Source organism: Lacticaseibacillus sharpeae JCM 1186 = DSM 20505 (assembly GCF_001436225.1).
Taxonomy (GTDB): Bacteria; Bacillota; Bacilli; order Lactobacillales; family Lactobacillaceae; genus Lacticaseibacillus; species Lacticaseibacillus sharpeae.
The window spans coordinates 1-46,713 of the sequence record NZ_AYYO01000014.1 but is presented as its reverse complement, the minus strand read 5'-3'; the positions used below and the strand labels follow the sequence as shown (position 1 = coordinate 46,713).

The 46,713-nt window shown below is 53.2% G+C and carries 39 protein-coding genes; 6 read left to right on the top strand and 33 right to left on the bottom strand.

Annotated features, from left to right (window positions below):
• From truB to FC18_RS04295, 21 genes are all read right to left on the bottom strand, one after another.
• Window positions 1-597: tRNA pseudouridine(55) synthase TruB (gene truB / locus FC18_RS12285; RefSeq protein WP_235804207.1), on the bottom strand; the 597-nt coding region annotated here is incomplete at its 3' end.
• Between the two features lie 61 nt (window positions 598-658).
• Window positions 659-1,402 carry a TerC family protein gene (locus FC18_RS04390; RefSeq protein ID WP_054678177.1) on the bottom strand — a complete coding sequence of 248 codons (744 nt, stop codon included), beginning with the start codon at window positions 1,400-1,402 and terminating at the stop codon, window positions 659-661.
• Window positions 1,403-1,503: 101 nt separating this feature from the next.
• Window positions 1,504-1,797, bottom strand: coding sequence for a hypothetical protein (locus FC18_RS04385; protein WP_054678179.1), 294 nt, complete (start codon window positions 1,795-1,797; stop codon window positions 1,504-1,506).
• Window positions 1,798-1,877: 80 nt separating this feature from the next.
• A complete protein-coding gene (rbfA, locus tag FC18_RS04380) occupies window positions 1,878-2,231 on the bottom strand; it encodes a 30S ribosome-binding factor RbfA (RefSeq protein WP_054678182.1) in 354 nt (117 codons plus the stop codon).
• 66 nt (window positions 2,232-2,297) lie between these two features.
• Window positions 2,298-5,090: a translation initiation factor IF-2 gene (gene infB, locus FC18_RS04375; protein WP_056975559.1), complete on the bottom strand. Its 2,793-nt coding sequence runs from the start codon at window positions 5,088-5,090 to the stop codon at window positions 2,298-2,300.
• 12 nt (window positions 5,091-5,102) lie between these two features.
• Window positions 5,103-5,411, bottom strand: coding sequence for a YlxQ-related RNA-binding protein (locus FC18_RS04370; protein WP_054678186.1), 309 nt, complete (start codon window positions 5,409-5,411; stop codon window positions 5,103-5,105).
• On the bottom strand, window positions 5,408-5,707 hold the full coding sequence (gene rnpM, locus FC18_RS04365; protein ID WP_056975557.1) for an RNase P modulator RnpM: 300 nt from the start codon (window positions 5,705-5,707) through the stop codon (window positions 5,408-5,410). Before rnpM ends, FC18_RS04370 begins: the two co-directional genes overlap by 4 nt.
• A gap of 36 nt (window positions 5,708-5,743) precedes the next feature.
• Window positions 5,744-6,925: a transcription termination factor NusA gene (gene nusA / locus FC18_RS04360; protein ID WP_054678188.1), complete on the bottom strand. Its 1,182-nt coding sequence runs from the start codon at window positions 6,923-6,925 to the stop codon at window positions 5,744-5,746.
• A gap of 45 nt (window positions 6,926-6,970) precedes the next feature.
• Window positions 6,971-7,444, bottom strand: a complete 474-nt coding sequence (rimP, locus tag FC18_RS04355; protein WP_054678190.1) for a ribosome maturation factor RimP — start codon at window positions 7,442-7,444, stop codon at window positions 6,971-6,973.
• A 451-nt stretch (window positions 7,445-7,895) separates the two neighbouring features.
• Window positions 7,896-9,371, bottom strand: a complete 1,476-nt coding sequence (locus FC18_RS04350) for a UDP-N-acetylmuramoyl-L-alanyl-D-glutamate--2,6-diaminopimelate ligase (RefSeq protein WP_056975555.1) — start codon at window positions 9,369-9,371, stop codon at window positions 7,896-7,898.
• A gap of 283 nt (window positions 9,372-9,654) precedes the next feature.
• Entirely contained in the window at window positions 9,655-13,971 is a 4,317-nt protein-coding gene (locus tag FC18_RS04345; protein WP_056975553.1) for a PolC-type DNA polymerase III, read from the bottom strand.
• Between the two features lie 103 nt (window positions 13,972-14,074).
• Window positions 14,075-15,787, bottom strand: coding sequence for a proline--tRNA ligase (locus FC18_RS04340; protein ID WP_056975551.1), 1,713 nt, complete (start codon window positions 15,785-15,787; stop codon window positions 14,075-14,077).
• A gap of 89 nt (window positions 15,788-15,876) precedes the next feature.
• Window positions 15,877-17,112 (bottom strand): RIP metalloprotease RseP, encoded by a 1,236-nt coding sequence (gene rseP / locus FC18_RS04335; RefSeq protein ID WP_056975549.1) that lies wholly within the window; start codon window positions 17,110-17,112, stop codon window positions 15,877-15,879.
• Window positions 17,113-17,136: 24 nt separating this feature from the next.
• A complete protein-coding gene (locus FC18_RS04330; RefSeq protein ID WP_056975547.1) occupies window positions 17,137-17,925 on the bottom strand; it encodes a phosphatidate cytidylyltransferase in 789 nt (262 codons plus the stop codon).
• Between the two features lie 56 nt (window positions 17,926-17,981).
• The gene (locus tag FC18_RS04325; RefSeq protein ID WP_054678191.1) at window positions 17,982-18,731 is read right to left on the bottom strand and encodes an isoprenyl transferase; all 750 of its coding nucleotides are present in this window, start codon (window positions 18,729-18,731) and stop codon (window positions 17,982-17,984) included.
• A 274-nt stretch (window positions 18,732-19,005) separates the two neighbouring features.
• Complete coding sequence (gene frr / locus FC18_RS04320; RefSeq protein ID WP_056975544.1) at window positions 19,006-19,563, bottom strand: ribosome recycling factor; 558 nt, start codon at window positions 19,561-19,563, stop codon at window positions 19,006-19,008.
• A 2-nt stretch (window positions 19,564-19,565) separates the two neighbouring features.
• Window positions 19,566-20,285 carry a UMP kinase gene (gene pyrH / locus FC18_RS04315; protein ID WP_054678193.1) on the bottom strand — a complete coding sequence of 240 codons (720 nt, stop codon included), beginning with the start codon at window positions 20,283-20,285 and terminating at the stop codon, window positions 19,566-19,568.
• 107 nt (window positions 20,286-20,392) lie between these two features.
• Window positions 20,393-21,271, bottom strand: a complete 879-nt coding sequence (gene tsf / locus FC18_RS04310; protein WP_054678195.1) for a translation elongation factor Ts — start codon at window positions 21,269-21,271, stop codon at window positions 20,393-20,395.
• A gap of 136 nt (window positions 21,272-21,407) precedes the next feature.
• On the bottom strand, window positions 21,408-22,181 hold the full coding sequence (gene rpsB, locus FC18_RS04305) for a 30S ribosomal protein S2 (protein WP_054678197.1): 774 nt from the start codon (window positions 22,179-22,181) through the stop codon (window positions 21,408-21,410).
• 139 nt (window positions 22,182-22,320) lie between these two features.
• The gene (locus tag FC18_RS04300; protein ID WP_054678199.1) at window positions 22,321-22,593 is read right to left on the bottom strand and encodes a GIY-YIG nuclease family protein; all 273 of its coding nucleotides are present in this window, start codon (window positions 22,591-22,593) and stop codon (window positions 22,321-22,323) included.
• Entirely contained in the window at window positions 22,586-23,320 is a 735-nt protein-coding gene (locus FC18_RS04295) for a tRNA1(Val) (adenine(37)-N6)-methyltransferase (protein WP_054678201.1), read from the bottom strand. Before FC18_RS04295 ends, FC18_RS04300 begins: the two co-directional genes overlap by 8 nt.
• A gap of 76 nt (window positions 23,321-23,396) precedes the next feature.
• On the opposite strand from FC18_RS04295, the gene FC18_RS04290 reads away from it, so the two are divergent.
• The 3 genes from FC18_RS04290 (at window position 23,397) to FC18_RS04280 (ending at window position 27,749) form a co-directional block, all read left to right on the top strand.
• The gene (locus tag FC18_RS04290; protein WP_054678203.1) at window positions 23,397-24,047 is read left to right on the top strand and encodes a lysophospholipid acyltransferase family protein; all 651 of its coding nucleotides are present in this window, start codon (window positions 23,397-23,399) and stop codon (window positions 24,045-24,047) included.
• A gap of 168 nt (window positions 24,048-24,215) precedes the next feature.
• Window positions 24,216-26,237, top strand: coding sequence for a KUP/HAK/KT family potassium transporter (locus tag FC18_RS04285; protein WP_054678204.1), 2,022 nt, complete (start codon window positions 24,216-24,218; stop codon window positions 26,235-26,237).
• Between the two features lie 135 nt (window positions 26,238-26,372).
• Window positions 26,373-27,749, top strand: a complete 1,377-nt coding sequence (locus tag FC18_RS04280) for an APC family permease (RefSeq protein WP_056975542.1) — start codon at window positions 26,373-26,375, stop codon at window positions 27,747-27,749.
• Window positions 27,750-27,800: 51 nt separating this feature from the next.
• Here the strand turns inward: FC18_RS04280 and FC18_RS04275 are convergent, their stop codons facing one another.
• The 8 genes from FC18_RS04275 to rplS form a co-directional block, all read right to left on the bottom strand.
• Window positions 27,801-28,163, bottom strand: a complete 363-nt coding sequence (locus tag FC18_RS04275; RefSeq protein WP_054678206.1) for a hypothetical protein — start codon at window positions 28,161-28,163, stop codon at window positions 27,801-27,803.
• Between the two features lie 140 nt (window positions 28,164-28,303).
• Window positions 28,304-30,148, bottom strand: a complete 1,845-nt coding sequence (locus tag FC18_RS04270) for a hypothetical protein (protein WP_056975541.1) — start codon at window positions 30,146-30,148, stop codon at window positions 28,304-28,306.
• Between the two features lie 99 nt (window positions 30,149-30,247).
• Complete coding sequence (locus FC18_RS04265) at window positions 30,248-31,903, bottom strand: glycoside hydrolase family 13 protein (RefSeq protein WP_056975539.1); 1,656 nt, start codon at window positions 31,901-31,903, stop codon at window positions 30,248-30,250.
• Window positions 31,904-32,096: 193 nt separating this feature from the next.
• Window positions 32,097-33,890, bottom strand: coding sequence for an ABC transporter ATP-binding protein (locus FC18_RS04260; RefSeq protein WP_054678216.1), 1,794 nt, complete (start codon window positions 33,888-33,890; stop codon window positions 32,097-32,099).
• Window positions 33,880-35,637: an ABC transporter ATP-binding protein gene (locus tag FC18_RS04255; protein ID WP_054678217.1), complete on the bottom strand. Its 1,758-nt coding sequence runs from the start codon at window positions 35,635-35,637 to the stop codon at window positions 33,880-33,882. The genes FC18_RS04260 and FC18_RS04255 overlap by 11 nt, the downstream gene beginning before the upstream one ends.
• Before the next feature lie 258 nt (window positions 35,638-35,895).
• Complete coding sequence (locus FC18_RS04250) at window positions 35,896-36,117, bottom strand: YneF family protein (RefSeq protein ID WP_054678219.1); 222 nt, start codon at window positions 36,115-36,117, stop codon at window positions 35,896-35,898.
• A 72-nt stretch (window positions 36,118-36,189) separates the two neighbouring features.
• Entirely contained in the window at window positions 36,190-36,435 is a 246-nt protein-coding gene (locus FC18_RS04245; RefSeq protein ID WP_056975537.1) for a DUF896 domain-containing protein, read from the bottom strand.
• A 105-nt stretch (window positions 36,436-36,540) separates the two neighbouring features.
• Entirely contained in the window at window positions 36,541-36,888 is a 348-nt protein-coding gene (gene rplS, locus FC18_RS04240; RefSeq protein WP_054678222.1) for a 50S ribosomal protein L19, read from the bottom strand.
• 327 nt (window positions 36,889-37,215) lie between these two features.
• On the opposite strand from rplS, the gene FC18_RS04235 reads away from it, so the two are divergent.
• Window positions 37,216-38,337 (top strand): GGDEF domain-containing protein, encoded by a 1,122-nt coding sequence (locus FC18_RS04235; RefSeq protein ID WP_054678224.1) that lies wholly within the window; start codon window positions 37,216-37,218, stop codon window positions 38,335-38,337.
• Window positions 38,338-38,391: 54 nt separating this feature from the next.
• Here the strand turns inward: FC18_RS04235 and FC18_RS04230 are convergent, their stop codons facing one another.
• The 4 genes from FC18_RS04230 to FC18_RS04215 form a co-directional block, all read right to left on the bottom strand.
• Window positions 38,392-39,522: a GGDEF domain-containing protein gene (locus FC18_RS04230; protein ID WP_054678226.1), complete on the bottom strand. Its 1,131-nt coding sequence runs from the start codon at window positions 39,520-39,522 to the stop codon at window positions 38,392-38,394.
• A gap of 595 nt (window positions 39,523-40,117) precedes the next feature.
• Window positions 40,118-41,401, bottom strand: a complete 1,284-nt coding sequence (locus FC18_RS04225; RefSeq protein WP_054678228.1) for a hypothetical protein — start codon at window positions 41,399-41,401, stop codon at window positions 40,118-40,120.
• Between the two features lie 135 nt (window positions 41,402-41,536).
• A complete protein-coding gene (locus FC18_RS04220) occupies window positions 41,537-42,874 on the bottom strand; it encodes an McrC family protein (RefSeq protein ID WP_054678232.1) in 1,338 nt (445 codons plus the stop codon).
• On the bottom strand, window positions 42,849-44,678 hold the full coding sequence (locus tag FC18_RS04215; protein ID WP_054678234.1) for an AAA family ATPase: 1,830 nt from the start codon (window positions 44,676-44,678) through the stop codon (window positions 42,849-42,851). Before FC18_RS04215 ends, FC18_RS04220 begins: the two co-directional genes overlap by 26 nt.
• A 386-nt stretch (window positions 44,679-45,064) precedes the next feature.
• Between FC18_RS04215 and FC18_RS04210 the strand changes: the two genes are divergently transcribed.
• Together FC18_RS04210 and FC18_RS04205 are read left to right on the top strand one after the other, a co-directional pair.
• Complete coding sequence (locus tag FC18_RS04210) at window positions 45,065-45,622, top strand: restriction endonuclease subunit S (protein ID WP_082404001.1); 558 nt, start codon at window positions 45,065-45,067, stop codon at window positions 45,620-45,622.
• A gap of 82 nt (window positions 45,623-45,704) precedes the next feature.
• A complete protein-coding gene (locus tag FC18_RS04205) occupies window positions 45,705-46,634 on the top strand; it encodes a site-specific integrase (protein ID WP_054678238.1) in 930 nt (309 codons plus the stop codon).
• The last annotated feature ends 79 nt before the right edge of the window (window positions 46,635-46,713 follow it).

Here is a 46,713-nt window from a genome sequence, read left to right as displayed (position 1 = left end):
GAGCTGACTCATCGCTGCCGCCACGCCCAGCTTGCGGCCTAAATCAACGGACAGGGTGCGGATGTACGTGCCCTTCCCCACTTCCGCGATGAACGGGAAGCTCTGGGTACCCGTGGTCGCATCAAAACTAGTCGCGCCGGTCCGGGCAAAATTATCAATCTGGGCAAGGCGCTTGGGCCGTTCCACGGTTTCACCAGCGCGGGCGTAATCATACAGGCGCCGGCCGTTAACCTTAACGGCCGAAAACATTGGCGGAATCTGCACGATTTCACCCTTGAACTGTGCCATGGCCGCGTCGATTTCCGCGTCACTAAATGGTTCAGTAAGTGGCGTGCGCTCAACGACTTCACCGTCCAGGTCCTCGGTGGTGGTGGCAAAGCCGAACTGGACGGCGCCCGTGTAGATTTTGCCGCTCGCTTGCAGCCGGCTAATCGCCTTCGTGGCTGCTCCCAGCGCAATCGGTAACATGCCGTCAACACTGGGGTCGAGGGTGCCCGAGTGGCCCACGCGCTTCATGTGCACGATTTTGCGCACCTTGAATACCACGTCGGCGCTCGTCATTCCAGCTGGTTTGTAAATGGGCAAAAATCCGTCCACAATTATTCCTCCAATAAGAAGTGGTTCCGGAATGATCCGCAACCACTTGTCTGACTTTTAATTAAACGTCCTTACGCGTTTGCGTGCGGCCCCGGTACCAGTGCACCCCGAACGTCGCCAGGAATGCGGCCAGCACGAACAGGCTAAAGAACGTGTTCGAGATTTCGATGTTAATCATCGGCAAACTCAGGGCAAGTTTGATGGCGATGAAGCCAATCAGCACGTAGGCCATGTAGAGCAACTCTGGGACCTTCGTGAGCAACACAATCATCATCTGGGCCACGAACCGCATCGCCAGAATCCCAATCATCCCCCCGATGAGCACGATGACCGGGTTGTTGTCGATGGCCAGCGCGGTCAGAATCGAGTCGATAGAGAACACGAAGTCCAGCAAGACAATGGCTGCCACCGTTCCCCAAAAGGACTTGGGTTTGGTTACCGCCTCTTCCGTCTTCGTGGGCTTGGGCATGTGCTGTTCATAGAAGAAATGCAGCGCCATCCAGAGCAGGTACCCAGCACCAACGGCCTTAACTAGCCAAAACTTCATCAGGTAGGTACCCAGGCCGATAGCAATGAAGCGGAAAATGTACGAGCCCCATAGCCCCCACATCAGCGCGCTCCGTTCTTTTTTCGGGTCCCCGAGCGATTGGGTCTGGGCCGCGAGTACCACCGCGTTATCAACGGAAAGTAAGCATTCCATAATTGCGAGGGTCAAAATGGTCATGAGCCCGGCACTAGTCATCACGGCGGCGTGCCAGTCGCTGGCCTCAAAAAAAGGTTTGTATAGCTTAATGATTGTGTCCATCGAATTTCCCCGTTACCAATTTTTTAATATTTCTATCAAACTATTGTAGCAGAGTTTACTCTTAGTTTCAGAAACTTGTCCAGATAGACACGAAAATTGCCCTATTTCTTCTTCGGCCAGAACGCGAACTTTGCCGCAATGAGCGCGGCCAGCCCGATGATGAGGTACAAAATGACTAGACTCAGCCCATGCATATTACCGGTCTGGGCCACGAGGTAACCGCTATAAACCGCCATCCCGATGCCCCCAATCCCGACGACCAGGCAGCACAGCAACACGAGGTCGCGGGCAAAGCGGGCCCACCAGCTATCACCAACGCCGTAAAGCATGGCAAATACCCGGACGACGCCGGCAACGATGAGCACCCCGAGAATAATATCAATTGCGATTCGCATTTTCTCTCCTCCACGAAAACAAATATGGCTCCATTATACCAAAAAAGGCTGCGGAATAATCCGCAGCCTTTCGGGTTGTACTATAAGTCGCCGTTCTTCCGCGCCTTTGCAAGCAGTTCGTCGATGTGAGCGCCATACTGCACGGACTCATCCTGCTTGAATTCGAGCGTGGGCACCTTGAACAGCCGAATCCGCTGTCCGACTTCACGGCGAATCATGCCGCTAGCCTTGTCCAAGCCCGCCTTAGCGTCATCAATTGCTTTTTGATCATCGCTAAGAATGCTGAAGTAGACGGTTGCCTGCTGGAGGTCACCAGTCAGCTTTACGCCGGTGATGGTGACGCCAGAGACACGTGGATCGTTGACGAGCTTCAGAAGAATGTCGTCAATTTCGCGCTGGAGTTGTGTTTCAACACGACCAATACGGTGTTTCATGGTTTTATCCTCCACAATCGGTGGGAAATGTCATCAAGTAGCGCTGCACCCGTAACCGGGCGTCGCTTACTTAACTGGCACTTCTTCCATCTTGAATGCTTCAATCTGGTCATCAACCTTGATGTCGTTGTAACCGTCGATGGTCAAACCACATTCGAAGCCAGAACGAACTTCCTTGGCGTCGTCCTTGAAGCGCTTGAGACTACCAAGCTTACCTTCGTGAATCACGATGCCGTCGCGAATCAGGCGGACGCCAGCGTCGCGGGTGATGAACCCAGTGTCAACGTAAGAACCGGCAATGGTCCCAACCTTAGAAACGTGAATGGTTTCACGCACAGTCAGAGAACCAATGATCTTTTCTTCGTAGACTGGTTCCAGCATCCCCTTCATGGCAGATTCGACTTCATCGATTGCCTTGTAGATGACACTGTGCAGACGAATGTCGACGTCTTCGGTTTCAGCCTGGGCCCGTGCTTGCGCAGTAGGACGGACGTTGAACCCGATGATGATGGCGTTCGATGCACTTGCCAGCGTTACGTCAGATTCGTTGATCGCACCAACGGCCTTGTGGATGATGTTGACGCGAACGCCCTGAACATCAATCTTCCGCAGTGAGCCGTCGATTGCTTCAACAGAACCCTGAACGTCACCCTTGATGATGACGTCAACTTCCTTGAGCTGACCTTCCTTCATGGATTCGAAGAGGTTGTCCAAGGTGACACGGTGCGTCTGTTCACGAACCTTTTCGAGCGCACGCTTGGCACGTTCTTCACCTGCTGCCCGCGCCGTCTTCTCATCTGGGAAGACAACGAAACGGTCAGCGGACTGAGGCACATCGTTCGTCCCGGTGATTTCGACTGGCATACTTGGGCCGGCTTCCTTAACGCGACGACCGCGGTCGTTGGTCATGGTCCGGATACGGCCGAACGTGTTCCCAACAACGACTGGGTCCCCAACGTGCAGGGTACCTTGCTGAACGAGGACGGTCGCAACTGGGCCCTTACCCTTGTCCAGACGGGCTTCGATAACAGTCCCGACAGCCTTCTGGGCGGAGTTAGCCTTGAGTTCCAGCATGTCAGCTTCCATCAGGATCATTTCGAGCAGTTCGTCGATGTTCTTACCGAACTTGGCAGAAATCTGCACGAAGATGGTTTCACCACCCCATTCTTCTGGAATCAGTTCGTATTCAGAGAGCTGTTCCATAACGTGGTTCGGGTTGGCACCTGGCTTATCAATCTTGTTGACCGCAACGATGATTGGTGCGTTCGCGGCCTTAGCGTGGTTGATAGCTTCGATGGTTTGTGGCATTACCCCGTCATCGGCGGCAACAACCAGCACGATGATATCGGTAATATCAGCACCACGCGCACGCATGTTGGTGAAGGCAGCGTGCCCTGGGGTGTCCAGGAAGGTAATCAGACGGTCGTTGAGCTTAACTTGGTAAGCCCCGATGTGCTGGGTAATCCCACCGGCTTCACCCTCGGTCACGTGGGTGTGACGCAGCTTGTCCAGCAGGGTCGTCTTCCCGTGGTCAACGTGACCCATGATGGTAACAACTGGTGCCCGTGGCGTCAGGTTTTCGGTCGTCGTGGTTTCTTCTTCAAAGACCTTGTCCAGGTCGGTGATGTCTTCAACAACCTTCTTCTCTGCTTCGATACCGTAGTCCGTTGCAATGAGTTCGATTGTGTCGCCGTCAAGGCTCTGGTTCTGGTTAACCATGATGCCGAGCATGAAGAGCTTCTTGATGATTTCAGCTGGTTCGCGGTGGAGCAGCTTACTCAGATCCTGCACGTTCATGCCTTCAGTGTAAACCAAGGTTTCTGGCAATGGCCGGTCCTTACGTACAGAAACTGGCTTCTTTGGTTCGTTGTTGCGCTGGTTACGACGGTTACGCTTGTTGCGCTTACCCTTGTAAGGCGTTTCTTGACGACCTGAGCGGAAGTTACGTTCACGCTTCTGCTGGCGTTCTTCAACCACTGCTTCCTTCTTCGCTGGCTTAGCAGCCGTGTTGCTTGTCTTGTTCTGGCTAGCTGGGCGGTTGTTTTGGTTTTGCTTCTTAGCTGCTGGTGCCGCAGTCTTTGGCGCTGCTGGCTTTGGCGTAACCTGTGCTGCTGGCTTTGCGGCCTGCTTTGGTTCTACCTTTGGCTTTGGTGCTTCCTCGAACTTGCCGATTGGTGCGGCAGTTGTGCGGAATTCACTCTGCTGGCGCTGACGCAAAGCTTCGGCGCGCGCTGCTGCACGGCCTGGGTTTGGCCGCGTTGCTGGTGCTGCCTGCTGGTTGTTGTTGAAACGGCCGCGGTTGTTGTTATTGTTGCGGTCGTTGTTACGACGCTGGTCGTTGCGCTGACCATTGTTGCTACCGTTATTCCGGTTGCCATTTTGACCGCCGCGCTGGTTACCATTGGCATTGCGCTGGCCGTTGTTGTTCCGCTGGCCCTGCTGGTTCCCGCCATTGTTGCGGTTGCGGTTGCCCTGCGTGCCAGGACGCTGGGTGCCAGGACGACGGATAGCGTTCTTGCTGATCTTCGTCTTGCCGTCAGCGGACACGTGGTTGGCGTGGGTCGTGCCGGTCTTCACCTCGGAAGCAGGCTTAACCTCGTCCTTTTGCTTCTTGGGTTCACTTGCAGCCGTCTTTGGTGCTTCCTGCTTTGGTGCAGCTGGTTTAGCTTCGGCCTTTGCAGTCTTTACTTCTGGTGTGTTTGAGCTTGTGATTGCCTTTTTGATCGTTTTCTCATCCTGTTCGTTAATGGAGTTCATGTTGTTATTTACGTCAATACCGTGTGACTGCGCAGCCGCCAGAACATCCTTACTGCTGATGTTCAGCTCTTTTGCGAGTTCATATACACGCTTTTTGCCCATCTGTTCACGCTCCTATCTTTGTGCGGTCAGCTTCGTGATTGCCTTAGCAAGGCCTGCATCAAGAATCGCGATGACCGTGCGTTTATGACCGATAGCGATGCTTAATTCCGTCTCGGTTAAAGGTGTAATAACCGTGGCGTGGTAAAAAGCTGCCTTATCGGTAATCTTCTTCGTCAGATTAGCGCTAGCGTCATTTGCAAGAATAACTAACCGTGCCTTACCCCCGGCGATGGCCTTGATTGTGAAATCAGTTCCAGTCTCCAGTTTGCGTGCACGTTGCGCTAGGCCAATAAGATTCATCAACTTAGTGTTGTCATTCATGCCTTGTCGCCAAAAAGTTCTCTGCGGGCCTTCTGGTGATCAACGTAAGCGTAGAGTTCGTCGTAGAACTCAGCGCTAACGGCAATCCCAAAGGCGGATTCGAGAATCTTCTTCTTAGCGGCATTCTTGACCCCGTCTGGATCCAGTGCGACGTACGCACCGCGACCAGCTTGCTTCCCAGTTGGGTCGATTGCTAGGTCGCCATCCTTGGTCTTCACAACGCGGATCATTTCTTTCTTCGGTTGCATGGTGCCCGAAAGCAAATCCTTACGCATTGGAATTTTACGTGGTTTCATTTAGATGCCACCCCCTTCGTTAAGATTGGTTAACTATTATTCTTCAGACTGGTCCGCAGAATCGTCATCTGCAGTCGTATCTGTTGTGGCTGCGTCATCATCGGCAACTGCGGCCTCTGAGGCGTCGGTTTCATCAACCAGTGCCTGGTCCTCTTCGGTGAGTTCTTCATCATCGACGAATTCCACTTCAGATTCAGGCTTGATGTCAATCTTGAAACCGGTGAGCTTAGCGGCGAGCCGTGCGTTTTGGCCCTTCTTCCCGATTGCCAGTGAGAGCTGGTAGTCAGGAACAATGACGGTTGCGCTGCGTTCGTTGTTCTCGTCGTTGAACTGCACGGCGATGACCTGTGCGGGGTTCAAGGCATTGGCGATGTAGTCCGCAGCGTCTTCTTCCCACTGAACAACGTCGATGTTTTCACCAGACAGTTCATTGACTACGGCCTGGACCCGGGCACCGCGAGGACCAACGGTTGTCCCAACAGCATCAACGTCTTCGTTCGTACTGCGAACCGCAATCTTGGTGCGGTCGCCGGCTTCACGGGCAATTCCGACGATCTCAACAGTACCGTCAAAAATTTCTGGGACTTCCTGTTCAAACAGGCGCTTAACGAGTCCTGGTGCAGTCCGGCTAACGAAGACCTGAGGCCCCTTAGCGGAGTTTTCAACCTTCGTTACGAACACCTTGACGTGGTCATGTGCTTCGTAACGTTCGTTTGGCATCTGGTCGCCCTTGCCCAGTACGGCTTCAATCTTACCGAGGGAAACGTAGACGAACTTGTTGTCGCGGCGTTCCACAACCCCCTGCATGATTTCTTCTTCGTACTTGGAGTATTCATCGTACACGTTCGCCCGTTCGGCTTCACGCACCCGCTGCATGATGACCTGCTTGGCCGTCTGTGCCGCAATGCGACCGAAGTCACGTGGTGTAACTTCGAAGCTGATTTCGTCGCCGATTTCGTAAGCCTTGTTGATTTCCATGGCGTCCTTCAGGCTAACTTCCAGACGGGAATCAAAGACTTCTTCGGTAACTTCCTTAACGGCGAAAACCTTGATGTCACCCTTCTTTGGGTCGAAGGTTACTTCAACGTTTTGGGCCTGGTTGTAGTTCCGCTTGTAGGCGCTGGTCAAAGCCGCTTCAAGAGCTTCAATGACGATTTCCTTCTTAACGCCCTTCTCGGTTTCTAAGGCATCGAGTGCCTCAATCATTTCCTTTGACATGTTGATTCCTTCCTTACGCAAGTAGTTGGGTTAAACTACCGAATTTTAAAATTTAATTGCAAGTCGCGCGTTCGCGATGTTCTTCCGGTCGAACTTAATCTGCTTTTTCCGTGACTTGATTTGAACCTCAAGTGTGAGGTCATCAGGGTTCAGTTCAAGCAGCGTGCCTTCGAACACCTTGGTGCCATCCAGCTTCTGGAACAAACTGATGTGGATGTATTCACCCACCGCATGCTCCATGTCCTGTTCGGTCTTGAGTGGCCGTTCAGCACCCGGGCTGGAAACTTCCAAGTAGTAAGCTTGCGGAATTGGGTCAGGATCAACGTTATCAAGTGCTTCACTAAGCTCGTCGTTCACAACGACACAGTCGTTCAGCGTGATGCCACCGGTCTTGTCAATGTAAACGCGCAGGTACCAACCAGCACCCTCCTTAACGAATTCGATATCCGCCAGGTAGAAGTCGTGCTGCTTCAGGATTGGATCGACAATCGTCTTCACGTTGTCAACTACAGTACTCATCGTGTCCCTCCTTAGGTAACGCGGGTTAATCCCCGCAGTTTTCACAAAAAAATATTTTTTTGCTTTTTGCCGTGAATGGTACGGTGCTGAGGCGCAAATCGTCATTTGCACCCATGCGCACGGCCCGACGGTTTTTGCCAAACCGCGCTACACCGGCATTCACAAGCACAATTCCATTCACTTCTAGGCCACATATGCCAATAAAAAGAGTGAGCATCGCTGCTCACTCGACCGAGGTCTAGAATTCCTATCACCAACATACCACAAAGTTCCGTAAGGCGCAACGCATCAGGCGCTGGCGGCACCAACAAATAATTATTTTATGCATTTTTGGCTTGCACAAGCTGCGACCGCCGCCAAAAAAATTTGCAGCCGTAAAAAAATCGCGTCCCACGCCGATTTTATTTGCAATCAGTGTGCGGTGCGATTTCAGTAAATATTGGGGGTTCGACTACAGCAGCTTTTCTGCTTCTTCGTAGTCGCTGAAGTGGTGCTTGGTGCGGCCGATAATCTGGTAGTCCTCGTGACCCTTACCGGCAATCAGCACAACGTCGTTTTCCTGCGCGTGGCCAATCGCATACTTGATGGCTTCACGGCGATCAGGAATCTCCACGTACTGGTCTGGGGTGAGTTGGCTGGTAACCTGGTCCAAAATGGCCTGTGGGTCTTCTGTCCGCGGGTTATCGGAGGTGAACACTGGGTTGCTGGCCATCTTCACGGCGATGTTACCCATGATGTGGCGCTTATTCGTGTCCCGGTCACCACCACAACCGACAACACAGTAGACCTTGCCGTTCGCGAACTCGTGGATGGTCTCCAGCACGTTCTCGAGACCGTCTGGCGTGTGGGCGTAGTCGATGATGGTGATAATGCCCTTCTCGTTCGGCACAACCTGGAAGCGCCCGGGCACGCCGACCGCATTTTCCAGAGAGTGAATAATCTGTTCTGGTGTCAGGCCCTGACCGTACGCAGCACCGAATGCCGCGAGCACGTTGTAGACGTTGAACTTCCCAATCAGGCGCATGGATACGTGGTAAACCTGGCCGAAGAACTCAATGTCGAACTTGGTCCCGTGACCGGAAACCTGGACGTTCGTAGCGCGGATGTCCGCGTTCCCGTCAATGCCGTAGCTGAGGACGTTCGTGGCGGTTTGGGTACTCATCTCGATGAGCTTCAGGCCCGCTTCATCGTCGGAGTTAATGACGGCGGTCTTCGGGAAGGCTCCGTAGCCGTTACCCACCTGTGTGAACAACTGGGCCTTGGCTTCGAAGTAAGCTTCCATCGTGCCGTGGTAATCCAGGTGATCTTCAGTCAGGTTGGTGAAGATGACGGTGTCAAAGTCAACACCCCATGACCGGCCCTGCGCCAGCGCGATGGAGGAAACCTCCATGGCACAGCCCGCCTGACCATCGTCCCGCATTTCGGCGAACAGTTTTTGCATCTGCAGCGCATCCGGCGTGGTGTTCAGAGCCGGCTTGTTCTCGCCGCCGACTTCGTTCCCAATCGTGCCGATAACGCCCATTGAGTAACCGGCGTCTTCCATAATCTTCGCGGTCAGGCGGCTAACGGTGGTCTTCCCGTTCGTCCCGGTGACCCCAATCATCCGCAAGTCGCGGCTCGGGTTGTGGTAGAAGCGAACTGCAAGCTGAGCCAGGGCCTTGTGGGTGTTCGGCACCTTGATGACCTTGTCGCGGAATTCCTGGGCAACGGGCCGTTCAACAACGGCAAATTCGGCCCCAGCGGCGAAGACTTCGGCCAGGTGGTCGTGACCATCAAACATGTTCCCGTGGATAGCGACAAAACAGCTTCCAGGGGTAACTTCCTTCGTATTCGCGGTTAACTTGGTAATCTCCGGGTTCGTTGCAAGCACACGCTGCCGGTCTTGGGGGCTAACCTGTAACAAACTAATCAATTCTGCGGCACGCATTATCTTCATCCTTTCAAGATGGACTGACCGCTTAGACGTGGGCAAAAAGCTTTGCCCACGTGCGGTCATCTTTATTCTACTTTTTCAGCTTAATGCCAATATCCGCTTTTAGCAATACACCAGCATGCATTTAACCAAAACATCAACCAAGAAATCGGCGTGCGGGCACTGCACGTGACGTGCGTAAACGCAAAGAAGCTCCCCGCCGGCGTTGCGGCAAGGAGCTTCTGCGTTTTGGGTCCTGCATCGGCAGAACCCGGGACATAATTCCCCAAAAAATGTTCTAAAACAGGTTATCAAACAGTGACAACTGGTTCTCGTCGGGCAGAGCGTCCAGGACGTGGTGCTCGGTCATGTAGTCAATCAGAGTTTTAGAAACTTTCCCGCGGTTTTGCAAGTCTTCCTTGGACAGGAACGGCTTTTCTTCCCGTGCGGAAACAATCTGCTTGGCCACGTTGCCCCCGAGACCTGGAATTGCCCGGAATGGGGCGAGCAGCGTGTGGTCGTCGATGATCAGGAAGTCACGCGAGTCACTCTTTTCGATGTCAACCATCTTGATGTTGATCCCGCGTTCCTCACATTCGTTGGCGATTTCGAGGATTGTCTGCAGGCCTTTTTCCTTGGCGCTAGCTTCGTTCCCCTTATCGCTGATTTCCTTTATGGCGGCCTTCACCGCGTCCTTCCCGCGACTCATCGCCACGAGGTCGAAATCTTCGGCGCGGACAGAGAAGTAGGCTGCGTAGTACACCAGTGGGTAGTAGACCTTGAACCAAGCAATCCGCAGCGCCATCATGACGTAGGCCGTCGCGTGCGCCTTAGGGAACATGTACTTGATCTTGAGACAGGAGTCGATGTACCAGTCCGGCACGTTCTCGTTGTCCCGCATCGCCTTTTGCCAATCATCCGGAATCCCGCGCCCCTTACGCACGTGTTCCATGATATTGAAGGCCATGGAGTCGTCCATCCCCCAGTGAATAAGGTCCATCATGATGTTATCACGACAACCAATAACGTCCTTCAGGGAGATGACGCCTTGCTGCACCAATTCTTCCGCATTGCCGAGCCACACGTCGGTCCCGTGGGAAAGTCCAGAAATCTGGAGCAGTTCCGAGAAGGTCGACGGCTTGGTTTCTTCCAGCATGCCGCGGACGAACCGGGTCCCAAATTCTGGCACCCCGAGCGTCCCGGTCTTCGAGTTGATTTGTTCCGGCGTCACGCCAATCGTGTCGGTGCCGGAGAACAGGCCCATGACGCCAGGATCATCGGTGGGAATCGTGTGCGGATCAATCCCGGAAAGGTCCTGCAGGGTACGAATCATCGTCGGGTCATCGTGCCCCAGGACATCCATCTTCAGGATGTTATCGTGAATGGAGTGGAAATCAAAGTGGGTGGTCCGCCAAGCTGCACTCTGGTCGTCGGCTGGATACTGGATGGGCGTGAAGTCGTACACATCCATGTAATCCGGCACAATCAGAATCCCGGCCGGGTGCTGCCCGGTTGTGCGCTTAACGCCGGTTGCCCCTTGCGCCAGGCGGTCGATTTCGGCCCCCCGGAACACGGTCCCAGTGTCGCGTTCATAACCCTTGACGTACCCATACGCCGTTTTGTCCGCAACCGTCCCAATGGTCCCGGCCCGGAAAGCGTTGTTCTCCCCGAACAGGATCTTGATGTAGTTGTGCGCCACTGGCTGGTAGTCACCGGAGAAGTTCAAGTCAATATCAGGCACCTTGTCCCCGTGGAAGCCGAGGAAGGTTTCAAACGGAATGTCGTGGCCATCTTTGATCAGCTCGGTACCACACTTCGGGCAATCCTTATCCGGCAAGTCAAAACCGGAGCCGTATTCACCCTTGGTGTAGAACTCACTGTACTGACAGTTCGGGCAACGATAATGTGGTGGCAAAGGGTTAACTTCCGTAATTCCTGACAGCGTGGCCGCCAAACTGGAACCAACGGAACCACGAGAACCAACCAAGTATCCGTCCTTGTTGGACTTAAGTACGAGCTGCTGGGCAATGTTATAAATCACCGCGAACCCGTTACCGATGATACTCTTGAGTTCCTTCTTAATCCGCGCGTCAACCAGTTCGGGCAATTGCTCGCCGTACCAGGCGTGGGCGGTGCGCATAACGTCGCGCTCAAAGTTCTCGTTAACCCCGGGAATCTTTGGCGTGTACAGCTTGTCCTTAACTGGGGTGATGTCACCATCGACCCAGTCAGCCACCGTGTGCGTGTTGGTGACGACAATCTGGTGGGCCACATCGGCACCGAGCCAGTTGAATTCGTCCAGCATCTCGTTGGTCGTGCGGAATGGCACGTCGGGCAGCGGGTGCCGGTTCAGTGGGTTTGCCCCACCCTGGCTGTTAATCAGGATGTGGCGGTAAATGGCGTCGTGGTCATCTAGGTAGTGCGCATCGCCAGTTGCGACGACCGGCTTATCGAGGTCGGCCCCGATTTGAATCATCTTACTAATGACGTCCTTAACGTGGGCAGGACCAGACAGCACCCCACCATCCAGCAGGGGCCGGTAGTTCGGCAACGGCTGGACTTCAAGGTAATCGTAAAACTTGGCGAGTTGCCGCGCCTCATCGACCCCTTTTTGCATCAGTGCGGTGAAGACTTCACCGCTAGAACAAGCGGAACCCACAATCAAGCCCTCGCGGTAGTGCACGAGCCGACTCCGGGGCACACGGGGCACGCGGTAGTAGTACTTCACCATCGATTCGGATGCAAGCTTGAACAGGTTCTTGAGGCCCGCCTGTGTCTTAGCGATGACAATGGCGTGGTGTGGCCGCGCCTGCTTGTAGGCATCCCCTTCACCAACGCGCGTGTTCAGCTGGTTCAACTTGTCCCAACCGAACATGGCGCCCGCTTCCTTGAACAGCGCGTACATCAGGTAACCGGTCGCCTCCGCATCGGCGTTGGCCCGGTGGTGGTTTTCCAGCACGATGTTGTAGCGCTTGGTCAAGGTATCAAGTTTGTGGTTCTTGCTTTCTGGGTGCAACGTCCGGGACAATTCCAGCGTGTCAATCACGGGTTGCGCAATGTCCGACATGTTCAGTCGCCGGTATGCGGCATTCAGGAACCCAACGTCAAAGGTAACGTTGTGCCCGACCATCACCGTGTTCTCGGTGAAGGCCGCGAACTTCTTCATGACGGCTTCTTCAGTGCCACCCTTACGCACCATGTCGTTGGTGATGTGGGTGAGGTTAATCGTGAAGTCTGACAGCGCAAATCCGGGGTTGATCATTTCTTCGAAGGAATCAATGACCGCACCGTCCTTCATCTTGACGGCGGCCAGTTCAATCACCTTGTCGTAAACCGCAGACAGCCCAGTGGTTTCCACGTCAAAGACGACGTAGGTCTGGTCGGCCAGCACAAGCGGTTCGTCGTTGCGGTATGCCACCGGCGTACCGTCGTCCACCAGGTTGATTTCAACCCCGTAGAGCATCTTCATGCCGGCTTTCTTGGCCGCCGTGTGTGCTTCAGGATAGGCTTGCAGCCCAGCGTGGTCGGTCACCGCAATTGCTTCGTGTCCCCACTTGGCGGCGCGGCCGACATAATCGCTGATGGAGTTCATCGCATCCATCTGGCTCATGTTCGTGTGCAAGTGCAATTCGATGCGTTTATCCCCGTCTGGCGCCGTGTCTTGGCGTTCAGCGTGACTAACCTGCATCAAATCCCGGGCGTTCACGGTCAGTTCGCGGGAATAGCTGTCTTCCTGCACGGACCCGCGCACCCGCAGCCACATGCCCTTCTTGATCCCGTCAAATACGGCCTCGTCGTTCTTGTCGTTACTGAACTTCTTGACCAGAAAACTGCCAGAATAGTCGGTAATTTTGACCATCAGCAGCTTGCGTTTGCTCCGCAGTTCCCGGACTTCAACGTCGAACACGTACCCTTCGATGGTGACGTTGCGTTCTTCCTGGTTAATGGTGACCATCTGCAGGATTTCATCGCTGTCCTTGATTGGCCGCCCCAGCATGATGGCGGGGTTCTCAACGGCCTTCTTGTGGTCCGCGGCGGCCTGCTGAATGACACTGGCGGCTTTTTCGGCCAGCGCCGCAGTCTGTTCCGCGCGCTTGCTCTGAAACTCAGCCAGGTTCGCCTGTTCCGCAGCCGTGTCCACCTCTGGCTTGATGGTGAGACCGGCGAATCCGAGATCATGGTACGCATTTTCCAGCGCGCCCGTCACGTTGTCGCGGAAGTATTCCAGCATCGGCTGGTTCTCAACGGGCAAAATCAGCGTGTGGTTACGTAGTTCTGGTTCCATCTTCTCACACTGCTGGGCGGCAATCGCGGAACCCGTCAGCCCGTTTTCAACGATGAAGTTCCAGTAGCCCCGAATCATGCCGACGTCAAACTTGGGGTCAGCAACCGTGATGTGGACTGTAGTTTTAGCGATTTGCGTGAACGCCGCATCCAATGAACTCTTGAATTGGTGGAAAATGGCGAACGGCAGCACCTCATCCATCCCGAGCGTGAACTCGTAAACGCGGGATTGCGCGTGGACGGTTACTTGCTCAACGGTTGCGGTTTTGAATGCGGGGGCGTTGCTGATGCTGGGATCAAGCTGGATTTGTTCAAGCAGCTTGACGAACATATCGCGTTTTGATAACAAAGAATAATCCCCTCTCCGTAAAACTAAGCCAAAAACGTAACGGGACCGGAACTAAAGTCCCCGCCCCGCCATGTTTTGCGCGTGTTTATGCTTCGGCGTTACCGAGCAAAATCTTGATTGAGTTAATCAGTTCTTCCTGCTTAACTTCGATGCCTTCGCCGTTTTCGCGGAGCTTAACTTCCACGATTCCGTCGGCAGCCTTCTTACCCACCGTAACCCGGACTGGCAGGCCGATGAGATCGGAGTCGGCGAACTTGACGCCTGCCCGTTCGTTGCGGTCATCGAGCAGCACGCTGTAACCAGCTGCTTCCAGTTCCTTGGTGACCTGGTTAGCTAGTTCAACCTGGTCGGCCTTCTTCACGTTCATTGGCAGCACGTGAATATCGTATGGGGCAATGGCGGCTGGCCAGATAATGCCGTTGTCATCGGAGTTCTGTTCCACAATCGCGGAGAGCAGCCGGGAAACACCAATCCCGTATGAACCCATGATGATTGGCTTGCTGCGGCCGTTTTCGTCGAGGAAGTTGGCGCCCATCGCTGCTGAGTAGCGGGTACCCAGCTTGAAGATGTGGCCGATTTCAATCCCGCGGGTGAAGTGGAGGGTCCCCTTGCCGTCTGGGGAAGGTTCGCCTTCCACGACAAAACGAATGTCCGCAACCGTGTCTGGGGTGAAGTCGCGACCAGGGTTAACGTTTGCAAAGTGCTTACCGTGCTCGTTGGCACCAGCAAAGGCGTTGACCATGCCCATCACGCTGTTATCCGCAACAACCTGGACGTCGTCATCAACCTTCATTGGCCCCACGTTCCCTGGTTCAACGTGCATGTATTGCTTAACCTGGTCGACGGTAGCCACATCCAAGAAGTCTGCGCCAAGCAGGTTCTTCAGCTTCACGTCGTTGACTTCAAAGTTACCGCGTACAAGGCTCAAGACCGGCTTCTCGTCGGCGATAAACAGGACCGCCTTAATAATGTGGTCAGCAGGCACATTCAGCTTGGCTGCCACTTCGTCAACAGTACGCGCATCGCCGGTATCAACCAGGTGCAGGTCACCGAGTGCTTCATCAGTGGTCTGGGGCGCAGTCAGCGTCGTTGCCATTTCCAGGTTAGCCGCGTAATCACTGCCGTCAGAATAAACAATCGTGTCTTCACCAATTGGCGCGATGGCGGAGAATTCGGTTGAGTCCTTCCCACCCATGGCCCCACCATCACCGATGATGGCGCGGTAGTTCAGGCCAACGCGGTCGAAGACGTTGCGGTAAGCCTGCCGCATTTCCTTGTAGATGGTGTCGAGGTCTTCTTCGTTAGCGGTGAATGAGTATGCGTCCTGCATGATGAATTCACGGCCCCGGAGCAGTCCGTAACGGGGCCGATCTTCGTCGCGGTACTTAGTTTGGATTTGGTAAAGCACCATTGGCATCCGCTTGTAGCTGGTCAGCTGGTTCGCAACCAGTTCGGTGAAGGTTTCTTCGTGCGTTGGGCCGAGGATGAGGTCCCGGTCGTGCCGGTCCTTCAGCTTGTACAGGTTTGGTCCGTACGTTGCGTAACGGCCGGATTTTTCCCACAATTCAGCGGGCAAAAGTGATGGTTGCCGCATCTTCACGGCATCAATCTTCGCCATTTCATCGTCAACGATGGCTTCAATCTTACCCAGCACGCGGTCAGCCAGTGGCAGGTAGGCGTAAACCCCGGCTGCAACCTGGTTGATGTAACCGCCACGCAGCATGAGCTGGTGGGACTTAGCTTCCGCACTGTTTGGTACTTCCTTAGTCGTTGGAATAAGCACACGACTCTGTTTCATAATTTCATTTCCCCTCAGTTAATCTAACGTTTGCGGGTGCGCGTACGCATGATGCCCGCTGGTACTTCGTGGTTAAGGATATTCTATATTTAGAAAATACGCAAAATATCGTTAATCGTGACCGCAATCATCAAGGCAAATACGAGTGCCGCCCCAACAAGTGTGACCATGCCTTCCTTCTCGGCTGGCAGTGGCTTGCGGCGAATCAATTCCAAGATGTTGAGCACGAGCTTGCCCCCATCCAGCATTGGGATGGGCAGCAGGTTCATAATCCCTAAGTTCAGGGACAAGGACGCCAGGAACCAGATGATGTTGTACAGACCGCCCTGGGCCGCCTGACTGGTCATCTTGTAAATCCCGACTGGTCCAGCCAACTTGTTCAGCGAGAAGCCGCCGGTGAAGAGCGACTTGAGCGCGTCAAAAATCTGGACGGCAATCGACCACGGTTCAGTGAACCCATACTTCACCGCGTTCAGAAGACCGTGGCTGGTGGCGCTGGTGATGCCAATCATGCCCGACTGTGGTGTGACCCGCAGCGTCTTGGTCTTGCCGCTGCGATCCACCTTCACCGTCATGGTGCTGTTCTTGTGCTTGCCAATCTGCGTCTGCAGGTCCGCAAACGTGGCCGTCGCGGTGCCATTCACCGCGACGATGTGGTCGTTGGCCCGAATGCCGGCTGCCGCTGCGGGTGAACCGGTCTGCACGCTGCCAATTTGGTTACTGGTTGATGGCGTGCCCATGGCCAGCGCCAACGCAAAGAACGCAACGATTGCCAGCAGGAAGTTGTTCATCGGCCCCGCGAAGTTGACGAGCATCCGGCGCCAAATGGAGACACTCTGGAACTGCACGTCTTCTGGGGCGATTTCGATTTCCGTCCCGTCACTTTCGATGATGGTGGCATCGTGGTCGACATGGTAGGTGACCTCTTCACTTTCATCACCGTTCACGTACCCGGTAATAATCAGCTTCTTGATTAAGTCACTGCCACTCACCTGCACGGGGATTCCGCCTTCCAGCATGAGTTTGTCGCTCGTGTTGATGCGTTCAACGAGGCCGTCCGCGTTCGTAATCAGACTGACTTGTGCGCCGGGCTGAATCGTGCTGTCTTCGTCCTGCCAACCGGCCATGCGGACGTAACCACCCAGAGGCAGTGCCCGCAGCGTGTAGGCCGTCCCGTTTTTGCGCGTGCCAAATAGCTTGGGGCCCATGCCAATCGAAAATTCACGCACGCGGATGCCCGCGCGCTTGGCGAAGAAATAGTGGCCGAATTCGTGAACGATGACAATCGTCCCGAAGATGATGATAAACCAAATGATTGTGGTCATTTGCTACCTCCAGTCAATCCGTAACTAGACCAAACCGAGCCAGTGCAGGAGTGGCAAAACGAACAGTAAACTGTCGAAGCGGTCAAGAATCCCCCCGTGACCCGGCAGGATTTTACCAGAGTCCTTGACGCCGTAGTACCGCTTGAGCGCAGATTCGACGAGGTCCCCGAGCTGGCCCCAGATGGACATGAACAGGGCAACTGCCAGGACGGTGATGAGCTTGTGCCCCAGGGGGAAGAAGTAGGTGTAGATTGCGGCAAAAATTAGCGCAACTACGACCCCACCGATGGAACCTTCCCATGTCTTGTTGGGACTGATTGCGGGCCAGAGCTTGTGCTTACCGAACGCCCGGCCGAAGATGTAGGCCCCGGAGTCTGTCAACCACACGATGAGCAGCGCGAACATCAACAGGACGAGGCCCTTCGAGTTGCGCACCGCTGCCAGGTAGTGGAACCCGGTCCCGATGTAAATGATGGACAGCGCGGTGACCCCGATGTCATCGAACGTGGTCTTGTTCTTGCTCGTGACTGTCAGCAGCAGGAGCAGCGCAATGATAATCCCCAGCAAGTCGATGCGGCCGAAGTTCTTCGGCATCCAGTTGAAGAAGGCGTCGGGCAGGATCATGGCGAGCACGCCCAGTCCGGCAACCAGAGCCTCGAGGGACACGATAATCTTCTTGCGCATGATGAAGATTTCACTCATCGCAACTAATCCCAGGACGGCGGCGGCAACATCAATCCAGATGCCTCCAGCAATCAGAATGGGAATGAAGATAATCAGCGCAACCACTGCGGTGATAACACGTTGTTTCATAAAATTAGTTCTCCTTTAAGCAATGCGTCGGCAAAAAGCCCAGTTGGCGCACCTATTTATTTAACCTTACCGAACCGGCGATCGCGGGCCGCGTACTGCTTGACGGCATCAAGCAATGCGTCGCCGTCGAAGTCCGGCCACAGCTTGTCGGTGAAGACCATTTCGGAATAGGCAATCTGCCACAGCAGGAAGTTCGAAATCCGCTCCTCGCCGCTGGTCCGAATCAATAAATCGGGATCGGCCAAATCCCCCAGGGGCGCGGTCATCAAGGACTGCGCTACGGTTGCGTCATCAATCGTGTCGGGATCCAGATCACCGGCGGCAACTTGGCGCGCAATGTCGCGCACTCCCCGGACGATTTCGTCCCGCCCACCATAATTGAGCGCGAAGTTCAGTACCATGCCCGTATTCTGGGCGGTATCGGCAATCGCCTTCTCCGTTGCCTGCCGGGTTGAATCTGGCAGCTTGGTAATGTCACCCATGACCATGACCCGAACGTTCTGTTCGATGAGTTCCGGCACGAACTTGTTGAAGAAGGTCACCGGCAGGCTCATCAGGTACGAAACCTCCTGCTGCGGCCGGCCCCAATTCTCCGTGGAAAATGCGTATAGCGTCAGCACCTTGATGCCCATGTCACTGGCGGCGCGCGTCACGGTGCGTACCGTGTCCATGCCCTGCTTGTGCCCCGCAATCCGGGGAAGGAATCTCTTCTTCGCCCACCGACCATTACCGTCCATGATAATGGCTACGTGCCGGGGGACACGTTCTGCAGGTATTTGGCCCGCAAGTAAATTTCCCGTGCTCAAAAGCTGTCCACCTCTCGCTAGTCGAGTTTGCCATCGCAATCTGCACGCGCACATTCGCGGGTGCAACCGCATAATTCACGGCCAACTCGACGCAGTATTCTCTTAGCAGTTTAGCAGAATTCCGGCCTGCATGAAAGGGCAGACCGCGCCGTGTCGCGTGCAAATGCCGGCTGTAAACTAATCTTAAAACAACGAAAGGACCATAGAGCACCTTGGTGTCCATAGTCCTTCCCGTGAGCTTGTGTTTGCGCGTGCCTGCGGAAATGGTCGGCAGTTAGCCTTCCATGATGTCCTTTTCCTTAGCGGCGGCAATTTCGTCGATGCGCTTGGTGGCAGCATCTGTGACCTTCTGTGCTTCTTTTTCGAGGCGGTGCTGGTCGTCTTCATTGATGTCGCCGGCCTTTTGCTGCTTCTTGATGTCATCGATTGCGTCGCGACGAATGTTGCGGACGGCAATCTTGGCTTCTTCGGCGTGCTTGCCCACTTGCTTGGTCAAGTCGCGCCGCGATTCGGTCGTCAGCTGGGGCACAACGAGGCGAATAACGGTCCCGTCGTTCATTGGGTTAATCCCCAAGTCAGAAACGAGCAGGGCGTTTTCGATGTCCTTGAGTGATGACTTATCGTATGGGTTCACCTGCAATACACGTGGTTCGGGAATCGTGATTGCGGCCATCTGTGGCAATGGCGTTGGGGCCCCATAATATTCAACGCTGATGTGCGAGAGCAGACCGGCGTTGGCACGGCCAGCACGAATCGTGGCGAGGTTGCGTTCAAGCGCAGCCTCGGTCTTCTTCATCGTGTCTTGTGCGTGTTCGATAGCAACGTTAGCCATGATTAATTTCTCCCTTCAATCGTTGTGCCGACCTGTTCGCCGAGCACAACGCGCTTGATGTTACCTGGTTCGTTCAGGTTAAACACAACCAGAGGAATGTCATTATCCATGGACAGTGAACTTGCCGTGGTGTCCATAATCTTCAGACCCTTGGTGATGACATCAAGGTGGCTGAGCGATTCGAACTTAACGGCAGTGTCGTCCTTGGCTGGGTCTGCGGAGTAAACCCCGTCGACCCCGTTCTTGCCCATCAGAATTGCGTCCGCGTTGATTTCAGCGGCGCGCAGTGCGGCAGTCGTGTCGGTACTGAAGTATGGGTTACCGGTCCCGGCAGCGAAGATTACAACGCGACCCTTTTCGAGGTGGCGAACAGCCTTCCGCCGAATGTATGGTTCAGCAATCTGGCGCATCTCGATGGATGTCTGCACCCGGGTTGGCACCCCAATGGATTCGAGGCTATCCTGCAATGCCAGACCGTTCATCACGGTTGCCAGCATACCCATGTAGTCAGCTTGTGCGCGTTCCATGCCCAGTTCAGCACCGGTTTGGCCGCGCCACATGTTACCCCCACCACAGACGACCGCAATCTGGATGCCAAGGTCGTGGACGGCCTTGATTTCCTTTGCGACATCTGTGATTACAGGTGGGTTAATCCCAAAGCCGTTATCACCGGCAAGAGCTTCCCCACTAACTTTCAGAACGATTCGGTTATATTTGGCCATTAATAATAAACTCCTCTTCTATGCTGGTACTATTTTACCATAAGCGCCACAGCTAGGCCAAAAAAATAGAGCGGGAACGCGTCCCACTCTCATTTTTTCGGGTTAGATTAGTTACCCATCTGTTCAGCAACTTCGCTAGCAAAGTCGTTGGACTTCTTTTCGATCCCTTCGCCGACAGCGAAACGTTCGAAGCCGGTAACGGTAGCGCCCTTGCTTGCAGCGTATTCGCCAACGGTCTTGTCGGAGTCCTTAACGAATTCCTGGTCCAGCAGTGAGATTTCGGAGAGCCACTTGTTGATCCGGCCTTCGACGATGCGTGGCACGATCTTTTCTGGCTTGCCTTCCTTGAGGGTTTCAGCAGTAACAACGGCCTTTTCGTGTTCAAGGTCAGCAGCTGGAACTTCATCGCGGTTCAGGTACTGCGGGTTGATTGCAGCGATGTGCATTGCAATGTCCTTAGCAGTTTCCTCGTCGCCGCCCTTAAGCGTAACGAGAACGGCAATCTGACCACCGTTGTGCAGGTATGCACCGAAGACACCATCGTCTTCCTTGGTTGCAAGTGCAAAGCGGCGAACAGAAATCTTTTCACCGATAACAGCGGTGAGCGACTTAGCAGCCTGGTCGATGGTTTCGCCGTCGAGGTCGAGGGCAAGTGCAGCTTCAAGGTCGGCTGGCTTGCCAGCAGCAATCTTAGCAGCTACAGCGTTAACGAAGTTCTGGAACTTGTCGTTAGAAGCAACAAAGTCGGTTTCAGCGTTAACTTCAACGATAGCAGCAGTGTTGCCATCAGTTGCAATCTGAGCGAGACCTTCAGCAGCGATGTTGCCGCTCTTCTTGGCAGCCTTGATGATGCCGCGTTCGCGAAGAACGTCAATTGCCTTATCCATGTCCCCGTCAGCCTGAACGAGCGCCTTCTTAGCGTCCATCATGCCGGCCTGGGTCTTGTCACGGAGTTCCTTAACTTGTTTTGCGGTAATGGTAGCCATAACTTGGCAATCCTCCTATTAATACGAAATGTTTTTACGATTCTGCATCAGCAGCGTCGATAATTACAATTGGTTCATAGTCGAGCTGTGCAATAAAAAAGCTGCCCGGAGCACCAGGCCCAGACAGCTTATTTAATTACTGAGCGTTGTCGCCTTCAACAGCTTCAACGACGTCTTCCATGGAGTCAGACTTAGGAGCAGCAGCCTGCTGGTCTTCAGCCTGGTCTTCACCCTGACGGCCTTCGATGATAGCGTCAGCCATCTTCGCGGTGATCAGGCGAACGGCGCGGATTGCGTCGTCGTTAGAAGGAATGATAACGTCGATGTCGTCTGGGTCGGTGTTGGTGTCGACCATCGCAACGATAGGAATGTTCAGCTTGTGAGCTTCCTGAACGGCAATCCGTTCCTTACGTGGGTCAACGATGAAGAGAACATCTGGGATGCGAGGCATGTCTTCGATACCGCCAAGGAACTTGGTCAGCTTTTCCTGCTGCTTCTTGAGCAGAGCAACTTCCTTCTTAGGAAGTACATCGAACGTGCCGTCTTCAGCCATCTTCTTGATGTCCTTAAGACGCTTGATCCGGGTCTGGATGGTGTTCCAGTTGGTCAAGGTACCACCGAGCCAACGGTGGTTGATGAAGTACTGGCCAGCACGGGTTGCTTCTTCAGCAATCGCGTCCTGAGCCTGCTTCTTCGTCCCAACAAACAGGAATACACCGTTGTCAGAAGCAACATCCTTCACGAAGTTGTAAGCATCGTCGATCATCTTGACGGTCTTCTGAAGGTCAATGATGTAGATACCGTTACGTTCGGTGAAGATGAATGGCTTCATCTTAGGGTTCCAACGACGGGTTTGGTGACCGAAGTGGACACCAGCTTCAAGCAACTGTTTCATGCTCAATACAGACATGATAAATCCTCCATAATATGGTTTTTTTCTTCTCGACGACTTCATCTTGCGGAAAGACTCTCGCGAGCACCGATTCTACAATCCGTCGCCAATGTATGTTGTGCGTTTCACACACTCAGCCATTATACATGAATGCTTTTTACCACGCAATACCGTGTGCGCGTAAAAATGCCTCTTTTTGCGCGCGCGGTTGATGTTTAAAGTGCCATTCAGCCGATAACGCGTCGTGTTTATTATCGAACTCTTCACCATACAGTAACTTAACGGGCAAACGCGGCTTCGTGTACTTGGCCCCCTTGCCCGCATTGTGCGCAGCGATGCGCGCGGTGAGGTCGGGCGAATACCCACCATAAAACGTGCCGTCTGCACACAATAAGACGTAAAAATAATAGGAAGAAGTTGTTTCAGTCATGGATTAACGCCGCCACTTCTGGGGTGTACTCGCCATCTTCCCCGTAGACGATGACCGGCGGCAGGATGCGGATGCCATCTGGCTTACCACTGCGCCGCGTCTCAATCAGCACCATGTTGGCTTCACGGTCCGCCTTGGGGTGCACGAAGCGAATGCGTTTGGGCGCCAGGTCATGCTCGACTAGTGTCTGTAGCAATTCTTCGAGCCGGTCGGGCCGGTGCACGAAGAACGCCTTACCGCCTGTTTTAAGCAGCCCGCTGGTGATGCGGGCGACGGTATCAAAGTTCGTGGTCAGCTCGTGACGCGCCAAGGCCAAGGCTTCGTTGGGGTTTTGCACATCCCCCGGCCGCACCTTGAAGTACGGCGGGTTGCACGTGACCACGTCGGCACTGTCCTTAGCGACGTGCGCCCACGTGTCGGCGAGGTCAATGTTGAGCACATTGACGCGCCCTTGCAGATTATTCAGCTCAACACTGCGTCTAGCCATGTCCGCGAGCCGGGGTTGAAGCTCGACAAGTGTAACGTCTTGGTCCGTTTTGCGGGCCACGAACAGTCCCACCGCGCCGTTGCCGGCAGCCAGATCAACCACGCGACTGTGCTTGCCCACCTCGGCAAAATTCGCTAGTAGCACGGCATCGAGCGAGAATGCGAACACATTGCTGCTCTGAATAATCTGAATTCCCTGCGTTTGCAGTTGGTCAATTCGTTCGTCATCTGCTAGTTGCAAGTTTAATCCTCCGTTCGTAACGCCTCCGCCTATGCTATAATTCTATGCATAAGTGCAACTGAAATGAGGCGAATTGATGTTTTACTCTTTTGCCCGGGGTTTGCTCCGGTTCCTTGTGTGGCTGTTCAACGGTAACACACATTATGAAAATAAAGAAGTTCTTCCTGATGGCCCGTACGTGCTCGTTGGTCCGCACCGTACTTGGTGGGACCCCATCGTCTTCGCGCTCGCCGCGTCCCCACGGAAGTTCGCGTTCATGGCCAAAGCCGAAACTTTTCACAATCCAATTATAGGCTGGATTATCGGCCATGCCAACGGTTTTCCCGTTGACCGCGCCCACCCTGGCCCGAGTGCCATCAAGACGCCCGTGAAGATTCTGCGTAAGGGTGAGCTGTCCCTTATCATGTTCCCCACCGGCTCCCGCTATTCCAGCGAGATGAAGGGCGGGGCAACCATGATTGCCAAGATGGCGAAGGTACCCATCATCCCCGCCGTGTACCAGGGCCCGCTCAAGTTCGGGCAACTGTTCCTGCGCAAGCGCATGACGATTCGGTTCGGCGCACCCATCACCGTGCCGGCCGGCAAACTTAACGATGAGCTGTTCGAGCAGGTCAACAAGTTAATGGAAGATGCGTTCACCCAGCTGGATTACGAGATTGATCCGGACTTCAAGTACGTGCCGGACACGACTAAGTACGAGCAGGAAAAAAATAGCGGTAAGGTCTAACCGCAGCCATAACTCCCGGTAACTTCCTCGTGAAGTACCGTGAGTTTTACTATCGCGCTGCAATCCGCCTGGTTGGTTTGCACCCCTGCGGCCAATCGCTTACACTAATATTAAATTGTTAATATTTGATCACGAACGCCGCCTGCGTTCATAAAGTGAGGAAATGCCATGACGAAGCTTAACGCTAAGCCGCAAACCAAAAAACAAAAATTAACCATCGCGGGATTGCTCGTAACCCTCGGCGTTGTGTACGGGGACATCGGGACCAGCCCGCTCTACGTAATGAAGTCGATTGTCGCCGGCAATGGCGGCCTGGGTAGCATGACCCACGACTTCTTGGTGGGAGTCGTATCCCTCGTGTTTTGGACCCTGGCCATCATCACCACGCTCAAGTACGTGATTATCGCCTTGCGCGCCGATAACAACGGCGAAGGTGGGATTTTCGCCCTGTACACGTTGGTGCGCAAACACGCTAAGTGGCTCGTCTACCCCGCGCTGATTGGGGGCGCGGCGCTGCTGGCCGACGGGATGCTCACGCCCGCCGTGACGGTGACCACTGCGATTGAAGGTCTGCACGGGCTGACGATTGCCAATCACGTCTGGATTAACTCCCAAGCCCAAGTGATTCTGGTCACCGTGGCCATCATCACCGTCTTGTTCTTCATCCAGCGCTTCGGGACAGAACTGATTGGTAAAGGCTTCGGGCCGGTTATGACAGTCTGGTTTGTCTTCCTCGGGGTCATGGGCCTCATCGGGCTTAGCCGCGACTGGTCGATGCTGGCGGCGCTCAACCCCTACTACGCGGTTGAACTGCTGCTGTCACCCGCCAACAAGATGGGCATCTTCATCCTCGGTTCGATTTTCCTGGCGACAACCGGGGCCGAGGCCCTCTACTCAGACATGGGCCACGTCGGCCGCCCGAACATTTACCTCACCTGGCCATTCGTCAACCTCGCCCTCTTCTTGAGTTACTGCGGCCAGGCAGTGTGGCTCCAGGAGAACGCGGGCAACGCGGCGCTGGCCAAAACGGCGGAGCTCAACCCGTTCTTCGATAGTTTGCCCGCATCCCTGCACCTGTTCGGCATCCTGTTGTCCACGCTGGCGGCGATTATTGCCAGTCAGGCGCTGATTAGTGGGTCCTACACGCTAGTTGCCGAAGCCATCAAGCTGCGGTTCCTGCCGCGCCTCCACATTATTTACCCCACCAAGTTCAAGGGGCAGCTGTACATCCCCGCAATCAACACGATTATGTGGCTGGTCTGTGTCGCTATCGTCTTCTACTTCCGCACCAGTGCCCACATGGAAGCCGCATACGGACTTGCCATCACGGTGACGATGCTGATGACTACGATTCTGCTGCACGCGTACCTGCGCATGCGCAAGGTACCGACACTTGTCGCCGGCCTCATATTCCTCTTCTTCGGGGCCATCGAAGTTGTCTTCTTCGCGGCCTCGGCGGCGAAGTTCTTCCACGGTGGGTACGTGACCGTGCTGATTGCACTCGTCATTTTGGTCACGATGTACATCTGGTTAGTTGGTGGCCGCCTGCGCGATCAGTACGCCTACACCAATACGCGCGTGGCGCTGCCAGCATACAAAAACCAGCTGGATGCACTGCACACGGATAAGGAGCACCCGCTGTACGCCGACAACCTGGTTTACCTCACTGAAATCCAAGACGAACGCTTCGTGAAAAAATCGCTGCTCTACTCGATTTTGGACAAGCGGCCCAAGCGCGCAGACGTTTACTGGTTCGTCACCGTTAACGTCACGGACGAACCCTACACGGCCGAATACACCACTGACACGTTCGGCACGGATTACATGGTGAACGTGCAGCTCTACCTTGGTTTCCGCATGGAGCAGAAGGTGAACATCTTCTTGCGCCAAATCGTGGGCGACCTAATGGCGGCTGGCACCATCAAGCGCCAACCGCAGAAGTACACGACTGACCCGGGCCGGGAAGTCGGCGACTGGTCGTTCGTCTTCGTCCGGGAAGAATTGTCTTCTGAAACCGCGATTAGTGCGTTCGATAAGGCCATCATTCAGGCCCGCATTTGGCTACAAAAGCACACGGTGACGCCGGCACGCTGGTTTGGCCTCGAGTACGCGGACGTGGTGGAAGAATACGTACCCCTCGTTTTGGGCAAGACCCGCAGCATGCGCTTGCAGCGCATCAAGCGGCGGTAATATATGGAATATTGCGGCACCCGCACGGCAAATGTGCGGGTGCCGTTTTTTTATTCTGATTGCTCAGCTTTACGCCGGCGGGTTCTTGTGGCAAAATAAAATAGTTTGTATCGTCTCATTGATAAGGAGCAAATCATGTCTTTTTGGAAACGTATCTTCGCCAAGGCGGACGTTAAAGCGGCCACGAACGCGGATCACCAACTCATTCGCAGTCTGAAAACGCGCGACCTCATTGCGCTGGGGATCGGTGCAGTTATCGGGACCGGGATTTTCATCCTGCCCGGCACTGTGGCGGCGACCACTGCTGGCCCCGGCATTTCGGTATCCTTCATCCTGGCTGCGATTGTCTGCAGTCTGGCTGCCATGTGCTACGCGGAATTCTCCTCGGCCCTGCCCGTTGCGGGCTCAGCGTACGCGTACGGGAACATCGTGTTCGGGCAGATCGTCGGCTGGATTATCGGCTGGGCACTGATCCTTGAATACATGCTGGCGGTTGCGGCCGTTTCGACTGGTTTCTCCGGCTACTTCGCCAGCCTAATCAGCGGCTTTGGTTTGCACATCCCCAAGGCCTTAAGCGGCGCGTTCAACCCCGCCCAGGGCACGTACGTGAACCTCGTGGCGGTGCTCGTGGTGCTGGTCATCGGCATTCTCCTCAGCCGCGGGATGCGCACTTCCATGGTCGTTTCCCGGGTGATGGTTTTGGTCAAAATTGCCATTATTATTCTGTTTGTGGTTGTAGGCCTGTTCTTCATCAAACCGATGAACTGGCACCCCTTCACCCCCTTTGGCCTGAAGGGGGTCCTCGCCGGAGCCGCGACCGTGTTCTTCGCCTACCTGGGCTTTGACGCCGTATCTGCCAGCGCGCCTGAAGTGGTTAAACCGCAGAAGACGTTGCCGCGCGGGATTATCGGCACCTTGATTATTGCGACCATTCTCTACGTCGCCGTGGCCATCGTCCTCACGGGGCTGGTCAGCTACACCAAGCTCGACGTGGCGAACCCGGTATCGTTTGCCCTCGACATGATTCACCAGCCTCAGCTTGCCGGCGTGATTGCCATCGGGGCACTGGCGGGGATGTTCACGATGATGCTGACGATGATTTACAGTTCCAGCCGGCTCGTTTACGCCATCGGCCGCGACGGACTGCTGCCCAACTGGTTCGGACACGTCACGAACGGACTGCCTGAGCATTCCCTCTGGACGGTCACCATTATCATCGCCATCATGGGTGGCTTCATCCCGCTGGATCAACTCGTGAACCTGGTGAACATCGGGACCCTGATTGCCTTCGCGTTCGTTTCCATCGGCATTATTCCCCTTCGCCGGCACAAGGACATCGACAACCAAGGCTTCAAAGTGCCCGGTTACCCAGTAGTGCCCATCCTTTCCTTCATCTTCTGCCTCATCTTCATGACGCAGCTGAGCGTAGAAACCTGGATGATGAGCGGTATCTGGTTCGCGTTCGGACTAATTGTCTACTTCGCGTATGGGTACCGACATTCCGCTAAATAAGCACATTAAAAAACTGGTTAGGACATTTGCCCTAACCAGTTTTTGTTTACCTTACTTCTTGGCCTCTGCGCCGACGTTCTTCTTGGCCTTCCGGTACAACCAGAAATCTGCACCAAGAATCCCGATGACAAAGATGACCCCACCGGCAATGGCCAGCACATCTGAATCGCCCATGGCAATTGAGGCAATCATCAAGATTACGAGCACAATGTCGAATTGAATCCGCTGCTTGGCCCGCTTTTTCGGCACGACCGGATTCCGCCGCGCCCAATCAACGTAATAGCCTGCGTACAGGACCGCAAATGTGTAGAATGCGAGTGGTGATGTGTAATCATTCGCCGTAATCCACCAGAAAAACGCAATGATGGTGAGAATACTCAGCAAGTTTTTGCGTAACCCATTAATAATCTTCAATCAAAGCCACTTCGCTTTCTAGTAATCCGTTTCCATTAGCTTATGCCATATTGTCACAGAACTCAATGACCCAGGTCAATTTTAACGGTTAACGGCGATGTTCACTGCACATTAGCGTAGGTTATCCCAACCGCCTAACATTACTTTGCGTCCTTCTTGGTCGCAGCCAGTGCGCTGTTAGTGACTTGGCCCGTGATGTTCCCGGTCGTGCCGCTAACCCGCGCCTTGAAGCTAACCTGGTCACCAGCCTGCATGAATGGGGCAAATGGATCGGCCTTGGCGCTAACCGCGTACACAACCCGCTTGCCTTGAAGCAGGAAACTGACCGTATCGCCGTTTTGGCTCACGCGTAGCACTTGGCCGCTAACTTTGCGCAGCTTACCCGCGCCGGAACCGCTGGCGGTGGTGGCGCCAAACAGTGCCCGGTATTTCGCCAGCGTGTCCGTCGCGTCACTACCAGTGGCCACGGTGTCCTGCGTCCCGTTACCGGAGGCTAGCAGGTACACGTAAGACCGGAATGCGTGACTGGAATCGAGCATGGAGACAACCCAGGTTGGCCGGCCGTCAATCCGGTAGAGCATCGGCATCTTCGGCTTCCAGCCCGTCTGCTTCATCATGTCCTTAGCGAGCTTTTGCGCCCGGTCTGGGGTCATCGCGTCCTTGTTTTCGCGGTAATAGTAACTCTTCCCCGTCGCTGCATCGGTGAAGGCATAACCCATCACGGATGTCTGGCTGGAACGCGCCGAGGTCAGGGCTTCCAGGTAGTAAATCTGGTCGCCATACTGCACCGGCGTCACTTCATCGTTATCGGCTTCGGTCCCAGAGCCAGTTACGGCAACCATCACACCGTTGCGTGCACCGCCGACCCCATTGGCGTTCCACCAACCGTTACGTTCGCGGGCCCAGGCATCAACTTGGGCGGCCGCGGTGGTTGGGTCAAGTGCTACGTCCAGCCACTTAGGCTTGTTGTTTAAGTTCTTGTACACATGCGCCTGCCCGGTTTCCGCATTGATGGTCACGATGGCCTTCTTGCGGAAGTCTTGCCGACTGGTCACGCCATAGCGGTGCACGAGGGTCGCCACGTAGTACGGGGTGCCCTGTTCGTCCACTTCCAGTTGGGGCGTGTTGTTCATCAGCACGTAACCACTCATCGCGGAGTGGGCGTACATCAGCCGCCGCACGTCTTTGCCGAAGAACGCGGCGGGCGTGTAGTACATACTCTTCTTGACGAACTTCGGCTGGGCCGTCTTGCTGGTGGCGTCAACGGTGAAGTAGCCGTCGACCTTCTTGTAGCGCATGAAGCGGAAGAAGCTGCCGTCGAAGTCAATCGGCGCCACGTAGGTCATCTTGTTGTGGTAAATCTGCACGCGAACGTGACTGACATCGTACACGTTGGCGTTTGGAATGTTGCTCAGCGAGTTGTTAATCTGCGTGAGCACAGTCGCCGGTGTGTTCACGACCGGCACTTCCTTGTTCTTGCCCGAAACAACGGGCATTGGCGCGTTGGCGGTACTGTTGTCACTAGAGACCGGTGCCAGGTTCGCCACCTTCTTAGCCTCCGAAACGTTCAGGAAAGCAAACACGGCAAACGCGATAATCAATGCCGTGAAGCCCCAACCGGCGAGCTTACCGAACTTGCTGGCGCCCATCTTGCGGTCAGGCGAGACGTCTTTGCGGTGCACCTTGAGCTTGCCGGCCTCGATGTTGACCTTGGGGATGACGGCGTTCACCGCAAATCCCGCCTGAATGAGCGCCGCAACTACCAGCGCAATCAGGTTGCTAGTCACCGTGTAGGACATGCTTGGTTCCGGCAGGGTAATGTAAATCCAGCCGTAGCACAGCAGGGCGATGAGGACAAACACTCCCAGGTCCCAGCCCGCCCGTTTTTTGTGACCCGACACCGCCAGACTGATAATCCCAGCGAGAAACACGAGCACGCCCAGCGCGGTGAACCGCAGCGTGATCTCAGCGAATAATGCGAACATAATTTCCTCCATCCCTAACGCGGTAATCACCCAGACCCCGCTGACTTAGAAAATATTAAACTTCTTAACCTTAGTTTACGTTAAATCCCGGCGCGTTCCTCAGTCCGAAGTCCTAACTTTGTGCTGCAAGTACACTTTGACCTCATACCCGCGCAAGTGCGCGCCCGCGTCATCGGCGTAGTTCGTCAGAATCAGCTTGCCCGTGCCCGCTGCCTCGGACCTGGTTAATGTGTCGGCCGTAAAGTTGGCCACCACTAGCAGCTGCACTTGCCCGAGCGTGCGCGTGTAGGTCCAGACCTGCGTGTCGTCTGGCAGCAGCAGTTTGTACGTCCCGGACACCACCACCGGCAACTGTTTGCGCAATTGATTCATGCGCTGGTAGAAAGCGAAAACCGAATCCGGGTTGTCGACCTGGCTTGCAGCGTTAATCTGCGGATAGTTCGCGTTCAGGCCAATCCACGGCGTTACCGATGCCCCCGTGAACCCAGCATTCGGCGTGTCATCCCACTGCATAGGCGTGCGCGCATTATCACGGCCCGAATGGTGAATCCCTTGCAGCATTTGCTCGGCAGTAAGTTCACCCTTGTCCACGACCAGCTCCTGGTAGGCGTTCAGAATCTCGATATCGCGGTAATCGGCAATCGACTTGAAGTTGGCCGCGTTGGTCATCCCCAGCTCCTCGCCCTGATAAACATACGGTGTGCCCTCCATAAAGTGCAGAACGGCGCCCAACATCTTGGCCGCACGCACGCGCCACTGCGGGCTGTCATTGCCAAAGCGTGAAACCACCCGCGGCTGGTCGTGGTTGTTCCAGTACAATGAGTTCCACGCCTGCCCGTGCAACTGGGTCTGCCAGTCACTCATGATTTGCTTCAGCCGCACTAGCGAAAATGGGTGCACGACCCAGCGGCCGAACTTGGGGTCCAGATCAACGCCGAGGTGCTGGAAGGTGAAGACCATGTTCAGTTCGTTGGTATTAAGGCCGGCGTATTCTAGCGCATTGGCCGGTTTGGCGCCCGGCGTTTCGCCCACGGTCATCACGTCGTAGTGGCTGAGAACTTCCCGGTTCATTTCTTGCAAATATTCATTCACATGCGGGCCGTTAATCGGTGAACGGTGGTCGTGCGTAAAGTCATCGGTTTTGGAAATGAAGTTGATGACGTCCATACGGAAGCCGTCGACGCCCTTGTCCAGCCAGAAACGCATCATCGCGTAGACAGCTGCACGCAGCGCCGGGTTGCGCCAGTTCAAATCCGGCTGCTTCTTGGAAAACAGGTGCAGGTAATACTGGCCCGTCGCGCCGTCAAACTCCCAGGCCGACCCGCCAAAGCCGCCCTCCCAGTCGTTCGGTGCGTGTCCGTCAACCGGGTCGCGCCAGATGTAATAGTCACGGTACGGATTGGTGCGCGACTTGCGGCTTTCCTGGAACCAGTGGTGTTCATCACTCGTGTGGTTGACGACTAGGTCCATTACAATTTTCAGCCCCAGGGTATGCGCCTCAGCCAGTAGTGCGTCAAAGTCGGCCATCGTCCCGAACTCTGGGTTAATCGCACGGTAGTCACTGATGTCGTAACCGTTGTCGTCGTTGGGCGTGGCGTACACGGGGTTCAGCCAGATGACGTCCACGCCCAGCTGCTTGATGTACGGCAGGCGCTGGCGAATCCCATTCAGGTCACCAATCCCGTCGTCGTTGCTATCCTGAAATGACCGCGGATAAACTTGGTACACCACGGCGTCTTGCCACCATTTAGTCATCACATTGCCTCCAGCAAATTATGTATCCGCGGCGCATCCGTCGCGGTTTAGGTACATTTTAGGCGCCCGCGCTGCGGCAAACAAGCGCTGGGCCACTTTGTTAGCAGAAAGATTTACGCGTACGAATAAAAAAACGACGCGGCCGCTTTCCCTGATGGAAAAGAGCCCCGCCATTTTAAACTGCACCTACCGTTTAGTTCAACGTTGCGGCACCAGTTTGTAATTCATACATGTCATAGTAACGCCCGCGCTGGGCAATCAGTTCGTCGTGGGTCCCGCGTTCAACAATGCGCCCGGCGTCCAGCACCAGAATCAGGTTGGCGTCGCGAATCGTGGACAGGCGGTGGGCAATCGCAATGGTTGTCCGGCCCTGACGCAGCTTGTGCAGCCCGTCTTGAATCAGCGTTTCGGTTTCCGTATCGATATTGGCCGTTGCTTCATCCAGCACCAGCACCTTCGGATCGGTAACCACGGTGCGCGCGAAGGAAATCAGTTGGCGTTCACCAGAACTGAACTGGGAACCCCCTTCAATCACCTTCGCGTGGTACTTATTCGGCAACTTCTCGATGAACTGGTCAGCCTGGACGAATTCCGCCGCGTGCTGCACTTGTTCGTCCGTGATGTCCTCATTGAACAGGCGAATGTTGCTGGCAACATCGCCGTAGAACATGAAGGAATCTTGCAGCACCAGCCCCAGCTTTTTGCGCAATTCAGCCATTGGGTAATCGCGAATATCCTTGTCGTCAATCAAGATCTGACCTTCACCGAACTCGTAAAAGCGCATCATGACGTTGATGATGGAACTCTTCCCGGAACCGGTGTGGCCAACCAGGGCGACCGTTTCGCCGGGGTTGGCGACGAAACTGATGTCGTTGAGAATCTTGTGCACGCCGTCATAGGCAAAGCTAACGTGCTTGAATTCAATCTTCCCGTTTGTGATGGTTTCGCTGGCGCCGTCGTTTTGCTTCGGCGCGTATTCCGTGTTGTCTAGAATCCGGAACATCCGGCTCCCAGCAACAACCCCATCCTGCAGGAACGTGAGGTTATCCATCATGTTCGTCATCGGGTTGAAGAAGTTCGCGACGTACGTCGTGAAGGCGTAAACCATGCCGGCCTCAACGAAGCTGTGCATACTCATGAGCCCGAACGCTGCCAGCACGGCGACGAGGGCCAGGCTGTACAGCAAGTTAATCATGGAACCCAGCAACAGCGAGTTCGTACGAATCATCGCCCGGCGACTGCGCAGGTACTCCTCGTTGGTCGCTTCGAACTCATCACTGATGCGCTTTTCTTGGCGGAACTGTTGGATGATGGCAATCCCTTCGATTGACTCGTTAAGCTTCGTGTTCAGCTCGGACAGCTTCTCCCGCATGTGCCGGTACACTCTGCTGGAGTAGTGGTTGTAGTACCACACTGCAAACAACAAGATGGGCAGGAATGCCAGCACCATCAGCGCCACTTTGGGTGCCCACTTGAGCATCACAACGAAGGAACTGATGATGGAGAACAGGCCGACGATGATGGTCAGCCACACGTTCCAGAAGTCGGCCAGTGCACCGGTATCGTTCGTGACCCGGGACACGATGGAGCCAGCAGGTGTCTGGTCAAAGTAGCGCATCCCCAGCTTTTCGAGCTTGGTAAACAGCGCCCGGCGTGCATCTTCCAGCCCGCGTTCGGCGCCCATCTGGAAGGCAAAGGACTGCACGAACTGGGACAAAGCCTTGATGATGGTGCCCAAGGCGTAAAGACTGCCGACACCGATAATGATGCTGACGGTGGCGGACTTGTTCTGCAGGTACTTGTCCATGTACTCCTGCAAGATGAATGGCAGCAAGATGTTCATGCCGGCCAAACCCGCGGCCCCGACGATTGCGCCGATGAACTGCTTCTTGTACGGCAGCGCATATTTCATCAGGCGGCCCATGATGTGGACCTGTTCCTTGACCGGAATGCTCTGGGACCATGCTGATTTATTCTCATTCGCCATCTTGAGCACCCCCAATCTTGTCTTCTAGCTGCTGCAGATCCCACATCTGTGCGTACCAGCCGTCGTTAGCCAGCAGCTGGTCGTGGGTCCCGCGTTCAATAATCCGGCCGTTCTCCAGCACCAGAATTTCGTCTGCATGCATGACGGAGCTGAGTCGGTGCGCCGCGATGATGGTCGTCTTGTCGGCCCGGTCGCGGTGCATGTTCTCGAGAATCTCTTCTTCTGTCTTCGCGTCAACGGCGGACAGCGCGTCGTCCAGGATGAGCAGCTCAGGGCCATTGATGACCGCCCGGGCAATTGCCAGGCGCTGCTTCTGACCCCCTGACAGACTAACCCCGCGTTCGCCGACCATGGTGTCGTACCCGTCCGTGAACTTCAAGATGTCATCGTGCACGGCAGCATCCCGCGCGGCACTTTCGACATCCGTTGCTTCCTTGTTGTACGCAGAGAAGCGAATGTTGTTGGCAACGGTGGTCGAGAACAGGAAGTTATCTTGCGGGACGTAACCAATGGAATCGAGCAGGCCGTCAAGCGTGTATTCCTTGATGTTGTGGCCGCCGAATTCGATGAAGCCCTTGTAATTGTCGAATTCACGCAAGAGGAGTTTGAAAATGGTACTCTTCCCCGCGCCGACCTTCCCGACGATCCCGAGCGTCTTGCCGGCCCGGAGCGTGAAGTGCACGTCCACCAGCGCGTTCGTGTCGTCGTCCGGGTAACTGAACTGGTCGACGGCGTAGCGAATATCACCATGCGCCGGAGCACTGATGGCCTTGGGTGCTTCGATGATGGTACTCTTCTCTGCCAGCAGCTTCTCCACCCGGTCGTACGAAGCATTCCCACGTTCCAGGATGTTGAACAACCGGCCGATGGCAAACATGGGCCAAACGAGGGCGGAAACATAGGAAACAAAGGAAACCAGTTGGCCAATGGTAATCTGATTGTTCAGCACCAGGTAACCACCATAGACAATGGTAATCACGTAGGTCATCCCCATAATCAGACTGGTAACGGGGTCAAACAGGGAGTCGATGAAGTTCACGCGCCGGTTAATCTTGATGACACGGTCCACCAGGTTGTTGAAGTCCTGCGTGTCTTCCTTTTCCTGCCCGAACGTCTTGATGACCTTGACGCCCGAAACGGACTCTTGGGTCTTGTCGTTCAAGCGGGAGAATGCCGCTTGAGATTCACCGAATGAATCGTGCAGCTTGGACCCCAGTTTGCGGGCCATGAGTGCCAAGAGCGGCATGGGCAAAATGGCCACGATGGTCAGGCGCCAGTCAATCAGCGTGATCATCGCAATCAGCGTCGTGCTCCCGGTAATCAGGGAGTCAAACATCGTCAGCACCCCTGCGCCCGCAACGTTTTGAATCGCGTTCAGGTCGTTGGTCGCGTGCGCCATGAGGTCCCCAGTCCGGTGCTTCTGGTAGAACGTGGCGTCCATCTTCATGAAGTGCCAGAATAATTGCGTGCGTAGTGTCCGTTCAAGCAGTGCCGCCCCACCCCAGATGGCGACTCGCCAAGCGAACCGGAACAAGTATTGGGCAATCCCTGCAAAAAGCAAGAGAGCCAGCCAGAAGACTAGCTTATGTGCGGTCACACTGTGATCATTCATTGCGTCGACCATCGACCCGATTATCTTAGGTGGAATCAGGTTAACGAGCGCAACGAGTAGCAACGCGAGTACACCCATGGCGTACCGCTTGCGTTCTTGGCGGAAATACCAACCAAGCTTTTTAAATATTCCCATCGCTTTTTCCTTTCATTTTCTCCATTATTATTAGAATCACCAGACTATCTTAGTGTTTTGTTAATATTTGGGCAAGAGGCCTGGTGCAAGTTTAACCGGACAATTTATAAAAATGTCCGGCTTTGGGCAAAATCCCGCGGTGGCGGCGCTGAATGTGGCCGTTTTGGACACAAAAAATCCGTTAACACGTTTGTGCTAACGGATTTCACGGAACGAGTAACGCAGAAAAAGCGTTGCTTAATGTTGATTCACAGTAAGCTACTTGCTCTTCTTCTGGCTATTCTTCATCTGGGCCATCATCTGGTTCAGCTTCTTCTGTGAAGGCTTCTGACCCATCTGCATCATCATGGTGCGAATCATATCCTCGTTAACAGGAGGGTTGTCCTCAAAGTACTTCTTCATGTATGCGCGGGCACCGAAGAACCCGGCTACCCCACCGGCAAGAATACCGATAATTAATCCTAGAAAAAACAGTCCCATGTTGAAAATCCTCCTTATAATTCCAAAACCTATTATGCCTGAAATGGACACGTTTGCAAAGCCCTAAGTTGGCTATTTTTCGCGCCAACCCTTGTCTTTTTGCAGCTTAATCAGCTTGTCCGGCGTAATCTCCTCGCCCTTCTTGTTGAAGAACTGGGTCGTTTCGACTTGCTGCTTGAACCCGGCGCGAAAATCGGCCAGGTAGGCCTTGCGCAACTGTGCCTGTTCAGCCAGTTCGGCTTCGGTTAAGCCCGTCGCTTTTTTCTTGCGGGCTAGTTCGTTAATGCGATCAATGCGTGCTTGTGGTTGTGATGCCATCATCAATGCCTCCCATTAGTGGTTTGCATTCGCAGGTTGCCCTGCGTAAAAAAAGAAGGGCCAGTGAGCCAGTTAGACTGCCTCACTTGACCCTTCAAAAGTATCTTAACGACGCTTTTCCTTGATACGTGCAGCCTTACCACGCAGAGCGCGCAGGTAGTACAGCTTAGCACGACGGACAGAACCGTAACGGATAACTTCAATCTTTTCAACACGTGGGGTGTTTACTGGGAAAGTACGTTCAACACCGACACCTGAACTCATCTTACGAACGGTGTAAGTTGCGGAAACGCCGGTACCGCGGCGCTTGATAACAACACCTTCGAAGATTTGGATACGTTCGCGTTCGCCTTCAACGATCTTGGCGTGAACACGGACGGTGTCACCGGCGCGGAATTCTGGAATGTCATCGCGCAGCTGGGACTTGGTGATTTCGTTAATAAGTAAGTTCATGGTACTTCTCCTTTGTCGACATTCATCCACGCTCCAGCGCCAGCGGAATATCGGGTTTATTTTGTGGGAATCCACAAACAGATATTATAGCGGAAAGTCGCGGCGGTGTAAAGCACTACGCCATTTTTCCCGGGTTAAGTGCCATTTTAAATTGTTGTCGCGTTTGCCCAAGCACCCGTTATTTAGTTTAATCCATTCCCCCGCTAAAAAGCCATGTGAATTTAGTTCAACACCTTGAATGGCGCTATGTTAAACGTTATTCTTCTATTAGAGACAATTGATTGCCGGGCGTACAAAATCGCCGGCAAAACATGCGGGAGGAACGCTATGTTCGTCGAAACATTGAAAGTCTTATTCTGGAGTGTCCTGGGTGCACTCGGCTTTGCGGTCTTATTTAATCTGCTGGAAAACATCGGCAACCGCTACGCCAGCAAGCACCACCTGCTGGGGGTCTTCGCACAGGAAATTCCGCTGACTATTGGCATTAGCGCCATCATGCTCATCATGCGCGCGTTGAACATTCCGGCCAACCAGAGCGATATCCATGAGTATTGGATGCTGATCAGCCTGCAGCTCATCTTCATGCTCTACACCGACCTTATGGTGCACAGTGTCTGGACGTTCTCCATCATCAAGGTGTTCGCCGCCATCAGTCTGGTCGGGACGGGCGGCATGACCATCCTTGCTTGGCTCCTGTTCATGGTCACCGGGCTGGTCATCTTCACTGAAAGTCACTACAGTAGCAACTGGTCACCAGACAACCCGCTGCTCTTCGCGATTCCGCCCGTCATCGTTAACATTGCCTTCTGGGCCCTCATGTGGCTTGGCTGGCACCCAACCTTCCAGATTATCGCCACGAACTTCATCGGCTTCATCTGTGCGTTCGCGCTACTCTTCATCAACGGCCGGACGCAACGGGTTGACCAGCAGATTGTGGCGCGGTTGACGCATGAAGTGCAGTTCGACGCCCTGACCGGGGTGCGCAACTGGCTGATGTTCCAGGAAGACTTCAACCGGGAGTACAGCCAGGCGAAGGACAAAACCAAGCTTGGCGTGATTGCGCTGGACCTCGATAACTTCAAGCAGGTTAACGACACGTTCGGCCACCTCGTGGGCAATGAGGTGCTCACAGCCACGGCGACGGCGCTAGAAAAGGCGCTGCAGGACCACGACCCGAGCTTCCATATCTACCGCACTGGCGGTGAGGAATTCACCATCATTCTGCCCCACACCGATCAGGTTTTCGCCAAGAGCATCACCGAAGAATGTCAGCGGGTAATTCGTGATTTGCGGATTGAGACGGGACAAGGCCCGTTAACCCTGACCGCCTCCTTCGGGCTCACCCAAGCGCAGCCGGGTGACCGCGACGCCACGGCGACGTTCCGCCGGGCGGACAAAATGTTGTACATCTCGAAGCAATCCGGACGCGACACGATTTCAATCGCATAGATGCAAAAAGCGGCAAGCACAGTTACGTCACGTGCCTGCCGCTTTGTTTTGCTCTCACCGCGCGAGCTTCTCGCCCTCAACGGTAATCTGATTGCGCCCGCCACGCTTACTCATGTACAGGTAGTGGTCCGCGCGTTTGAAGACGGTCGTCGGGTTCGAATCTGAATCACGCACCATGGTCAGACCAAAGGAGGCGGTGATGCTAATCTCCACCCCGCCGAAACGTACTGGCATCTGCCGAATCATGTCCTCACATTCGGTGACAATCTCGGTGGCCCGCGCCAAGTCAGTATGTGGCAGAATCATCGCAAACTCTTCGCCACCAGTACGATAAAACCGGTAGTCCTCGCTGTAGCCATGAATGTGCGCCTTGATTTGCGTTCCCACCATCATCAGCGCCTGATTACCCATTAAGTGCCCGCGGGTATCGTTGATATCCTTGAAGTGGTCCAAGTCCATCGCGACCAAGGCCAGCTGGTTGCCCCGCTTGCGCTCCGCATACCGCGCGTTGAAGTCGTTCTGGAACGTCTGCCAGTTACGTACCTGCGTTAGCGCATCGTACTGCACCTCTTGCGTCAAGCGCGCGATAACTTGCTGGTCTTTGCGCTGGTACTGGTCGAAGTTACGCAGCGCCAGGTACGCCCAAAAGAAGGCGATGGCGTGCGTGATGCCGATGGCGACCGGCGCGTTAACGAACAACGTTGTCACCAACCAGAAGAGTTCCCCGATGATAATTGGCGGCACCACAATAACGGCTGAGCCAAATTTGGCCAGCTTGGGTCCGTACCACCGGGCACCATACACGATGAGACACGAGATGATGTAGAGCGGTGCAAACCACCAGTGGTGCATGATGGTTTGGTAGAACAGACTAACACCGAGTATCTGCACGATGATGAAGTCCACCAGTGACGGCGCCAGCAAGTTAGCGTACACCAAGATGATGACGCGAATATTAATCAGGACCCAGTGTAGATACACCTGGGCCCCAGAATCGAGATATCTAAGTAATAGCAGTACAAGGCACACGAATATCGTCTGCGGCAAATCCAGCCGCGCCTGACTCAACGTGTGGTTCGTGCGTGCCTTCTGTTTGGTCGAATAATCGATTTGCGTGTAAACGGTAATGAACCCGATTGCCGCAATCACGACCAGGAAGATACTCCCCAAGTAGTTGATTAGCATATTAAATTCCCCCAAAAACAACACCGCGCCTAAACGGTGTCACCTCATTCTCCATTTTGTGCAAACGAAAAGCAAGTGCTTATGATATTTCGCTGATAATCGTCACTTTTGGGTGAAATTCGCATGCGGGTGCGGAGTTGCTGCGGACGTACTTCACTGAGATTCATTGGTGAACACAAAAAGTCCGGCTGCACGCTCTTCCTAACGCGCAACCGGACTTTGATGATCATTTTGTTCGCTATGAGTACTCTCCAAAGATACTCACAAGGCTCAAAAGAATCTTAAGGGGTGATACATTGGCGTGGAGCACTGCCTCCACACTTAGATTATATAAAAGGATAGCCTTTTTTGCAAGCGTTTGCGGTATATGCCAATGATTGAATTGTTTGGTTCAGGTCGGGAACGGTTGGGCAAAAAATGCACATCTGCATATGGGTAGATAACGCACACAAGCGGTTTATTTGTCTGCTTTTTCCCATGTGTCCAGCCACTCGTGGTCAAAAGCATAGCGAGCTGCACTGTAGAGGCTGTGCCGGCGGAACTTGCAACAATGAGCCTTGTTGTAGTGGGTTAGGTTCATGGGTGGCTCCTTGGGTTAGTAGATGCGCTGCGATTTGCCGAGCACGTGCTTGGTTTTGGAGATTGGAAATGGCAGCTGAGACTCGGATTGTGGGTACAGAATGTCGACGACAAGCACAGATTTGGGTTCATTGTCGGGGCCGACTGGTACGTCCACGTAATCGCCGACCTTGTAGATGTCGCTGTCGGCGAGGTAGTTGTACTTCTTGCCAAAGTCAGTAAACTGCACGCCAAGCACAATGAGCTCCCCGTGCAAGTGACCAGCCGTGAATACCGACTGATTAAACACCACGCCGCGGCGGTTATGCTTAAAGGCTTTGCGCAACGACCGCACCACTTTCGCCCATTCAAGCGGCAGTCCGAGGCGAAAGTACGCGGTTGGCAGGAACTCAACTGTGCCGTTGTCTGTGGTTAGGGTAATCATAACTGGCAGGACGTTCTTCTCAGGCTGCTGGTCAAGGTTCCAAGCCATAGCGTTGATTGGCACCAGGTTGAAGTCCACTTCGGATAGCCGCAGCATCGTCTTCAGCGCGAGCGTATGGTCGACGATGCGGTAGTGCTCTTCGCGGTCGGGGGTAATCAAAGTGTACGTTAACTCGTTGTTGGCCGGAGTAACGGTGATGATCTCCTCGAAGTTCAGTGCCGGCCCGCCGATGTGAATGGTGAATGACCGCAGTAATTCGGGGTGTGGCTTGGCAGACTTGAGACGGTTGAAGCCTTGATCGACTTGAGTATAGAGTTCAGAATCAGCTTTTTGGGGCAGGCTGTCAGTCGGTCGCACTTTAGGCAAGCCATTTATCTCATTTTCTCGCTCACCATGTATCCAAACAATATCAATAATTCCCGTCACTGGCACTCCTGTTGCGGTTGGATTCATTCGGTCAAGTTTAATGTACTTTGGCGACTGCGGGTCACTGGATTCATTAATGTTGATGACTCTGCCTTTATAGACATCGCCACCGCGTGTGCGCACAGCAATCAAGTTACCAACAAGGTGATTACGTAACTCCTGCACCGTCATTACAGGTAGTTCGCCGATGTTGATATTCGCAGGTGTGTCGGGCTCTCCATTCACAGTGTTCATTAGCTTAACTCGTGCAACTGGAATTTTGCGGGCCGAGGCGCGTGTTGGTGCCGTCTGCTTTAGGATTATGTCGCTTGGCTTCCACGGGAAGAGACCGCTCAAAATGTCCAGAACCTCACCCCTAATTAGGGTGTCATCGCTTAACTGAATGCGGACGGTTTGGCCGACAAAGACCTGCTTAACTTCGGTTGTAGACATTTTTGCTAGATTGAACATGGGGATGCCTCCAATTAAATAAGTTTTTAATCATTTAACCAATGATGCTAACTTTTTTGCTTGGGCAATAAATGCATATCGTTGCCTTATTGTTTGATGTCATCTTTCTCAAATAAGTTCCTGCTTGTTGAATTCCTATTGATGTACCATACACTGGATTCTTGTCAGGAACTCAGACTCATTTTTGTGCATTTTGCCAACAAAATCATCATAGTTCGCCGCACGTTGAGGAATGCTCAGGCCGCATTTGATCAACTGAATATCAGTCCTTGGGGAGACGTTTTGCTCATAAGAGATACCTTGGTTGAGCTTCAGTACCGTATCTTCAAGTTCACTTTGTTCCGGGTAGAGATAAAAAGCCGTACGCGCATCAAATCGGAACATATATGCCACCACTTGCAGGTAATCACGACCGCCAATGTTACCAACCGGCTTATATTTGGTGTCGGCAATCACACGGTTCTGCGCATTACGGCCAATGAAATCAGGATAAATCAGACCCAACTGCCCGGTATCGCCGGTGAACAGCTGTTGTGCCCCACGTCCACCCTTATTCATCGGGTGAAAGTACCACTTACCTATCAGCTGGTTAACATACTCTTCCCACAACCACGCACCATCAAACAAAATGCCATGAAGCTGACTACTACCACTGCCGAACTGCTGCTTTTGATGCTGCAGAATCATCAGGCATAATCTTTGCAGCACACGATATTCAGAATAATATGCATGTCGAACAGGATTGTCCTGATTCTTAATTATCACCTGCCGCCGTGCAAAACGCTCATAGCCAGCAGTAGTATGAATTACCTGTGCCACCTCATTCTGCACCGGAGCTAATAGTGCGCGGCCGTATTGCCGTTGCTTAATGAACTCAATAGTATGCCGGACTAGTTCCATCAGATAATTGTCATATACGAACTCACGCTGAGAATACGCAATTTTACCCAAAAATGGGGTGTTTTGTTGCAAATGTCGCGCAATGTCGATTGTACCTTTGACATTCGCATCGTTGTACTCACGCCGAATGTAGGTTTTGAACACACCTTTGCGCAACGCCGCTTTTAGATATTGCGGAAATACGTAAACCAATAAATCAAATAGGTGTTGCGACTCATCAGTATCGGCATCCAGATTCACGACGTTCGGAAACTCCAAAACATGGCTGAGCATGTAGTGCAAAAAATAGTCAGCATTCTTCTGGCCAAACCGTGAACCAATCACCAGTTGCTCTTGACCCAGACCAATAAATCCCATCACATTGCTCGATTGAAAGCTGCGGTTAACACTACGCAATACAAACTGGTCTGCAGTCAAGTCCGGCGACTGGTTAATGGAATTGGGAAACACAAATAGTCCCTGTGCCACCAACTGGGCCAATGATTGATTTGTGAGCGCCGCAGTCAATTGCGGTACTGCTTGGAAAAGGGTCCACGGATAGACAGTATTATCCTTGATTCTCAGATTCGTCATCAATTTCTCCTGCCACTGCTGCATTGGCACCATACGCATGGGCAAACTTGGCCATTATCTCATCTTCGCCGTAGATCCCGCGCACGTATTCCTGAAGGAGTGGCTGCAAGTAATCATTCCAAAGCTGGTCAAAATCAACTGTAGCTAACTTCAGGAAATATGCCGCTCCCACCTGGTAATTTTCATTGAGTTCATCGACACTAGAAATCGCTGCGTTCAGAGCGCTTATCCGGCGAATTGCTTCGTTCTTTTTAGAGTCGCCTAAAACATTCAACATATCGAGGCGCTCGCTGGCCTTAATTTCAATGAATCGGAAACGCCGCCGCATGGCAAAGTCGAAGCTATCGACGGAACGGTCAATATCATTCATGGTTCCGATAATGTAGACATTTTCTGGAATTGAAAATTTCTTCTCCGGATTTTCGTGCATGTTCGCATACTGCGTCGAAACTTCACCAGCAATTCCACGATAACCGGGATCAATGGCGAAAAAGAGTTCACCGAAAATTTTTGAGATTTCGCCGCGATTAATTTCATCGATGATGAAGACGTACGGCTTCATCGGAACTCGCTGCACTGCCACTTTGGTCCGAATCCGTCTTTGGGCCTTGATGTCGTTAAATAGAGCCAAGTCGTATGTGTACTGCTGTGTCGCATTGCGTTTACCGAAAAATACGACGAGATCTTTTACCTGGCTAAACTTTTGTCCAGATTCAAGCATCTGCCGCAATTCATCAACGTTTAGGCTGAGCTTGTTGGCCACTTTGTTATCTGGAATTGCGATGTTAATGTGCCTTTCGTCGACACTTTCGATATAGAATTTCGTTCCGCGGGCGGTTGTTGGTGTGTAATCCTCTAGCTCAAGGTTAGAGAAATAGTCAGCCATCTGCTCCTGAACACTGGCCTCTTTGGCAATTGTCGCTGCCGACTTTTGTGCATCATCGTAATTCTTTTGCGCACGATTAACGAACCGCGTAAAAATACCATCCTGCAATTCAAATCCCATTGAGCCATCCGCGTTCACGCGCGGCCGCAAGCCTTCAACAAAGTCCGCATAGTCGTAACTGGGGTGAAATTGAACAAACTCAACCTGCTGCTTCTGTTCTGCCGTAAGTTGTGTGTAGTCATCGAAAGCACCCTTGCTGATGATGTCTGTTGCGATTTGCTTGGCGAGGTAGGACTTACCTGTACCAGGGGCACCACGGAAGATGACGTTCTTGGATTCGAGGAGCATGTCAGAATAGATGTTCTGATGGGTAGCTGGTGCATTTGAATTCGAAGTCGTGGTCATAACGCCCTTTCTCTTTTTCGGTTTGTATTCGAGCACAACTTCGTCCCCTTCTTGTCCAAAACGTAGCAGACATTCCTGAACGAAAGCAAGCGTAGAAAATATACTCCACGAATATAGGACCAGCATCTGGTTGCTACCATAGTGATATTTTACAAACTCTAAACTATTACGTGAGGCTTTAAAATCATCTACAGAGGTAAAAATTCCTTTGATTAATGCGTCGTTTGCTTTGTATCTGCACACCGGGAAAGCCGCTTTTTCATCCGGAGAGAGGTTAACTAATTCGTTTTCAAAAACTTGACATAGTAACCGTGGTAGCGTCTGGTTCGAAATTTTATGCTCGCTTTTTCCCAGTCGACGTGTAATTTCTTCTCCATTCGCCCGCACGTACCTAACAGACGTTGGCTGGTAATTGTCGCCCAACGTTAAGTCACTGGTGGTGAAGCTTGGATCAGTTGAATTTGCTGAGTTGTTAGTAATAATTAGTTGAAAATCCTTTGATGCTTCTGGCATGTGTTAACCTTTCTTGTTGAAGCTGTTGGTCTTGGAGAAATCTGAATGGACTTGTACCGTTCCACGGCCTTCAGATATGACCAATTCAAACCGACGTAGGGAAAAATTCTTCATGAACCTAATTTATATTACTTTGATTATCACCCAGTAAAGAAAAAATTGGTAGGGCATAAACGGCTTGGATTTATTCTGAATTTTCATTTTGAGTCACTAAGAAATGTGCAGCTCGTATCATGCAGCAGGCTCATAAAGCGAATTTCAAATTTCGAATGGTCAAGGCTGGTACTTTCCGAAACAACGATTTCGTGTATATGGCATTTTTCAGAAACTACTATGCAAATTACACAGTTTGCATCATTAAACCGCGTACGCATTGATTCTTTATTATGCATGATGATGATTATTCATTGCACGTGAGTTTTGCTCACGCTTGGGAACAGCGTAAGTTAGGCGAAGTATTATCGGAACGTTCACAAAGATCAGCAGATGGGGAACTTCTATCAGTCACAATGCATGATGGAATCAGAAAATTCTCAGAAATCGGCAAAAAGGACAACTCAAGTCAAAACAAGTCAAACTACAAGGTTGTCAGGAAAGGCGATATTGCCTATAACTCTATGCGCATGTGGCAGGGTGCAAGCGGCGTTTCTGCATTCAATGGAATTGTGAGCCCTGCGTACACGGTTGCGACAGTTGGGCCTCTTGCTACAGCTGATTTTATTGGTTACAACTTTAAACGTCCAAGCCTAATTTGGACATTTCAAACTCACTCTCAAGGTCTGACCTCAGATACATGGAATCTAAAGTTTCCTGCACTCTCTAAAATTTCGCTGGCTCTTCCTTCTGTAGCCGAGCAACAACAAATTAATAACTTGTTTAGTACTATCGGGGATGCTATCGCTCTTCATCAACGTAAGCAAAATAAAAAAATGCCGTTTTCGTAAATCAAACTCCCCTATTCCCTGCTGCCTCTTTAAACTACAAGTGATGACATCTTAGTCACCAAAAAATTATAGGAGGCTCAACATGAAAGAACCAGCAACCCCAAACACCCTCTTTCAGGTTTATTTCAAGGACTGGGTGGACTTGTACAAAGCGGGCGGCGTGCGTGAAGTAACTTTGAGCAAATATTACATCACCCAACAACAGCTAATTGGCCTTGTTCCTACGCTTACGCTCAACCACATCGACAGGAAATCTTACCAGTCGTTGCTCAACGAATACGCCCTCACCCACGAGCGCCAAACGACAATGGATTTTCACCACCAGCTCAAGGCGTGCATAATGGACGCGGTGGCTGAAGGCTTAGTTAACCGAGACCCTACCCGTAAGGCCGTGATTAAGGGTAAATCTCCTGCAGAAAAGAAAACTAAATTCTTAAGTCAGTTTGAATTGCACGCCATTTTGAACGACCTAGACTTAGGATCAGAGCCAAATTGGGACTGGCTAATTTTGTTAATTGCCAAGACGGGTCTACGTTTTGCTGAAGCACTCGCTGTAACACCAAAAGATTTCGACTTCACCCACCAGACACTAAATATCAGCAAAACTTGGAACTACAAGTCCCCTATCGGAAAATTTCAACCGACCAAGAACAAATCTTCAAAGCGCGTTGTCCAAATCGATTGGCAAACCACGATGCAGTTTGCCCAGTTAGTCAAAGGCTTGCCAGAAGATAACCCTATCTTCGTTCATGGCCGCGTATTTAATTCAACAGTCAACGGACTGCTTGAGCGGCATTGCCGTAAGTGCAATGTTCCAGTCATTTCAATTCACGGACTGCGGCACACACATGCCTCGTTACTGCTATTTGCCGGCGTGTCTATTGCAAGTGTGGCTCGAAGACTTGGTCATTCAAACATGACGACCACTCAACAGACTTACTTGCATATCATTCAGGAACTGGAAAACCAGGACAACGATAAGGTGATGCGGTACCTTTCTGGTCTTAACTAGCAAAGAACGACATACAATTTTTAAAGGCAGATTTTATAATCAAGTTAGCCACTCGTGACCAAGTTCTTCTGAAATAAAA

Excerpts from the sequence above, each read along its gene's own strand:
- FC18_RS04390 (WP_054678177.1), bottom strand. The coding sequence starts at position 1,402 with ATGGACACAATCATTAAGCTATACAAACCTTTTTTTGAGGCCAGCGAC.
- FC18_RS04385 (WP_054678179.1), bottom strand. The coding sequence starts at position 1,797 with ATGCGAATCGCAATTGATATTATTCTCGGGGTGCTCATCGTTGCCGGC.
- rbfA (WP_054678182.1), bottom strand. The coding sequence starts at position 2,231 with ATGAAACACCGTATTGGTCGTGTTGAAACACAACTCCAGCGCGAAATT.
- infB (WP_056975559.1), bottom strand. The coding sequence starts at position 5,090 with ATGGGCAAAAAGCGTGTATATGAACTCGCAAAAGAGCTGAACATCAGC.
- FC18_RS04370 (WP_054678186.1), bottom strand. The coding sequence starts at position 5,411 with ATGAATGACAACACTAAGTTGATGAATCTTATTGGCCTAGCGCAACGT.
- rnpM (WP_056975557.1), bottom strand. The coding sequence starts at position 5,707 with ATGAAACCACGTAAAATTCCAATGCGTAAGGATTTGCTTTCGGGCACC.
- nusA (WP_054678188.1), bottom strand. The coding sequence starts at position 6,925 with ATGTCAAAGGAAATGATTGAGGCACTCGATGCCTTAGAAACCGAGAAG.
- rimP (WP_054678190.1), bottom strand. The coding sequence starts at position 7,444 with ATGAGTACTGTAGTTGACAACGTGAAGACGATTGTCGATCCAATCCTG.
- FC18_RS04350 (WP_056975555.1), bottom strand. The coding sequence starts at position 9,371 with ATGCGTGCCGCAGAATTGATTAGTTTGTTACAGGTTAGCCCCCAAGAC.
- FC18_RS04345 (WP_056975553.1), bottom strand. The coding sequence starts at position 13,971 with ATGTTCGTCAAGCTGCTTGAACAAATCCAGCTTGATCCCAGCATCAGC.
- FC18_RS04340 (WP_056975551.1), bottom strand. The coding sequence starts at position 15,787 with ATGAAACAGAGTCGTGTGCTTATTCCAACGACTAAGGAAGTACCAAAC.
- rseP (WP_056975549.1), bottom strand. The coding sequence starts at position 17,112 with ATGACCACAATCATTTGGTTTATCATCATCTTCGGGACGATTGTCATC.
- FC18_RS04330 (WP_056975547.1), bottom strand. The coding sequence starts at position 17,925 with ATGAAACAACGTGTTATCACCGCAGTGGTTGCGCTGATTATCTTCATT.
- frr (WP_056975544.1), bottom strand. The coding sequence starts at position 19,563 with ATGGCTAACGTTGCTATCGAACACGCACAAGACACGATGAAGAAGACC.
- pyrH (WP_054678193.1), bottom strand. The coding sequence starts at position 20,285 with ATGGCCAAATATAACCGAATCGTTCTGAAAGTTAGTGGGGAAGCTCTT.
- tsf (WP_054678195.1), bottom strand. The coding sequence starts at position 21,271 with ATGGCTACCATTACCGCAAAACAAGTTAAGGAACTCCGTGACAAGACC.
- rpsB (WP_054678197.1), bottom strand. The coding sequence starts at position 22,181 with ATGTCTGTATTGAGCATGAAACAGTTGCTTGAAGCTGGTGTCCACTTC.
- FC18_RS04300 (WP_054678199.1), bottom strand. The coding sequence starts at position 22,593 with ATGACTGAAACAACTTCTTCCTATTATTTTTACGTCTTATTGTGTGCA.
- FC18_RS04290 (WP_054678203.1), top strand. The coding sequence starts at position 23,397 with ATGTTTTACTCTTTTGCCCGGGGTTTGCTCCGGTTCCTTGTGTGGCTG.
- FC18_RS04285 (WP_054678204.1), top strand. The coding sequence starts at position 24,216 with ATGACGAAGCTTAACGCTAAGCCGCAAACCAAAAAACAAAAATTAACC.
- FC18_RS04280 (WP_056975542.1), top strand. The coding sequence starts at position 26,373 with ATGTCTTTTTGGAAACGTATCTTCGCCAAGGCGGACGTTAAAGCGGCC.
- FC18_RS04270 (WP_056975541.1), bottom strand. The coding sequence starts at position 30,148 with ATGTTCGCATTATTCGCTGAGATCACGCTGCGGTTCACCGCGCTGGGC.
- FC18_RS04265 (WP_056975539.1), bottom strand. The coding sequence starts at position 31,903 with ATGACTAAATGGTGGCAAGACGCCGTGGTGTACCAAGTTTATCCGCGG.
- FC18_RS04260 (WP_054678216.1), bottom strand. The coding sequence starts at position 33,890 with ATGGCGAATGAGAATAAATCAGCATGGTCCCAGAGCATTCCGGTCAAG.
- FC18_RS04255 (WP_054678217.1), bottom strand. The coding sequence starts at position 35,637 with ATGGGAATATTTAAAAAGCTTGGTTGGTATTTCCGCCAAGAACGCAAG.
- FC18_RS04250 (WP_054678219.1), bottom strand. The coding sequence starts at position 36,117 with ATGGGACTGTTTTTTCTAGGATTAATTATCGGTATTCTTGCCGGTGGG.
- FC18_RS04245 (WP_056975537.1), bottom strand. The coding sequence starts at position 36,435 with ATGGCATCACAACCACAAGCACGCATTGATCGCATTAACGAACTAGCC.
- rplS (WP_054678222.1), bottom strand. The coding sequence starts at position 36,888 with ATGAACTTACTTATTAACGAAATCACCAAGTCCCAGCTGCGCGATGAC.
- FC18_RS04235 (WP_054678224.1), top strand. The coding sequence starts at position 37,216 with ATGTTCGTCGAAACATTGAAAGTCTTATTCTGGAGTGTCCTGGGTGCA.
- FC18_RS04230 (WP_054678226.1), bottom strand. The coding sequence starts at position 39,522 with ATGCTAATCAACTACTTGGGGAGTATCTTCCTGGTCGTGATTGCGGCA.
- FC18_RS04225 (WP_054678228.1), bottom strand. The coding sequence starts at position 41,401 with ATGTTCAATCTAGCAAAAATGTCTACAACCGAAGTTAAGCAGGTCTTT.
- FC18_RS04220 (WP_054678232.1), bottom strand. The coding sequence starts at position 42,874 with ATGACGAATCTGAGAATCAAGGATAATACTGTCTATCCGTGGACCCTT.
- FC18_RS04215 (WP_054678234.1), bottom strand. The coding sequence starts at position 44,678 with ATGCCAGAAGCATCAAAGGATTTTCAACTAATTATTACTAACAACTCA.
- FC18_RS04210 (WP_082404001.1), top strand. The coding sequence starts at position 45,065 with ATGCATGATGATGATTATTCATTGCACGTGAGTTTTGCTCACGCTTGG.
- FC18_RS04205 (WP_054678238.1), top strand. The coding sequence starts at position 45,705 with ATGAAAGAACCAGCAACCCCAAACACCCTCTTTCAGGTTTATTTCAAG.